Annotated in this window: 61 protein-coding genes and 2 pseudogenes (1 of these 63 cut by a window edge); 5 read left to right on the top strand and 58 right to left on the bottom strand. The window is 41.4% G+C overall.

Annotation, left to right across the window (positions count from 1 at the left end):
* The 3 genes from ACTQXY_RS07065 to ACTQXY_RS07055 all read right to left on the bottom strand — a co-directional run.
* Positions 1–482, bottom strand: partial view of a polysaccharide deacetylase family protein gene (locus tag ACTQXY_RS07065; protein ID WP_441658907.1) — the 5' portion only. It extends 190 nt beyond the left edge of the window; 482 of the gene's 672 nt are visible here — the first part of the coding sequence; it begins with the start codon at positions 480–482; the stop codon falls past the left edge of the window.
* A 102-nt stretch (positions 483–584) separates the two neighbouring features.
* Positions 585–1,166: a flavin reductase gene (locus ACTQXY_RS07060; protein WP_441658906.1), complete on the bottom strand. Its 582-nt coding sequence runs from the start codon at positions 1,164–1,166 to the stop codon at positions 585–587.
* A 10-nt stretch (positions 1,167–1,176) separates the two neighbouring features.
* A complete protein-coding gene (locus ACTQXY_RS07055) occupies positions 1,177–2,826 on the bottom strand; it encodes a putative manganese-dependent inorganic diphosphatase (protein WP_441658905.1) in 1,650 nt (549 codons plus the stop codon).
* 138 nt (positions 2,827–2,964) lie between these two features.
* On the opposite strand from ACTQXY_RS07055, the gene ACTQXY_RS07050 reads away from it, so the two are divergent.
* Entirely contained in the window at positions 2,965–3,633 is a 669-nt protein-coding gene (locus ACTQXY_RS07050) for a S1 RNA-binding domain-containing protein (RefSeq protein ID WP_004611066.1), read from the top strand.
* A 51-nt stretch (positions 3,634–3,684) separates the two neighbouring features.
* Here ACTQXY_RS07050 and ACTQXY_RS07045 read toward each other — a convergent pair whose 3' ends face one another.
* From ACTQXY_RS07045 to ACTQXY_RS06960, 18 genes are all read right to left on the bottom strand, one after another.
* Positions 3,685–4,617 (bottom strand): glycosyltransferase, encoded by a 933-nt coding sequence (locus ACTQXY_RS07045; RefSeq protein WP_441658904.1) that lies wholly within the window; start codon positions 4,615–4,617, stop codon positions 3,685–3,687.
* The gene (locus ACTQXY_RS07040) at positions 4,598–5,848 is read right to left on the bottom strand and encodes a glycosyltransferase (RefSeq protein ID WP_441658903.1); all 1,251 of its coding nucleotides are present in this window, start codon (positions 5,846–5,848) and stop codon (positions 4,598–4,600) included. The genes ACTQXY_RS07045 and ACTQXY_RS07040 overlap by 20 nt, the downstream gene beginning before the upstream one ends.
* 31 nt (positions 5,849–5,879) lie before the next feature.
* The gene (locus ACTQXY_RS07035; RefSeq protein WP_441658902.1) at positions 5,880–6,476 is read right to left on the bottom strand and encodes a VTT domain-containing protein; all 597 of its coding nucleotides are present in this window, start codon (positions 6,474–6,476) and stop codon (positions 5,880–5,882) included.
* Positions 6,477–6,722: 246 nt separating this feature from the next.
* Positions 6,723–6,953 carry a hypothetical protein gene (locus ACTQXY_RS07030; RefSeq protein WP_441658901.1) on the bottom strand — a complete coding sequence of 77 codons (231 nt, stop codon included), beginning with the start codon at positions 6,951–6,953 and terminating at the stop codon, positions 6,723–6,725.
* Positions 6,934–7,476 carry a hypothetical protein gene (locus tag ACTQXY_RS07025; protein WP_441658900.1) on the bottom strand — a complete coding sequence of 181 codons (543 nt, stop codon included), beginning with the start codon at positions 7,474–7,476 and terminating at the stop codon, positions 6,934–6,936. Before ACTQXY_RS07025 ends, ACTQXY_RS07030 begins: the two co-directional genes overlap by 20 nt.
* A 45-nt stretch (positions 7,477–7,521) precedes the next feature.
* Positions 7,522–8,388, bottom strand: a complete 867-nt coding sequence (locus tag ACTQXY_RS07020) for a putative ABC transporter permease (protein ID WP_441658899.1) — start codon at positions 8,386–8,388, stop codon at positions 7,522–7,524.
* A 108-nt stretch (positions 8,389–8,496) separates the two neighbouring features.
* On the bottom strand, positions 8,497–9,093 hold the full coding sequence (locus ACTQXY_RS07015; protein ID WP_441658898.1) for an NTP transferase domain-containing protein: 597 nt from the start codon (positions 9,091–9,093) through the stop codon (positions 8,497–8,499).
* Positions 9,083–11,365 (bottom strand): molybdopterin cofactor-binding domain-containing protein, encoded by a 2,283-nt coding sequence (locus ACTQXY_RS07010; protein WP_441658897.1) that lies wholly within the window; start codon positions 11,363–11,365, stop codon positions 9,083–9,085. Before ACTQXY_RS07010 ends, ACTQXY_RS07015 begins: the two co-directional genes overlap by 11 nt.
* Entirely contained in the window at positions 11,366–11,830 is a 465-nt protein-coding gene (locus ACTQXY_RS07005; protein ID WP_441658896.1) for a (2Fe-2S)-binding protein, read from the bottom strand.
* A 1-nt stretch (position 11,831) separates the two neighbouring features.
* Entirely contained in the window at positions 11,832–12,617 is a 786-nt protein-coding gene (locus tag ACTQXY_RS07000) for an FAD binding domain-containing protein (protein ID WP_441658895.1), read from the bottom strand.
* Positions 12,618–12,679: 62 nt separating this feature from the next.
* The gene (locus ACTQXY_RS06995; RefSeq protein ID WP_441658894.1) at positions 12,680–13,573 is read right to left on the bottom strand and encodes an XdhC family protein; all 894 of its coding nucleotides are present in this window, start codon (positions 13,571–13,573) and stop codon (positions 12,680–12,682) included.
* On the bottom strand, positions 13,557–14,993 hold the full coding sequence (gene yqeB / locus ACTQXY_RS06990) for a selenium-dependent molybdenum cofactor biosynthesis protein YqeB (RefSeq protein WP_441658893.1): 1,437 nt from the start codon (positions 14,991–14,993) through the stop codon (positions 13,557–13,559). Before yqeB ends, ACTQXY_RS06995 begins: the two co-directional genes overlap by 17 nt.
* Positions 14,994–15,010: 17 nt before the next feature.
* Positions 15,011–15,469, bottom strand: coding sequence for a prepilin peptidase (locus ACTQXY_RS06985; protein ID WP_441658892.1), 459 nt, complete (start codon positions 15,467–15,469; stop codon positions 15,011–15,013).
* Positions 15,470–15,531: 62 nt separating this feature from the next.
* Positions 15,532–16,323, bottom strand: a complete 792-nt coding sequence (locus tag ACTQXY_RS06980) for a DUF975 family protein (protein ID WP_441658891.1) — start codon at positions 16,321–16,323, stop codon at positions 15,532–15,534.
* A 17-nt stretch (positions 16,324–16,340) separates the two neighbouring features.
* On the bottom strand, positions 16,341–17,168 hold the full coding sequence (locus tag ACTQXY_RS06975) for a PHP-associated domain-containing protein (protein ID WP_441658890.1): 828 nt from the start codon (positions 17,166–17,168) through the stop codon (positions 16,341–16,343).
* A 32-nt stretch (positions 17,169–17,200) separates the two neighbouring features.
* Positions 17,201–18,325 (bottom strand): ATP-binding protein, encoded by a 1,125-nt coding sequence (locus tag ACTQXY_RS06970; RefSeq protein ID WP_441658889.1) that lies wholly within the window; start codon positions 18,323–18,325, stop codon positions 17,201–17,203.
* Entirely contained in the window at positions 18,258–18,956 is a 699-nt protein-coding gene (gene vanR / locus ACTQXY_RS06965; RefSeq protein WP_118208298.1) for a VanR-ABDEGLN family response regulator transcription factor, read from the bottom strand. The genes ACTQXY_RS06970 and vanR overlap by 68 nt, the downstream gene beginning before the upstream one ends.
* A 155-nt stretch (positions 18,957–19,111) precedes the next feature.
* A complete protein-coding gene (locus ACTQXY_RS06960; protein ID WP_441658888.1) occupies positions 19,112–20,521 on the bottom strand; it encodes an amidophosphoribosyltransferase in 1,410 nt (469 codons plus the stop codon).
* A 209-nt stretch (positions 20,522–20,730) separates the two neighbouring features.
* Between ACTQXY_RS06960 and ACTQXY_RS06955 the strand changes: the two genes are divergently transcribed.
* The 3 genes from ACTQXY_RS06955 (at position 20,731) to pdaA (ending at position 23,275) form a co-directional block, all read left to right on the top strand.
* Positions 20,731–21,759, top strand: a complete 1,029-nt coding sequence (locus ACTQXY_RS06955; RefSeq protein ID WP_441658887.1) for a hypothetical protein — start codon at positions 20,731–20,733, stop codon at positions 21,757–21,759.
* A 119-nt stretch (positions 21,760–21,878) separates the two neighbouring features.
* A complete protein-coding gene (locus ACTQXY_RS06950) occupies positions 21,879–22,328 on the top strand; it encodes a DUF6465 family protein (RefSeq protein WP_441658886.1) in 450 nt (149 codons plus the stop codon).
* Between the two features lie 140 nt (positions 22,329–22,468).
* Positions 22,469–23,275 carry a delta-lactam-biosynthetic de-N-acetylase gene (gene pdaA / locus ACTQXY_RS06945; RefSeq protein ID WP_441658885.1) on the top strand — a complete coding sequence of 269 codons (807 nt, stop codon included), beginning with the start codon at positions 22,469–22,471 and terminating at the stop codon, positions 23,273–23,275.
* Positions 23,276–23,320: 45 nt separating this feature from the next.
* On the opposite strand, the gene ACTQXY_RS06940 is transcribed toward pdaA, so the two are convergent.
* The 5 genes from ACTQXY_RS06940 to pth all read right to left on the bottom strand — a co-directional run bounded on the left by ACTQXY_RS06940 (position 23,321) and on the right by pth (position 29,936).
* Positions 23,321–24,022 (bottom strand): DUF5758 domain-containing protein, encoded by a 702-nt coding sequence (locus ACTQXY_RS06940; protein WP_441658884.1) that lies wholly within the window; start codon positions 24,020–24,022, stop codon positions 23,321–23,323.
* Positions 24,023–24,075: 53 nt separating this feature from the next.
* Positions 24,076–24,861, bottom strand: coding sequence for a ZIP family metal transporter (locus ACTQXY_RS06935; RefSeq protein ID WP_004611097.1), 786 nt, complete (start codon positions 24,859–24,861; stop codon positions 24,076–24,078).
* Positions 24,862–24,928: 67 nt separating this feature from the next.
* The gene (locus tag ACTQXY_RS06930) at positions 24,929–25,963 is read right to left on the bottom strand and encodes a peptidyl-prolyl cis-trans isomerase (protein ID WP_441658883.1); all 1,035 of its coding nucleotides are present in this window, start codon (positions 25,961–25,963) and stop codon (positions 24,929–24,931) included.
* Between the two features lie 46 nt (positions 25,964–26,009).
* Complete coding sequence (gene mfd / locus ACTQXY_RS06925; protein WP_441658882.1) at positions 26,010–29,348, bottom strand: transcription-repair coupling factor; 3,339 nt, start codon at positions 29,346–29,348, stop codon at positions 26,010–26,012.
* A gap of 12 nt (positions 29,349–29,360) precedes the next feature.
* Positions 29,361–29,936: an aminoacyl-tRNA hydrolase gene (gene pth / locus ACTQXY_RS06920; protein WP_441658881.1), complete on the bottom strand. Its 576-nt coding sequence runs from the start codon at positions 29,934–29,936 to the stop codon at positions 29,361–29,363.
* Positions 29,937–30,079: 143 nt separating this feature from the next.
* Here pth and ACTQXY_RS06915 point away from each other — a divergent pair, with 143 nt between their 5' ends.
* Positions 30,080–30,511 carry an FMN-binding protein gene (locus tag ACTQXY_RS06915; protein ID WP_441658880.1) on the top strand — a complete coding sequence of 144 codons (432 nt, stop codon included), beginning with the start codon at positions 30,080–30,082 and terminating at the stop codon, positions 30,509–30,511.
* A 21-nt stretch (positions 30,512–30,532) separates the two neighbouring features.
* On the opposite strand, the gene ACTQXY_RS06910 is transcribed toward ACTQXY_RS06915, so the two are convergent.
* From ACTQXY_RS06910 to ACTQXY_RS06755, 32 genes and pseudogenes are all read right to left on the bottom strand, one after another.
* A complete protein-coding gene (locus ACTQXY_RS06910; RefSeq protein ID WP_004611102.1) occupies positions 30,533–30,796 on the bottom strand; it encodes a hypothetical protein in 264 nt (87 codons plus the stop codon).
* Between the two features lie 13 nt (positions 30,797–30,809).
* The gene (locus ACTQXY_RS06905; protein WP_441658879.1) at positions 30,810–31,472 is read right to left on the bottom strand and encodes an HAD family hydrolase; all 663 of its coding nucleotides are present in this window, start codon (positions 31,470–31,472) and stop codon (positions 30,810–30,812) included.
* Positions 31,473–31,608: 136 nt separating this feature from the next.
* The gene (gene sigG, locus ACTQXY_RS06900) at positions 31,609–32,388 is read right to left on the bottom strand and encodes an RNA polymerase sporulation sigma factor SigG (RefSeq protein ID WP_004611104.1); all 780 of its coding nucleotides are present in this window, start codon (positions 32,386–32,388) and stop codon (positions 31,609–31,611) included.
* A gap of 132 nt (positions 32,389–32,520) precedes the next feature.
* The gene (locus ACTQXY_RS06895) at positions 32,521–34,128 is read right to left on the bottom strand and encodes an MBL fold metallo-hydrolase RNA specificity domain-containing protein (RefSeq protein ID WP_441658878.1); all 1,608 of its coding nucleotides are present in this window, start codon (positions 34,126–34,128) and stop codon (positions 32,521–32,523) included.
* Between the two features lie 67 nt (positions 34,129–34,195).
* Positions 34,196–34,939 (bottom strand): RNA polymerase sporulation sigma factor SigE, encoded by a 744-nt coding sequence (gene sigE / locus ACTQXY_RS06890; RefSeq protein ID WP_441658877.1) that lies wholly within the window; start codon positions 34,937–34,939, stop codon positions 34,196–34,198.
* Positions 34,940–34,950: 11 nt separating this feature from the next.
* Positions 34,951–35,730, bottom strand: coding sequence for a sigma-E processing peptidase SpoIIGA (locus ACTQXY_RS06885; RefSeq protein ID WP_441658876.1), 780 nt, complete (start codon positions 35,728–35,730; stop codon positions 34,951–34,953).
* Positions 35,731–35,897: 167 nt separating this feature from the next.
* The gene (gene ftsZ, locus ACTQXY_RS06880) at positions 35,898–37,094 is read right to left on the bottom strand and encodes a cell division protein FtsZ (RefSeq protein ID WP_441658875.1); all 1,197 of its coding nucleotides are present in this window, start codon (positions 37,092–37,094) and stop codon (positions 35,898–35,900) included.
* Between the two features lie 137 nt (positions 37,095–37,231).
* Entirely contained in the window at positions 37,232–38,014 is a 783-nt protein-coding gene (locus ACTQXY_RS06875; RefSeq protein ID WP_441658874.1) for a cell division protein FtsQ/DivIB, read from the bottom strand.
* Positions 38,015–38,038: 24 nt separating this feature from the next.
* The gene (locus ACTQXY_RS06870) at positions 38,039–39,124 is read right to left on the bottom strand and encodes an FtsW/RodA/SpoVE family cell cycle protein (protein ID WP_441658873.1); all 1,086 of its coding nucleotides are present in this window, start codon (positions 39,122–39,124) and stop codon (positions 38,039–38,041) included.
* 18 nt (positions 39,125–39,142) lie between these two features.
* The gene (gene murD, locus ACTQXY_RS06865) at positions 39,143–40,495 is read right to left on the bottom strand and encodes a UDP-N-acetylmuramoyl-L-alanine--D-glutamate ligase (RefSeq protein ID WP_441658913.1); all 1,353 of its coding nucleotides are present in this window, start codon (positions 40,493–40,495) and stop codon (positions 39,143–39,145) included.
* Between the two features lie 20 nt (positions 40,496–40,515).
* Positions 40,516–41,472, bottom strand: a complete 957-nt coding sequence (gene mraY, locus ACTQXY_RS06860) for a phospho-N-acetylmuramoyl-pentapeptide-transferase (protein ID WP_441658872.1) — start codon at positions 41,470–41,472, stop codon at positions 40,516–40,518.
* A gap of 54 nt (positions 41,473–41,526) precedes the next feature.
* A complete protein-coding gene (locus tag ACTQXY_RS06855; protein ID WP_441658871.1) occupies positions 41,527–43,260 on the bottom strand; it encodes a penicillin-binding transpeptidase domain-containing protein in 1,734 nt (577 codons plus the stop codon).
* Between the two features lie 63 nt (positions 43,261–43,323).
* Complete coding sequence (locus ACTQXY_RS06850; protein WP_441658870.1) at positions 43,324–45,207, bottom strand: penicillin-binding transpeptidase domain-containing protein; 1,884 nt, start codon at positions 45,205–45,207, stop codon at positions 43,324–43,326.
* A gap of 10 nt (positions 45,208–45,217) precedes the next feature.
* The gene (locus ACTQXY_RS06845; protein WP_441658869.1) at positions 45,218–45,694 is read right to left on the bottom strand and encodes a hypothetical protein; all 477 of its coding nucleotides are present in this window, start codon (positions 45,692–45,694) and stop codon (positions 45,218–45,220) included.
* A gap of 63 nt (positions 45,695–45,757) precedes the next feature.
* On the bottom strand, positions 45,758–46,693 hold the full coding sequence (gene rsmH / locus ACTQXY_RS06840; RefSeq protein WP_441658868.1) for a 16S rRNA (cytosine(1402)-N(4))-methyltransferase RsmH: 936 nt from the start codon (positions 46,691–46,693) through the stop codon (positions 45,758–45,760).
* A gap of 26 nt (positions 46,694–46,719) precedes the next feature.
* Entirely contained in the window at positions 46,720–47,157 is a 438-nt protein-coding gene (gene mraZ / locus ACTQXY_RS06835; RefSeq protein WP_441658912.1) for a division/cell wall cluster transcriptional repressor MraZ, read from the bottom strand.
* 198 nt (positions 47,158–47,355) lie between these two features.
* The gene (locus tag ACTQXY_RS06830; RefSeq protein WP_441658867.1) at positions 47,356–47,604 is read right to left on the bottom strand and encodes a tetratricopeptide repeat protein; all 249 of its coding nucleotides are present in this window, start codon (positions 47,602–47,604) and stop codon (positions 47,356–47,358) included.
* Between the two features lie 22 nt (positions 47,605–47,626).
* Positions 47,627–48,466 carry a DegV family protein gene (locus tag ACTQXY_RS06825; RefSeq protein ID WP_441658866.1) on the bottom strand — a complete coding sequence of 280 codons (840 nt, stop codon included), beginning with the start codon at positions 48,464–48,466 and terminating at the stop codon, positions 47,627–47,629.
* 88 nt (positions 48,467–48,554) lie between these two features.
* Positions 48,555–49,748 (bottom strand): FtsW/RodA/SpoVE family cell cycle protein, encoded by a 1,194-nt coding sequence (locus ACTQXY_RS06820; RefSeq protein ID WP_441658865.1) that lies wholly within the window; start codon positions 49,746–49,748, stop codon positions 48,555–48,557.
* 7 nt (positions 49,749–49,755) lie between these two features.
* Entirely contained in the window at positions 49,756–51,621 is a 1,866-nt protein-coding gene (asnB, locus tag ACTQXY_RS06815; RefSeq protein ID WP_441658864.1) for an asparagine synthase (glutamine-hydrolyzing), read from the bottom strand.
* Between the two features lie 163 nt (positions 51,622–51,784).
* A pseudogene (locus ACTQXY_RS06810) lies at positions 51,785–52,210 on the bottom strand (manganese catalase family protein); the annotation flags it as partial.
* A 209-nt stretch (positions 52,211–52,419) separates the two neighbouring features.
* Positions 52,420–53,334 (bottom strand): N-acetylmuramoyl-L-alanine amidase, encoded by a 915-nt coding sequence (locus ACTQXY_RS06805; RefSeq protein ID WP_441658863.1) that lies wholly within the window; start codon positions 53,332–53,334, stop codon positions 52,420–52,422.
* 49 nt (positions 53,335–53,383) lie between these two features.
* Positions 53,384–54,082, bottom strand: coding sequence for a BRO-N domain-containing protein (locus ACTQXY_RS06800; protein WP_441658862.1), 699 nt, complete (start codon positions 54,080–54,082; stop codon positions 53,384–53,386).
* A gap of 58 nt (positions 54,083–54,140) precedes the next feature.
* On the bottom strand, positions 54,141–54,464 hold the full coding sequence (locus ACTQXY_RS06795) for a ribonuclease (RefSeq protein WP_441658861.1): 324 nt from the start codon (positions 54,462–54,464) through the stop codon (positions 54,141–54,143).
* A 5-nt stretch (positions 54,465–54,469) separates the two neighbouring features.
* Positions 54,470–54,700 (bottom strand): hypothetical protein, encoded by a 231-nt coding sequence (locus tag ACTQXY_RS06790; RefSeq protein WP_441658860.1) that lies wholly within the window; start codon positions 54,698–54,700, stop codon positions 54,470–54,472.
* A gap of 55 nt (positions 54,701–54,755) precedes the next feature.
* A complete protein-coding gene (locus ACTQXY_RS06785; RefSeq protein WP_441658859.1) occupies positions 54,756–54,881 on the bottom strand; it encodes a CD1375 family protein in 126 nt (41 codons plus the stop codon).
* A 49-nt stretch (positions 54,882–54,930) separates the two neighbouring features.
* On the bottom strand, positions 54,931–55,053 hold the full coding sequence (locus ACTQXY_RS06780; protein ID WP_441658858.1) for a CD1375 family protein: 123 nt from the start codon (positions 55,051–55,053) through the stop codon (positions 54,931–54,933).
* Between the two features lie 2 nt (positions 55,054–55,055).
* On the bottom strand, positions 55,056–55,430 hold the full coding sequence (locus ACTQXY_RS06775; RefSeq protein WP_441658857.1) for a hypothetical protein: 375 nt from the start codon (positions 55,428–55,430) through the stop codon (positions 55,056–55,058).
* Positions 55,427–55,585: a hypothetical protein gene (locus ACTQXY_RS06770; RefSeq protein ID WP_441658856.1), complete on the bottom strand. Its 159-nt coding sequence runs from the start codon at positions 55,583–55,585 to the stop codon at positions 55,427–55,429. Before ACTQXY_RS06770 ends, ACTQXY_RS06775 begins: the two co-directional genes overlap by 4 nt.
* Positions 55,586–55,594: 9 nt before the next feature.
* Positions 55,595–56,488 (bottom strand): Ig-like domain-containing protein, encoded by an 894-nt coding sequence (locus ACTQXY_RS06765; protein WP_441658855.1) that lies wholly within the window; start codon positions 56,486–56,488, stop codon positions 55,595–55,597.
* An 18-nt stretch (positions 56,489–56,506) separates the two neighbouring features.
* Entirely contained in the window at positions 56,507–57,307 is an 801-nt protein-coding gene (locus ACTQXY_RS06760) for a hypothetical protein (protein ID WP_441658854.1), read from the bottom strand.
* Positions 57,308–57,517: pseudogene (locus ACTQXY_RS06755) on the bottom strand (hypothetical protein); the annotation flags it as partial. It lies immediately after the preceding gene.

The raw sequence follows: 57,517 nt of genomic DNA, 5'->3' as shown, positions 1-57,517 counted from the left end.
TCAATGGACCACATCACAGGAAGCACATTCATCTCCTGCTCCAGTTTCTTCTGCCACGCCCCAAACGGCGGACGCACATATTCGATTTCCTTTCCGAGCATCTCTTCCAGTACGGTATTAGTCTTTTCAATTTCCTCTCTCGCCTTTTCATCCCCTATTTTCGTGATTTCCACATGATTATAGGTATGATTTCCTACCAAATGTCCCTCGTTACTTTCTCGTTTTACAATATCCGGATAGGAGACAGCACTTTTCCCAATCACAAAGAATGTCGCCTTCACCCCTCGTTCTTTTAGTCCGTCCAAAAGTTCTTCTGTATAGGCACTCGGTCCATCGTCAAATGTGATTGCAATCTTCGGTTTCTCATTCACTTCCACTGCCGCATCTACAGGCTTTGTCTTGTTCCAGTAACCTGCTATCCCCAACAAACATACTGCATATAGCATGGAAAATGCAAATGCCACTTTTTTATACCGTATCATTTTTCTGATTCCTTTTGTTTTCTCACCACTATGTATATGTGTGACAAAGCATATATATTTTCAAAAAAAGAAGAAGGTGTTTCCCTTCTAAAACTTTCCTTCTTACTTTTTGCGTTTCTTTTTCTTTTTTACACTGTAGCCAAAGGTTCCGATTGTTTTTCCAAGTCCAAGGTATTCTCCATGTGAGTATGCCAAAAGTCCAGTTTCATTCAGACAAAACTTTCCTGTCTCATTCATATACTCTTCGCTTACCTGAACCGCCATGACTTTGGCGATAAACATATGATGGCTTCCAAGTTCTTTGATCTCTTCCACCTTACATTCTATATTCACCGGACATTCCTCAATAATCGGTGCATACTGAAGTTCTTTTGCTTTTCCCCTTGTCAAATGCATCTCTTTCCACTTATCCACATCTCTGCCCGAACGCACACCACAGTAATCCGTCGCTTTTGCCAATGCCTCTGTAGTAAGATTGACAACAAATTCTTTGGACTCTTTTATCATGGAATACGAATAGCGTTCCGGGCGCACTGATATATAAAGCATTGCCGGATTCGTACAGATTGTTCCTGTCCAGGCAATCGTCAGGATATTCGTCTGCCCTTCCGCATTTCCGGCACTCACCATGACTGCCGGAAGCGGGTAAATCATATTCCCCGGCTTCCAACTCTGTTTTCCCATCTGTATCCTCCTACTGCTGCAGCGAGATTACAAAAGCTGGTATCAATTGTTTTTTACGAGACACAACACCTTTTAACAGAATGTCTTCTATATCATCAGACAAATCAAATGCCTCCAGCACCTGCTCTCTTGCACCGTTTCCGCAACACAACAGCTCTGTTGATTCCTGAATAATATTTGTCAGCATGAAAAACACCATATCTACCTGCTGTGCCTGTCTTGCCTTTTCCATATACGGCAAAAGCTTCGATTTAATCTCTTGTAATTCATCGCGGCTCATCGAATTAATCTGTCCTACTCCAAATGTGACATCGCCGACTGTAAATTTCTTAAAGTCCTGAAAACAGATTTCCTCTGCTGTCTTTCCTTTCAGATTACTTCCTGCCTGGAACATATCCTGTGCCAGTTCCTCAATATTGATCTTCGCAAGTTCTGCCAGTTCTTCTGCCGCCACGCGGTCGATTCCTGTACAGGTCGGCGAGCGGAACATCAATGTATCTGAAATAATTGCAGAACACAAAAGACCTGCAATCGTCTCATTGATCTTGACCTGATTTTCCTTATACATCTGGTAGACGATCGTGGCCGTACATCCAACCGGCTGATTTCTAAAATAAACCGGTCCGACGGTCTCAAGGCTTCCCAATCTGTGGTGATCAATAATCTCCAGAATCTCTGCCTCTTCAATTCCGTCTACCGCCTGTGATTTCTCATTGTGGTCAACTAAAATGACTCTTTTCTTACTTGCCTCCAACAGACGCCGTCTGGAAATCAGACCATATACATCCCCTTTTCTGTCTATGACAGGAAAATCCCGATATCTCTTCTTCGCCATCTCTTCTTTTACCATCTCCACATAATCTAATGTGTTAAACGATGTCAGATTCTCTGTACTCATAAAATATTTTACAGGAATACTCTGATTGATCAGTCTTGCCACTGTAAAGGTATCATGCGGAGTTGTGATCACAACAATACTTCTCTCCTCTGCCAGTTTTTTAATTGTCTTTGATACCTGTGCTCCCTGGCATACAACGAGACAGCTTGCATCCATCTCAATTGCACAAAGCTGCGATTCATATCGATTCCCTAAAATAACCAGATCGTCTTTTTCAATAAAACTCTCCATCATATCCGGGCTTGAGGCAGCAATTACCACCTTCCCTTTTACAAAATATGCATGTGGATTACCAATCACAATCTCACCGTCGAGTGTATTGATAATATTCTGATACTGTGTTCTTGCTGTCGCAAGAATCTTACTGTCATATACATCCATATAGGAAGTCGCGATATCTCCTGTTGTGATCACGCCTTCCAGCTTATGATCTCTTGCCACGGGCAATGTATGCACATTTTCTTCTTTCATCATCGCCCACGCCTCTTTGATCGAGGTACTGCTCTTAATTCCTTCAATCCGCTTAATATCCATATCTTTTACTTGAAGGTGTACATTCGCAAGCAATCTAGGAGCCTCTACACCAAAATGCCTCAACACAAACTGTGTCTCCTCATTAATCTGCCCGGCTCTTCTTGCCGTGTACTCATTGTTTGAAATCTGATTTTTCAAATTTGCATAGGTAATCGCAGAACAGATGGAATCGGTATCTGGATTTTTATGTCCTACGACACATACCTTCTTTAATTTCTTATTTTCCATTTACTTCACTTCCTTTTGCTCTTTTAGGTTGCCATTTTTTTTTGCATTTGTCAAATAATTTCTGACATTTCTTGTGCTTCCTTCTAAAAATATGTTATACTAAGAACAGTATAAAATAAAAACGAAGAGGTGTGACAAATGAGTGAAGAACAATTACAGACAGAAACAATGGCAGATTACGAGGAACATTTCGACGATGCAAATCCATGGAACCGTGTAACAGAATACATGGAACAGGGAACTGTCCTTCCGGTAAAAGTAGAAGGAATTGTAAACGGTGGCGCAATCGCCATGGTAGAAGGTCTTCGTGGATTTATTCCTGCCTCTAAATTATCTTTATCATATATTGAAGATCTGGAAGACTACTTATTGAAAGATATTGAGGTTCAGGTAATTGATGTTGATCAGGCGAACAACCGTCTTGTTTTATCTGCACGGGAACTTCTGAAAGAAAAAGAGCGCAAAGAAAAAGAGAAATTACTTGCATCTGTCGAAGTTGGCTCTGTTTTGACCGGAACCGTAGAGACGCTCCAGACATATGGCGCCTTCATCCGTCTGGAAAATGGATTATCCGGACTTGTGCATGTTTCTCAGATCTGTGAAAAACGTATCAAGACGCCTGCTGACGTTCTAAAGACAGGTGAGGAAGTCAATGTCAAAGTAATCGGCATCAAAGATGGAAAGATCAGCTTGAGCATCAAAGCTCTTATCGAGCCGGAAGAAGAAGTCGTAGAAGAAGTAGAGATTCCAAAATCCGAAGAGATCGGTACAAGTCTCGGCGACTTATTCAAAAATATTCAACTATAGTTAAAAAAATACTGCCACAGTTGTAAGCTCTCCTTACAACTGTGGCAATTTTTATACGGTTGCCAGTCTTTCATAATATCGATTCAGAATCTCTGCCTGATGTGACACATCTCTCTCTCTTGCCCGCTCCAATCCATTCAATGTCAGCGTCGGAATCTTTCTTTCCAAAATTTCTTCAATCCGCTCTTTGAATTCTTCATTATCTCTTCCCTTATAGACATCTCTATTTTCTTCCAGCCAGTCACTGTAGACTGGAATGTCACGAAGCAACACCGGAATCTGAGAGGCTAACGCCTCCAGCACGACAATTCCCTCTGTCTCCTCATAAGAGGGAAAGAAAAACAGATCGCAGCTGCTATACGCCATCTGAAGCTCTTCTTTTGGCAAATATCCGGTAAATTTAAGATTTGGCAGCTTTGTGTGAACCGCCTCTCTGATTTTCTTTGGAATCTGGCTATCCGGCGTATAGCCGAACCAGACAAACTGATATTCCGGCATCTGCTTTGCAAGTTCTACAAAATCTAAAATTCCTTTTCTCTCAAAATAAAGTCCTACTGACATCACAATCTTGTCTGTATTTTTAAATCCATACTTATTTCGGAATTTCTCACGAGCCAGTATGTTCTTTTGAAATAACATAGTATCCACACCGTTTGAGATAACCTCAATCTGATTTTTGATGCCGTACCCCTCAAGTAATGACTTCGAATAATTTGTCGGTGTTAAAATCAGATCTCCGGTCTGATAGCATTTCATAATCCACTTCTTGAATAACGGTGCGATCAGATTCGAACCTGTAAAGGAATTTTGAAAATCCTCTTTTGTAGAATGGGCGTGATAAACTACTTTTTTCCCGCATTTTTTCGCTTTCTTTGCCATAAAATAATCACTCGGAAAAATCGTATTGATATGTACTACATCGTAATCATCTTTTGGGTCTGTTGTCACTTCCACACCGTTTCCCTTAAGAGACTCTTCTTGCATAACCATGGCTCTCCCCACTCCACTTTTTAAGACGACTTGTCGATTCTTCGCATATAACAGCACTCTCATTTTTCTCACACTCTCTTTCCAATAATACTTTTTCATAACAGCTTTCCACACGCTTTCCAAATCGTTTTGTTCCATACTCTTCTGCGATTTTCCTGCTGTGCTGTCTCGCCTTTTCAAATATTTCTTTTTCATCCAATAGTCTTTCTACGCCGGACACAAACTGTCCGATTGATTCATAAGAATATCCGTTTCCGCCTTCCTCCAGCACTCCGTAAAGACAAGGATCCTTCCTGCACACAAGCGGAAGTCCGCTTGCCATCGCCTCAATATAAGTCAATCCCTGTGTCTCGCTTGTCGACGCACATGTAAAAATGTCTCCCAATTTATAATAATCGGCTACTTCGTTTGGATTTACCATACCTGCAAACCGAACCGAACTTTCAATACCTAATTCCTTCGCCAGCTGCTCCAGGCTTCTTCTTGCCGGTCCGCCCCCCACAATCAAAAGAACGACATCCTGCCTTTTTGAAAGCAGTGCTTTCATTCCGCGCAGCAACTCATCAATCTGTTTTTCAAATCCAAGTCTTCCAAGACTTAGCAGAACTGTTTTGTCCTCTGGAATCTGATACTTCTCTTTCAATCTTTTTGTCATCTCCGTCTCTTGTTTTTTAAAAAAACGGTCAATCTGTATCCCCGATGGAATGATCTGAATGTTGTTTTCCATTCCGTATTCCAAAAGTGCATATCCTACTTTTTTCGTAGGTGCAATGATGGTATCTACATTTCGTAATCTCAATTTAATCCATTTTCCAAGTACCGCCCGGCTCAATGTCTTTCCAATCGGAACATATTCTGTATACTGTTCATACAATGTGTGGTAAGTATGAATAAAGACAGCGCCTGTCGCTTTCACAATCTTCTTTGCATAGCCAAAGCTGAAAAATTCACATTGACTGTGTACCACATCCGGTTTCCACCGAATCAGTTCTTCTATATAATCCGTGCACTTGGATACCGGAATTCGAATATCCGGATATATCTTTGCCGGCACAGATTTCATATAGTAGACATTATCTTTTTGGTAGGACGCATATTGGTCAGACACAGTCAAAATTCTCACTTCATGCCCTTGCTTTGCCAATTCTTTCTCCAGATTTTTTACAGAAGTCACTACTCCATTGATTGTTGAGTCAAATAAATCGCTTGTAATCAGTACTTTCATAATGCTGTCCCCTTTTCTCTTCCTTTGTTCTCTATGCTATAAGTTTCCCTAAAAATCCGCCTGCGTAAATAAGTGCCATGCTGTATGCTGCGATAGATGCCGGCTTTCCTAATAAAATGATTGCTGAAAATTTCTTCCATGACATCTTTGTCAATCCTGCAATCATGCAAAGTACATCATCCGGAGCACATGGGAAGAAAATCGCAAGTGCAAAAAATTTATCGAATTTCTTTCCTTTGTCAAGCCATGTAATATATTTGTCATAGGTTTCTTCCTTCACAAAAAATTTCACCAGGCATTGTCCATATCTTCTTGCCAAATAAAAATTGATTCCCGAACCGACCACAATTCCGATGTAGTTATAAAGCAGTCCATACCATGGTCCAAATATGACGACACCTACTGCACATGTGACACCTCCCGGAATAATCGGAACAACCACCTGCACCATCTGAATTAAGATAAATGTCACCGGTGCCCATATCCCGCCTTTTCGAACCAATTCTTCCATCATAGCCCGATCTGTAAAAATTCCGCTCTTTATACCATATATGACAAACGCGACCATCGCCGCAGTACAAAGTACCGTCAAAATATTAATTGCTTTTTTCATTCCCTCTTTCTGCATCTTTCCATCCTCCTCTTGGTATCCTTATTTTATAAAATTAAAGTTTCAAAAAAGGTACATCCATTTTTTGAAAAGGTACAATCTTGAAACTTTCCTTCTTTCTAGTATTAATGTTACCAAATCAATTTTAAAATATCATAAGGGCTTTATTAAGACTTCTTAAAGATTTCAGTTCTATTTCTGATGATTTTACAGATTTTCTTAAGAAATAAAAAAGAGTAAGCTCTTTTGCTCACTCCCTTTCGATTATTCGTCAAATCCCACAACAAGGTAAAATCCCCGTTCGGTCTCTTTGATCTGATTGATAATTCCTTTGTCTGATTTTATTCTCTGATTACTGCGGTAAATTCCAGACATCGCAACCGATGGTTCTACAATATAGCTGTAAAGGCTCCCATTAACTCTCTCTGTAACCTGAACTTCTTGTCCCTCTTCTACCAAACCTTTTCGTTCCATCTTAAACTGTTCTTCCCGCATCTCTCTCTCCTTTTCCACGAGATTTCTGTTTCCATGTGACTACTTTTACCACAACACACCCGATTAAATAAACGATTGAAATTCCAATCATCATTCCATAGATTCCACGTTGTTTTGCAACGTAATTCCTCGCAGTCAGTTTTGAATCTATCGTAATGTATTTTGACGTATTTTTGATAGACAGTACACGTCGCTCAACAATTTCTCCACCTGACACTATGCTCTCTGCTTCCGTTCTAGAACTAACGCTCTCTTCCCATTCATAAAGGATTCCATCCGTCGCCTTATAATAAACTAACCAAACAGTTTTTGTAGGATGAAGCCGTCCTTGCCGACCTGTTGCCGTATTCTTAACCTGAGTAGGCAATGCGCGGTATGGTGAAAAACGATGTACTCCCATATCCTCATACGATGCTGCCGGCCGTATTCTGCTGAATTGCTGTACTCCTACATACAAACAGGCTATTGCCAGCACAAGTAATACTGCTTTGGTTACTTCTCCCATTGTTTTCCTACTTTTCATATATCCTTGCCCTCCTCATATCTTCACCACACTATCAGGTTTATGTCATCGTCTTAAAAACTTCTTTAAATCTTCCATCGCCTCGCGGTATCTTTCAGATTCTATTCTAGGAAACGCTTTCAGCAAACGTCTTGAAATCTGCGTTCCTTTTCCTCCGATTTCTTTATACTTTTTCTTCAAATCTGCGATTTTTTCCATCGCCTCATCTGACACCCCCTGTATTTTGTCTTTCACGCCCCCAGATGCTCCTTGAATTTTATCTTTAAAATCACCAGATGCTTCCTGTACTTTCAGTTTCCATCCATCTTTTCGTTCTAAAACTTCAACAACTTCCTGATAAATACTCTCTCCAAGCTCGTCCGAAATACGATGCAGATCTGCCGCAATTTCTTTCATCTTTTCCAAGTGCTTGTTCATCTTCAAAATTGTGGAAGCTGTCACATACAAATCGACAAACATCACAATACTCAGCACAACAATCAAGGTCATTCCTACCGGAAATGGAATCCATGACAACACTTTATGAATCAGTGGATGGATAAAATCTACGATCAGAACACACGCTACTCCCCAAATCAAGGAAAACAAAAGGCACACATAACCATTGAGATTCAAAGGCATCTTTGAGTAATCCCACCACTTATTATGGAATATCTTCTCCAAAATAAATCCTGTCACCCATTCCAAAGCAGTCACCATCACTACCGATGCCATATACAGCAGCACCAGATTTTCCTTGTACGGTGTCAAAAACTGAACAACAATCCCTACACCGATTCCATATATCGGACAGATTGGACCGTTTAGAAATCCTCTGTTTACAAATTTCCGCTCCTTGCATGCCGCAAATGCAACTTCTGTACACCATCCTAAAAAACCATATACAAAAAAATATAAGATTAAATAATACAAACTATTTCCTCCTAATTGTCTGTTTTGTTTTTAGTATAACATACCCAAAAACCGCTTTTCAATCTTTCACTGCACTTTCTTTCTGTGGGCGATACTTCTTCCCTTAATTTATTTCAGATATATATTTCCTACTCCATTACCATACACTCGATTATTCACATCTATATCTTCCAGCTCTTTTCGGTCTCCTACATCATAAAAAAATGTTTCATCCAAATGTTTGTTTATGACGCGCTTCCCCCCGATATCTCCGGCAAGTTCCAATAGCTCTTTTTGATATTCTGCCGTAAAAATACACGGATTTCCAGTTCTGTTCCCACATCTTACACAGGCGCAGCTCTTCCCACTTGTTTGAAATGCTTCCACAAATCTTTCAAGCGTCTCTGCTTTCAGGTACGGCTGATCTGCCACAAGGAAGCACCATGTCTCTTCTTCAGACGCCGCAAGACCAAGCTGTATCGAGTGCGATATCCCAAGATAACTCTCTGTATTTCGCACTGTCAGATAACCTTCCCTTGACAACGTATCCAATATCTCATCATATTGGCTCACCACAATTTTCTCCGCAAATACCGTAGTATCCAATTTCGCAACTTCATCGACACTGTACCTGTACATCGGTTTTCCATGAAGTTCATACAATAATTTATTTGAGCCAAAACGGCGGCTGTCCCCAGCCGCCAGTAAAATCAAACTAATTTTCATTGTTTTGCATTCCCATGTATACTTTTTCTGAAGTGATCGGCAGTTCTTTGATCTGCACTCCGGTCGCATTATATACTGCATGTGCAATTGCCGGTGACGGCGTATTGATCACAACCTCACCGATGGATTTTGCTCCAAACGGACCTGTCGGCTCATAACTGCTCTCAAATTCGACACGTATATCTCCCACATCCATTCTAGACGGAATCTTATACTGCATAAAAGAATTACTCAAACACTGTCCCTTTTTATTGTACACAACATTCTCATACAGAGCCATACCGATTCCCTGTGCAATTCCACCTTCTGTCTGTATGCGGGCAAGGTTTGGATTGACTACAGTTCCGCAGTCTACAACCGCTGCATAATCAATCAAATCTACTTTTCCGGTCTCTTTATCGACTTCTACTTCTGCCATTCCGACCATAAACGGTGGTGGTGACACCGGCGAAGAATGTGCCCCCGCAGCTACCAGTGCTTCCTCGTTATTTGTCATCACTCTGTTTCCGATTTCTTTTAAAGAAATGGATGCATCTTTGGAACGCATGAACACCTTTTGTCCGTCAAAATCGACCTCTTCCACATCGCTTTCCAGATACTTTGCTCCCTGCGCCAATATTTTTTCCCGAAGAGAATCACACGCTTTCACCACTGCCATTCCGGTCAGATATGTCGTACTTGACGCATACGATCCGGAATCATATGGCGAAATATCTGTGTCCACCCCATGCACGATAAAATCGTCTGCCGAGCAGTCCATACAGTCTGCAGCCATCTGTGCCAGAATGGTATCACACCCGGTTCCCATATCAGATGCTCCAATCATCAACGAATAGAATCCATCATCATTTACCTTGATCGATACCGATGCATGATCCACTTTGGAGATTGATGATCCCTGCATTGCCATCGCCACACCGACGCCTCTGACTTTTCCATTTCCCATGTCACGTGCCGGATATTTTTTCTCCCAGTCAATCATCTCTTTCGCACGCAAAAGGCATCTGTCAAGCGCACAGCTGTTTGCAGTCTCACCGTAGTATGCCGGCATCACATCACCTTCCCGCACAATATTTTTCAGGCGAAGTTCTACCGGATCCATCTGCATCTTGGCAGCAAGCTCATTGACCGCTGACTCAACCGCAAAAATCCCCTGTGTCGCTCCATATCCTCTGTATGCCCCTGATGACATCTTATTCGTATAGACAACATCATATGCAAATCGGAATGCTTCTGCCTGCCCATACATCGGAATGGACTTATGCCCTGACAAGCCTACTGTAGTCGGTCCATGTTCTCCGAACGCTCCTGTGTTGGAAAGTGTATACACATCGATTGCACGAATTTTTCCTTCTTTATTTGCCCCTACTCTTACAGTCACTTCCATCTCATGACGTGGCGAGGATGCAATCTGGGATTCTTCCCTTGTATAGACAATTTTTGCCGGTTTCCCCGTCTTCATTGTCACAATTGCCGGATACACTTCTGTGATTACTGTCTGTTTTGCTCCGAATCCTCCTCCTATTCTAGGTTTGATCACTCGAATCTGAGACTTCGGTATATCCAGCGCATTTGCAAGGATACGTCGCACATGGAATGTAATCTGTGTAGAGGATACCACATTCAGTCTTCCATAAGTATCCATATATGTATATGTGCGGAATGTCTCCATCATTGCCTGCTGGTTTGCCTGCGTATGATACGTTCCCTCCACTACATAATCACAGTCTTCCAAAATCTTATCCACATCTCCATTTTGTTCCGAACCGGTCGCGCAAAGATTTCTTTTATTATCCGCGCCCACATCGCATAGTGCTTTCCAGTTCTCTTCTGGATGAACAAGAATCTTGGCATCTTTTGCCTGATGAAAATCAAGTACAGCCTCCAACACTTCGTATTTTACTTTTATTAATTTCAGTGCCTTTTCAACTGCCTCTTCCGTCTTTCCTGCCACAATTGCGACCGCATCGCCCACAAAACGTACTCGTCTGTCCAAAATGAGGCGATCATACGGACTTGGCTCCGGATAGGTCTGACCTGCCATTGTAAACTTTTTATCCGGCACATCCTCATAAGTCAGAATGCATTCAATTCCCGGCACTTTCATCGCAATGTCTGTGTTGATTTCCTCAATCAATGCATGTGCGTGTGGGCTTCGAAGAATCTTACAGACAAGACAGTCCTTTGGAGCAATATCATCTGTATAGACTGGCTTTCCTGTTACAAGAGCCATCGCATCTTTTTTCATAATTGGTGCATTTACAGACTTCATCTACTTCTCCTCCTTCTTCATCTTTAAGAATTTCTGAATCGCACGAAGCTGTCCCATATAACCCGTGCATCTGCACAGATTTCCAGACAGATATTCTTTAATCTCATCAAGACCTGGATTTTCTAGTTCTTTCGACATGGCAATCACGTTCATGATAAATCCCGGACTACAATAACCACACTGCTCTGCCCCTTCATTTGCAAGAAATGCCCCAAACTTTGCCGCTTCCTCCTGCATGCCTTCCATCGTCGTCACCGTTTTTCCATTCGCACGCATCGCAAGCGTTGAACAGGACAGCATTGGTGTTCCATCCACCAAAACAGTGCAAAGACCACAGTTTGCAGTCTCGCATCCTCTTTTTACACTATAACACCCTTGTGAACGTACAAAATCCAAAAGAAGCATATCCGGTGCAATCTCTTCCAGGACTGTCTTTCCATTTAAAACCAATTTTAATTCCGCCATGTTATGCTCCCTTCTCACTGTTTTTTGCCAGTATTTCTTCCACCGCTCTTTTCGTATACACCTCTGCCAAATGTCTTCTGTATACTTCACTTCCACGCATATTAGAAGAAAATGTATATCCGGCAATCACCTCTTTTGTAAATGTCTCTGCATTCTCAATCTGCCCCTGTCTTACCTGAAGTTTCGCTTTTCCCGATCTTGCCCCGACAGATACATACCACTGATCGTCTTTATTTGCCACCGCACAGGCGATCACCGGGAAATCCGTCGCCGCCTCACGGTGTGATCGATAGGCAATCTTTCTGCCATCTTTTTTTATAATAATGCGCACCAAGATATCATTATCGCGAGGCATCTCCACAAACTCTGATAACGCAATCACACCTGCATGATATAATTCCACATATGTATCTAATGCCAGAAGACAAGTCAATATATCCGAAAATCCAAATCTTCCAAAAATACTTCCTCCGACCGTTGCGCCATTGCGGAACTGTGTACCGACAATATGTCTTGTACAAGCTTTCATCGCGCCTCCAAAATAGAGATTCAATGCTTCGTGCATTTCCAACTGGCGAAGTGTACACATACATCCGATGGAAAACGCATCTTCCTGTTCCTCAATCTGGTCCAGACCAAGTCCCGACAGATCAATTGCTGTCTGCATATTTCGGTTGCTCATCTTCAGCCAGAGCATTCCTCCGATAATCGCATTTGATTTTTTTTGATTCAATTCATACGCCTCTTCAAGGCTTGTTACTTTTATATAATTTTTTGCGTGAAACAACGATATTCCCCTTTCTCTTCGTCATTTTATGCTTCTTTACCCAATCTGGTATTCTATCATATTTAGATGACCTTTTCAAACAGAACCTCTACATATCCTCCACAGATCATTCCGATACTCGCCGCCGCTTTCGCTGTCAGATCATAAGCCTCTAAGGCAAACTCTTTCTCTTCTTCGAGCATGATACATGCCTTTTGTAACACGAGATGCTCAATTGCACCTCCACCAATCGTCCCCGTCATCGTGCCGTCTGCTGCAACAAGCATTCTCGCACCAACTCCGCTCGGAGCCGATCCTTTCTTTCCCACGATCGTGGTCATCACCATCGGTTGCTTTTTGTTCAAAAGCCACTCTATCATCTCTTTCGGCAAATCTGTATAACCAAGCTTTGATTTTTCCTGTATCATCTCAGCCATGATACTAACTGTGATCTCCTCCGGCGTATTTGCTCCGATTGGCAGCCCGATTGGAGCATGTATCTGCTCTTGCTGTTCTTTTGTAACCCCATCTTTTTTCAGACGTTCAAGTGTCGTTCGCACTTTTCCTTTACTTCCAATCATTCCCACATAGCTGCTCTTTCGCTCCATCACTTTTTTGAGACATTCATAGTCATTTTGGTGACCTCTTGTCACGATGACATACCATGCGCTCTCTGGAAAAATCACCTTGTCAAATGCCTCTTCAAATCCCATACAATATACGTGATCCGCCTGCGGAAACCGTTCTTCATTGGCAAACTCTTCTCTGTCATCAATGATCCACACTTGATATCCAAGCATCTTCGCAAGATTGCAAAGTGAATACGAAATATGTCCGCCTCCGCATATTACCAGTGTAAATCCTCCGCTAAGCCTTTCTTCCAGACAGCGCTCCTTTGTAATCCTCGTCTTTTTCACCACAGTTTTTCCGTCCTTTAACAGTCTTGCAATTTCACGATATTCAGATATTTTCTCCATTGGTATCTGCTCCTCCTTTCCTTGAATACAGGCAAATTCCCTGTTCTTTTTTGAATTTTCCCACCTGCTCTTGCGTCAAAAGATCTGCTTGTCCGATAACCATACGATATTTGTGCTTCACATGCTTTCTCTGTCCCGCCTTGCTTTTCAGGATTGTCATCACATCCTCTTCTGTTAGAATCTCACTAAGTTTTTTCCCAAGTAAGTCCCCCACAAGTTCTCCTCTGTGACAGCCTGCTTTGATCGTCCGCCCAATCGCTGAGGCGCCTGCGATCCCAATTACCATATCTGTATCTTCTGGTATCACCGGTTCATGCTCTGCCGGAACTTTGAGCGGCTTTCGCTTAGCTCCATCCGCTTCGACTAACAGCACATCGCATTGTGTTTTCAGTTTTCGGTACTCCCCCTCCGAAAGTCCCCTGATTTTCTCTGATTCCTCCTCGCACGGCATCCCAACTGTATGAAGCAATTCCCACTCATTTTTCGGTCGCAGCATATGCGTTGTTGTTGTGACAATCACTCTTTTCCCAACCGACTCCAATTCTCTTGCAAGTTCGTATATCAACGTCGTCTTTCCACCGCCTCCTACAAATGCGATCACTCTGTCTTGTGTCGGATGTATCTGAAGTAAGTGTTGTAATCTCAAATGTTTCTGCACTACATCTAAAATCCCTTTTCCAATTGCAATTGCTTTGTCCGACCGCTCATAACATGCAGCCTGCTTGTCCAGTCGCGGATCGATATCCGCAATCTTCATTCCTTTTTTCACAGCGAATCCATCTCGGATTAATCCGCGCAGTATTCCCGTCAGTGTCGCATACACCGGTTCTTCCCCAACAAAAGCAATCACGCTTCCTCTCTGCACGATTTCTCCAATGTGATGCTTCTGTCTCAGAACTCCTTCTGCCGGTGAATGGATTACCCGCTCTTTTGCATATCCGCCTACCATTCCGGGAATGCCTGTATTCTCCAGTGCACTTCCCTGATAAATCGCCTTTCCCGGCTCATAGCCTCTCATCGTCTCAATCACTACATCCACATCTTCTCCTGCGGCAAAACCCGGTCCCGCTCCAATTACAAGCGGCGCCATATCCTGCCTTGTACCAAGATTTTTCTTCGCCAAAATTAAATCCGCCACTGCCAACGGACGTAATGCTTCAATACTTTTTCCCTCGGCATCTATCAAAATAGGAATCTCTCCCTTTTTCCAAACTGTTGCCACCTCTTCTACAGAACTAATCTTACGCGCAGTGACTCCCTCTACCTCCTTCACTCCGTCATAGACCGCCTCACTGAAGGCAACTTCTCTTCGAATCGCCGTCGGTCTTGCACACTCAAGGGCAAGTACACGATATCCCGCCTTATGAAGTTCATAAATTGTTCCTGTCGCAAGATCTCCCGCTCCTCTCACAATAATCATCTATTTTCTCCTCACTTTTAACTGATATACCATCGGATAAATACTTTTCCAAAAAAGATAGAAAGCAAAATTCCCACACACAAAAATGGTCCAAAGGCAATCTCCGACTCTTTCTTTCTATCTCTGCGCAATATCCCCGGCAGACAATATAATGCCGCTAACGCTGTCGCAAATCCAAATGCAGTGAGATTTCTCCCCACACCGAGCATAAGACCAGATATCGCCATGAGCTTGACATCACCTGCCCCAAATGCTCCCGGTCGAATCCATATCACGATCAAAAACACTGCGCTGACCAGAATCCCTCCCGCAATTCGATCCAGCCACGATATCCCCGGAAAGATAAAGCCGGAAAGCACCGCACAGAAAAAAAGTATTCCCAAAAGTATATTGGGAATTTTCTTTTTTCTTGCATCCACTACTGCAATCGATATTAAGATAACACAAACAACTCCTATTAGAAACATTTTTTCCATATCTGTCCTCTTTTTTCCATCTTTTATCATAAAAAGAATCCTGCAGATGCAGGATTCTCCTTTTAAACTGTCTGAGCACTATAACCTGGAAGTTCTCCTTCTGCCACCAGTCCTTTTCCGATGCTCTCTGTTCGGATTGCCACATAAAATTCTGCAAATGTCGCATCCAAATACGGATTTACATAAAAGATACCAACCAGTCCGCAAGTCAATGCCGATAATAAGAACCAGCCAAAGAAAGACAGTTCCAACACAAACGCTTCCATCTTGTGCCCGTCCATCATCTGCTGACTCAGCTCCAGCGCACGTTTTCTGTCCATATGTGGATTCTCTGACAAAATATATGGAACAAGTCTGTAACTGTAACTTTTAATGATTCCAGGTACGATCAAAAGCAGTGTCCACAATAAAATAAACAAATCCCGGAAAAACATTGTCTTGACCACATTTCCATATCTTCCATTCTGGAATCCATAAAACACCTTTGAAGCACTTGTCTGATGCTCTCTGTTCTCCATAAAATATCTGCATCCGCCTACAGATACCGCATTTGCGACAAAAATCGTATATAACGAAGCTAGCAATGCAATCACCAGCAAAATCGTGATTACTATCGAAGAAAAAATAATTCCCCCGAATATCGAATTGCTGCTGTTATAAGAATATGCGCTGTAACTGTCATATGCATATGGATTATTATGCTGTACCTCCAGCGTAGTCTGCACACCGCTTCCGGAACCGGTAAACATACTTCCACTCAAAACTCCTACCACCAGACTTGCAGGCACACACGTCCAATAATTTCTCTTAAATGCCATCTTTGCATTCATCTTCAAATCATATCTTGTCCACATAACTGTCTTCCTTTCTGCTATCTTTTGTAATTTGCAAGATATTCCATCTCGATTGGATCAATCGGATCTATCGGATTCTCCAGCATGCTCTTTCTCTTTCGTTTGCTTCTTTTAATCAGTCCACCTGTTTTGTTATAGATCCAAAACGAATACACCAGAATCTTATTTGCCTTTCCAAGTTTTTCCTTCGTCGTCTTATTATATAACATTCCACCAACTTCCAGCGGAACTTTTCTTCGAATCAGAGAAATCAGCTCTGTCTCACAAGTCACTCTCTCCGGTAAATCTGTGTAAGCCATACTTACACAGTTCGGACGATGCGCGTCGCTTCCCCCAATTCCCACTTTTTGGTACTTATAAGCCAGCTTTGCCGCCTTTTCATTGGACTCCATTGACTCACACGCATTGAATACTTCAATGAAATCAAATCGCTTTATGATTTCCGGATTTTTATAAAATCTCTTTGTGTTCGTAAAGCTCATATACTTTTCTCCGCACGGATGCGCCGGTCCAAGCACACCTCCATGTCGATGAACAAAGTCAATCAGCACAGAGACCGGAAGTCCTTTTAACTCCAAAAGCCTCATCTTTACACCTTCCGGCATAATGACAATAATATGCCCTGCATCACAGGTATCATATTCAATTCCTTTCAGGACGACAAAATCCTCATGGCTTTTTCCTTTCATCTTGTTTTTCCAATACCTGTATCCTTTGTACGTGTCGTGATCAGTAATCAGCATCCCTTCAAAGCCATTTGCTTTTAGAATCGTAATATATTCATCTAAACTTACCTTGCTATCCGGGGATCCTTCTTTTACATGACAATGCATATCTATCTTCATAAAATAAGCCCCCTTTTCTTTTTATATACCCATTATACATCTTCACTTCCGAAGTCGCAATGACATAAAATCGGAAGTTTTACAATAAATTTTGTATCTTCTTTATTGCTAACTGCCCAAATCTCCCCACCATGCAGCGTGACAATCTCTTTTGCGATCGCAAGACCAAGTCCGGCATTTCCGGTATCTGTAGATCTTGCACTGTCCGAACGATAAAATTTCTCAAAAATATGTTCCAACTGATGTTTTGGTATCTCTGCTCCCCTGTTTACAAAAGTGACCACAACATTCTCCACACCTTTCGCCGCCTGCACTGTAATCTCACTTCCTGCATCTCCGTAAGCGATTGCGTTTTTTAAAATATTTCCAAACACACGCGCCAATTTGTCTGCCTCTCCGTATATCAAAATCTTCTCGTCAATCTCCATCTTCATGCTCTGTCCTTTTTGTTCCAACATCGGATAAAATTCATCTGCCATCTGATACAACATGAAAGTCAGATTCACCTGTTCCTTCTTTAAGGCAACTGTCTGCATATTTAATTTTGAAATATCAAACAACTCATTGATTAGTTTTTCCAATCGCTTTGCTTTATCATACGTGATCCGCAAATATTTTTCCTGCTGTGTCCTTTCCATCTGTTTCATGTCATTTAGAAGTTCCAGATAACCTACTATGGAAGTCAGCGGTGTACGGATATCATGTGCAAGATAACCGACCAGATCATTCTTTCTCTGCTCTGTGCGGATCGCATCTTTGGTTCGCTGTTCCAGCGTGATCTTCAACCGGTTCATTTTCTTCTCAATAAATTCCAGTTCCGGCTCCAATTGTATCTTGTCGTTTTCTTCCTCCAGCAACTGATTGATGCCGGCTCCAATCTCATCAAAATATTTTATAATTTTCTTTAACGAAAAAGAATATGCGGTTAAAAAAAACAGGATTGTTCCGACTATGCAGACAATCTCTTTCTGCCTTTCCGCCTTAAGCACTCCATCAGATATAATAAACAGACTGACTGCCCATATTATGGTGAGAACTCCAGGAAAAAATGCTGTCTTCCACAATATTTTTTTCTTAAATACCCGAACATCATCCTTCAATTTTGTATCCCACTCCCCACACAGTCTTGATATACTTTGGATTCTCCGCCGAATCATTCATCTTATCCCGCAAATGTCTGATGTGAACCATAATTGTATTCGTACTGTTCACAAAATACTTTTCTCCCCACACTTCCTCAAACAATTTTTCAGAATCCACAACTTTACCACGATTCTTACATAATACCCACAAAATTGAAAATTCTGTCGGGGTCAAAGACAATGGTTCGTCATTGATCGTGCATTCATGGTTCTCTTTGTCTACAACCAGACCGCCGATGATGATCACATTTTCATTCATCTTTACATCTTGCTGATTATACTTTGTCACTCTGCGAAGCTGTGCTTTGACTCTTGCAACAAGCTCCAGCATCTGGAATGGCTTTGTGATATAATCGTCTGCCCCTATCGTAAGTCCGGTAATCTTATCAATGTTCTCGTCTCTTGCAGTCAGCATAATCACCGGAAAATGATAATTCTCACGAATCTTCTGACAGATATCAAATCCATCGATATCCGGAAGCATCACATCTAAAATTGCAAGGTCAATATCCTCTTTCTCTACACACTTTAACGCATCTTTTCCGTTGTAACATTTCAGCACATTGTAATTTTCGCTTTTTAAATATACTTCTACTAAATCTGCAATCGCCTCTTCATCATCTACTACAAGAATGTTTATCGCCATATATTTTCCTCTTTTCTTAACGGTTTAAAAGTATTATAGCAAACTCCTGTGTACAAAATATATATTTTTTCTTAAATAAACCATCTTTCTTATCCAAATTAAAAAGAAGACCAGCGATTACCAGCTGATCTTCCTAAAATCCTGCTCAAAAAATCTTATTCTTTTCCATCAAAGCAATATGTACAGAGTTTACATGGTTCCAATCCGATAGACGCAATCAAATCATCCAGTCTGTGGTATCTCAATGTCGTAAAGTTCTGCTGTTTGCGCACTCCTTCCAGCATTGCTTCATAGCGGTCACTGTTTGGATCTGCGTACTCATCAAGTACCTTTTCTGCATTCTCTGCCTCTCGTTCCAAAATAATTCTGCGGGTAATCAGATCCAGTTCTGATTTTGAACGTGAGAAATTCAAATATTTACATCCATAAAGCAATGGCGGACATGCCGGTCTTACATGAACTTCTTTCGCGCCACTGTTATATAAAAATTCCGTCGTCTCTCGAAGCTGTGTTCCTCGCACGATTGAATCGTCGATCAAAAGCAGTCTCTTGTCTTCAATTAAAGACGGTACCGGGATCAGTTTCATTCTCGCTACTTTTTCTCTCTGTGCCTGATTTGTAGGCATAAATGATCTGGACCAGGTAGGTGTATATTTGATAAATGGCCTCGCATAACGGTAGCCCGATTCGTTAGCATATCCGATTGCATGTGCAATACCGGAATCCGGAACACCTGCTACCACATCCGGCTCGATGGTTCCTTTGTCACGTTTTGCCAGCATACTGCCGCATTTATAACGCATCTCTTCCACATTCACTCCCTCGTAAGAAGAAGTCGGATAGCCATAGTACACCCAAAGGAACGAACAGATCTTCATATCTTTTTTTGCCTCTGAAACGACTTCCACACTCTCTGGTGTAATATAGACGATCTCCGCCGGTCCAAGTTCTTTATAATCAGAGTATCCCATACTCATGTATGCAAAACTTTCAAATGAAACACAATATGCATCTTCTTTTTTGCCGACCATCAGCGGAGTACGTCCATAACGGTCTCTCGCTGCATAGATTCCCTCGTTTGTCATGATCAGCATTGTCATGGAGCCATCAATGATCTCCTGCACATATCGGATTCCTTCCACAATCGTCTCTTTTTTACAGATCAACGATGCTACCAGTTCAGTTGCATTGATCTGCCCGCCGCTCATCTCCTGAAAATGTGTATGCCCATTCTCATAGACAATATTCAAAAGTGCATCCAGATTATTGATCTTTCCAACTGTTGTGATTGCAAAACTTCCCAGATGCGACTGAATCAAAAGCGGCTGTGGTTCAAAATCAGAAATACAGCCGATTCCGATATTCCCTTTCATCTCCTCGACATCCCGCTCAAACTTTGTACGAAACGGAGAGTTCTCAATATTATGAATCGCACGGTGAAAACCGCCTTTTCCAAATGTTGCCATTCCACCGCGTCTTGTTCCCAGATGTGAATGATAATCTACGCCATAAAATAAATCTAATATGCAGTCTGTCTTTGCAGCAACGCCAAAAAATCCACCCATGTATTTTCTCCTCTTTTCAATTATCTTATTAGCTCATTAACAGAATAAGTTTAGCACGAATCGCCCGCAAGTGCAAAGAAAGATAGTTAATTATTTTTAAAGAGGGTTTATAAGTCTCATTAATAATACTATTGTAACAAGCAGAAAAATCACATATAATAAGAGCATAGAAACAATGTATTTTTCTTTTCGAAAGCCGGGGAATCTCTATGAAACTAACACAGGATAACTGCTACAAACTAGCATTGGAAATTACAGGCTGTAACGGGATGGAATGGCCGTTTTTTTCTTCTAAGATTTTAGAGTTCAACAATCTGGAACTGCTGCACGCCCTTGTGACATGCGCGACTCCATGCCAGCATCTGGCTTTATGGCATCATGAAAAGCGGAGCCAGGAATTTATTTTTAAAGTATCGATGATTGAATCCATTCTTTCTGTCTGCGACGGCTATCTAATCAAATCTCCTGAGACAGAATATTTAGATGCGAGCGAAAAAAGTGTTACCTCCTACTATCTGGGACTTATTTTTACAAAGCTTTTCAGCATGAAAGAATTTCAGACAGACTATTTTTTGAACACAACACTTTTTGAACAGGTCTACGGGAAAGAATCTTTTATCTGCAACGGGCGCAAAAAACCCTCCTTTGTCGGTCTGACACAAGCCGATGGAAAATGGAGTATCTGGGAGCCGACAGGAAAACGTGATCATGCTCCGAAGGCATTAAGCGATGCCTTCAATCAAGTTCTCGGTATCAAAAGTGTAAATGGGCAGGCACCCACATTTGCAATGGCATCTATGACCTATTTTGACACCAAACACAATGAGCTTCAGGGAATTCTCCGCAATGCACCGGAAGGTAAAAAAGCCGATGTTCACTTTGACAAAGAACAGTTTTTGACTCTCTACTACCGACATATCTGTGAATTGTTTGATGAATCTCTTCGCCGGAGGCCTTTTGACAGTGTCATTGATTATATTGACGGTTATCTGGAGATTGAGTTGGAACTTTTCGGACTCAACATAGACGAAGACGAAACAGACGAGTATGCCAGAAAGCGCCGTGTGAAATTAGGTGTTCCGAAAAAAATTCTTGAATATTTTCAATATCACACACCAGCCGCCAAGCAACAAATCTTGTTATCCGACATTATAGATGCCATTCCAGACAATGAGCCAGAACTTCAGGATTCCCATTTTTTCATGGGACGGGATAAAATATATTTTCGAATTGTATAGAAAATACATCATTTATTCGTAAAATTCAAAATTATTGGCAACAATTTTATTGACAGTATGCTATAATAGAAAAGAATAATGTATTATGTTGCCGTACAGTTTGTTAGGAGGGTATGATTATGGCTACAAAAAGACAAGTTAAAAAACAAGAAAGTAAATTAAACGCAATGAAAGCAAAAGCTGCTCCTGTAGTGGAAAAGGTTGCTGAGAAAGCGGCTCCTGTAGTGGAGAAAGTCGTAGAAAAGACTGCTCCTGCCGTAGAGAAGATCGTAGAAAAGACTGCCCCTGCCGTAGAGAAAGCTGCAGAAAAAGTTGTGGAAGAGACAAAAGAAGCTGCAAAAAAAGTAAGAAAAGCAGCTCCAAAAAAAGAGATGAAGACGACTTTGATCGTAGAGCACCAAGGAAAGCAAGTGGAAGACAAAGACATGATCGCAGCAGTGAAAAAGGCATGGACGAAATCAGGTAGAAAAATTGGCGACATCAAGACTATGACATTATATATAAAACCTGAAGAAGCCGCTGTATATTATGTAATCAACACAACCGAGACCGGAAGTGTAGCATTTTAATCATTACTGGAATAACAATACTTGATATATATGATTGTAAGGATAGGATAGAAGTTTTTGCTTCTGTCCTTTTTTCTTCCTCCGGAATAGAGACAGCCTCTTTTTTATATACTAAACTAAATCCTATTTTTGAGGTTCTTATGAAGCCATTCTCACACAAAAAAATAATCGGTACTTCTCTTTTATTTATCGCCGCATTCCTCGTCGGTCACTTTTTTGCCCGGACAGTGGAACATTTTCAGACAAAGTCGGTCACGACATCTGCCACCGGCAATTGGGGACTGAGTTTTCAGGAGGACGGAAAACCTCCCGTTGCAAATGCGACCTACGAGGACTTAAAGCAATATGATGCTTACTACGCCGAAGATACCGATCAAAAGGTAATCTATCTTACGTTCGATGCCGGCTTTGAAAATGGTAACACGCCAGCCATCTTAGATGCACTGAAAAAACACAATGTTCCGGCTACATTTTTTGTCGTCGGGAATTTTCTCTCCGACAACCCCGATCTGATCAAACGGATGGTCGAGGAAGGTCATATCGTAGGAAATCATACTTATACGCACCCGGACATGTCCAAAATTTCCACGATGGAAAGCTTTTCAAAGGAAATTCAGGATGTCGAAAAACTCTATCAGGAAATCACCGGAAAAGAAATGATAAAATTTTATCGCCCTCCGCAAGGAAAATACAGTGAAGAAAACTTAAAAATGGCAAAAGAACTCGGGTATAAGACGTTTTTCTGGAGTCTTGCCTATGTTGACTGGTATCAGGATAAGCAACCGACAAAAGAAGAGGCATTTGACAAACTACTTGGAAGAATACATCCCGGCGCTGTCGTTCTGCTGCATAACACTTCTTCCACAAACGGACAAATCTTAGATGAGTTGCTGACAAAGTGGGAAGAAATGGGATATACCTTCAAATCTCTGGACCAAATGCCATAACGTCAAAAAGATGGGTGAACATTACTTTCGTTCCCCATCCTTTTTCTAATATACCATCGCTTCCTCTCTCGTCATCCAAAAATGAATCCCGGTTGTGGAATCATTCCATCTGTCTTCATCAAAATCAGGAACTTCTACCCACTGTCCCTTCCGATAGACGAAATTTTCATCAACCAATGACCATGCCTCTTCGTATTCCTCCTGATAATCAAAGCTTTTGATTGTCAGGACCTTCGCTTTGCTGCATCTGCATGAGTTCATTGTCGCGGAACTTCGTTTTGCATCTGCCGGAATCAAAAGCTGAACCAGTCTGTCATTAAAACATTTTTTATAACCGAGAAACGCTCCTTTTGCCGGACAATACAAGTCAAAAAATTTCGTATGCCCGTCATGAATAATCCCATCTAGTTTTGCATGCTCCAGCACTGCGCACATCAGATTCGCCCCTCTGATATCTGCGCCTGTCAGATCATTGTAACGCATCGCCGCACACTTTAAATTCGCCTCCTGAAGACTGGCATCTCGAAAAGTACACATATCAAACAATGTATTTTCCAAACTGCTCTTTTTTAAACTTGCCCCGTCAAAACACACCTGGTGAAACTGGCTCATGGAAAAATCAATCTCATCCAGATTGTACCCGCTCAAATCAGCTCCACTCAAAGCTACCTCCCGCAGATTCAGCCTCTCCCCACTCATTCTGCTCTCTAATTTTTCATTCAATTCCTCCACCGATATCTTCCTCATCTGTACCACCTCTTTCTCTATTTTACCACACTCGCTTGTAAATAGCACTTTTCTTATCCAAGTGCAACATCCAATATCATCATCACAAGGAAGCCGACAACAAATCCGAGTGTGCCCATCTTCCCGTTTTCTCCCATATGCGCCTGTGGAATCAGCTCTTCCACAACGACATAGATCATTGTTCCAGCAGCAAATGCAAGTAATATTGCAATCGATGCATTTGCAAATCTCGCAAATACTGCTGCAAGCACACCAAAAAGAGGTTCTACAACTGCTGTCATACTCGCAATGACAAATGCTCTTTTTTTGCTTACCCCTTCTTTCACAAGTGGCAATGCAACTGCCGTCCCTTCTGGAAAATTCTGAATTCCAATTCCGATCGCCAGTGCAACCGCACCTGACAGCAACGCCGTATCTTGCATATTTTGTCCCGCCAGTGCAAATGCGAGCCCGACTGACATTCCTTCTGGAATATTGTGAGTTGTGATTGCTATGATCAGCATTGCCGTACTTTTCCCCAATGTAAGCTGTGTACTTTTTTCTCTCTCATACCATGCTTTCATCAGTCCGTCTGCCACAAGCAATGTGATGACTCCCAACAAAAAACCACCGGTCATGACAAGCCATCCAACCTGCCCGTTTGCCTCTGCAAAATCAATCCCCGGAAGCAGCAGCGACCACACGGACGCAGCTATCATAACTCCTCCGGCAAATCCTAAAAATCCACACTGCAGATTTCCGCTGACTTCCCGTCTGACAAAGAAAATCCCCGCTGCTCCTAAAGCTGTTATGAGAAAGGTTCCAAGTGTTCCAAATAGTGCCATTAAAATTCCATTCATATACGATCACCTCTGCTGATACTATATGAAAAAAACAGCTTTCCGTGAAAGAAAGCTGTCTCCTTAATTATTCTGTGTATGGCTCTTCTTCATTCTGTTTAACAGTTACTCCGACATCCTGAAAATCTACTTTTGCCCATACATCTTTATTCACTTTTATCTTAGTGTCTTTTTTCCAGCCATCATAAACCTCATTGAACTTTTCGCTTTTCCGAGAATTTACGATTGTCTCCTTTTTTGCATCTGTCGCATCTCTGTCGAGCAGACTCGTCACTTTTGCGACGTAGAGTCCATTCTCCGTCTCTATGACATCTGTAAATCCGCCCACTCCCAAAGAATCTGCTGCTGCGATCAACTCCGCGGCCGGCGATGTACTCTCTGAATCAAAGGTAGCTGTCTGCGCTTCCTTGCCCTGTTCTGTCGCGTAAGCCGCAAAATCTTCTGCCGCTTTTGCACCTTCCAGGAAAGCTGCTGCCGTCTCTTTCAGGGCTGCCTTTTCTTCATCTGTCAAAGTCTTAGAATTCCCTTCTTCGTCTGTTGTCGTATACGGAAAACTTACATACTGCATACTCTTTTGCGCAGCCTCTTCATCCGAAACTTCTGTGCTTACATCCTTTGTCACCGCATCCGTCATCTTCTTCTGAATCGTAAGCAGAGTCAGCACTCTTTCTATATACTCCGTCTCTCCGGATACCAATTCTTTGGCTTCCAGCTCATTGCCCTCATCAAATTTTTTTGCCGCTTCCTGAATAGCACTCTTTTCTTCATCTGTCAACGCAACCTCGTATTCAGCCATGTGGTCTTCCAGAATATACATCTGTTGAAGCGCATCCATCACACTGTCTTTTACATTGTCCTCATAGGTCTTTCCCTCACTTACTTCCTGCGTCCACATGTTGTCTCCAAGCATAGAGCCTAAGTTTGTCTCAATCATTCCCTGCTGGTATCTCGCATAAAAATTTGCAACTCCTGCCGGTATCTTATCCCCTCCAACAGTTGCCACTGTATCTGCGTTTTCAAAGCTTGCACATCCTGTCATTGAGACTACTGCAAGAGATGCCGCTGTCGCAAATACGACTACTTTCTTTTTCAGATTCCTCATAACTGCCTCCTTTGTATTTCTAATTCTTAATTATAGCGGTTTTTCTTTATTCTATCAATGTTTTTATATCATTTAACACTTTTTTCACAAGTTCCAGCACATCATCATCTTTCTCTTTTTTATTTTTTGCTTTCTTTTCATAGACAAAATATGGATTCGTATCAACCGTAAATTTAAGCGCCCCTTTGTATTTATCAAGCAGCATCGGAATCCGCTCTGCATGCACCTTCGCACGTTCATACATTGTGAACCGGAACTGTTCTCCTTTTTGCTCCACAGCAACTAAATATGCACTGTGTGCAAGTGATTTCAACAACGCAATCTGCAAAAGCTGCTGAACTTTTCTCGGAATATCTCCATATCGGTCAATCAATTCTTCCAGCATATCATCCATCTCCGCCTCATTTTCAATACTTGCAATCCGCTTATAAATATCGAGTTTCTGGTATTCATTCGCAATATACGACGCCGGAATAAACGCATCTACATTCAAATCTACTGTTGTTGTATATGGTTCCTCCTCAATCTCACCTTTCAGCTGTTTAACCGCCTCATTGAGCATCTTACAATACAGGTCATACCCGACCGCCTCCATATGTCCGTGCTGTTCTGCCCCCAGAAGATTCCCTGCTCCGCGGATTTCCAAATCCCGCATGGCGATCTTAAAACCAGAACCAAGATCTGTAAACTCTCGGATTGCTGACAGGCGTTTCTCTGCCACTTCACGTAGGAGCTTATCTCTTTTGTACAGCAAAAACGCATATGCCATCCGATTGGAACGTCCCACACGTCCTCTTAGCTGATACATTTGCGAAAGTCCGAGCTGGTCTGCATCATGGATAATCATTGTATTGGCATTGGAAATATCAAGCCCCGTCTCTATGATCGTCGTCGACACAAGCACGTCGATTTCCCCATTGATAAAATCAAGCATAATGTTCTCAAGCTCCCGCTCTTTCATCTGCCCATGCGCAAATGCCACATTTGCCTCCGGCACAAGCTTTTGCACTTTGTCCGTAATCTCATCGATATCTTTCACTTTGTTATACACATAATACACTTGTCCCTGACGGGATAATTCTCTTTGTATCGCCTCGCGCACCATCTCATCATTGTATTCCATGACATACGTCTGAATCGGCATACGGTCAACCGGAGCCTCCTCAAGCACGCTCATATCACGTATTCCGATGAGGCTCATATGCAAGGTTCTCGGAATCGGTGTCGCTGTCAGCGTCAGCACATCAATATTCTCTTTTAATTTTTTAATCTGCTCCTTATGCTGTACTCCAAAACGCTGTTCTTCATCGATGATCAAAAGTCCCAAATCTTTAAATTCCAAATCTTTGCTCAGCACACGGTGCGTACCTACCACGATATCCACCAGACCGCGTTTTGTGTCCTCAATTGTCTTTTTCTGCTGCGCCGGAGTACGGAAACGGCACATCAGGTCGACTCGCACCGGAAACTCCTTCATGCGCTGCACAAACGTATTATAATGCTGCTGGGCAAGTATCGTCGTCGGAACGAGATACACCACCTGCTTATTCTCCTGCACCGCCTTAAATGCCGCACGGATCGCAATCTCTGTCTTGCCGTATCCCACATCTCCACAAATCAGGCGATCCATGATCTTGGTGCTCTCCATATCTTTTTTCGTCGCCTCGATTGCAAGCAGCTGATCCTCCGTCTCCTCAAACGGAAACATCTCCTCAAATTCTCTCTGCCATACGGTATCCTCTCCATAGACAAATCCATGTTTTTCCTGTCTTGCCGCATACAGTTCGACAAGGTCCTTTGCAATCTCTTTTACCGCCCCGCGAACTCTTGTCTTCGTCTTCGTCCACTCTTGTCCACCAAGCCGATTAAGCTTTGGTTTCTTTGCATCTGCGCTTGCATACTTTTGAATCAAATCCAGCTGAGTTGCCGGAATATACAGATTCCCGCCCGCCGCATAAGCAATTTTCATATAGTCTTTGGCAACTTTATCCACCTCAATCTTTTCGATTCCCTGATAAATCCCCAATCCATGATTTTCATGTACTACATAATCTCCGACCTTCAGTTCTGAAAAGTTCTGTATTTTCTGTCCCTCATATACTTTCCGCTTTCTCTTTTTCTTTTTTTGCCCAAAGATATCCGTTTCAGAAATGACGATGAATTTGATCATCGGATATTCATATCCTTCCGTCACATGGCCGTAAGTCACCATGATTTCTCCGGGATTAACCTCTCGTTCTACATCCTCACTGTAGAAACTGCTTAGATTATAATCTCTTAAATCTTCTGCCAGACGTTTTGCTCTTGTTCGGGAACCGGAAAGCAAGATCGCACGGTACCCTTTTCTTTTTAACTGCTTCAGATCCCGTGTCAGCATCTCAAAACTGTTATTATACGGGTTTACCCCTTTTGCCTGCAAATGATACAGTCCACGCGTCTTAAATTCTTTGCACTTCATCTCCAATGCCGACATCCCGATACTATAGTATTGGTTCATCTTGTCGGCAATCTCTTTTGTGGAGAACAGTTTCATCTCCTCGTCCGAGACCGTATACCCACATTCCATACGGTTTGCCTGTGCCTGCACAAATTCTTCCTCCACAGACTCTCCCTTTTCAATCAGACGCACCGGCTCATCCAAAAACAGCATACTTGTTTTCTTATCAAAATAATCTAAAAATGAAACACGTTTTGCCTGTTCTTCCGGAAAATCTGTTGCCGGATAGATACGAATCGATTCCAAATTCTCAATAGAGCGCTGGCTTTCCACATCAAATGTACGGATAGAATCAATTTCGTCTCCCCACATCTCAATACGCACAGGTACTTCTTCCGTCAACGGATAAATATCTAAAATACCTCCCCGCACCGCAAACTGTCCGGGACCTTCAATCTGTTCTTCCCTCTCATATCCAAGAAGCACCATATCTTTTTTTAATTTTTCAAAGTCAAGCGCCTGTCCCGCCTCCAAAGAGATGACCCTCTTTTCCATCTCTTCCAGCGGAAGCAAAGAATCCATAAAACCGTCAAAGCTTGTGATCACAGTGACTTGTTCCTGTTCAAGCAATGCCTGGTACACTTCCATTCTCTGTTTAATCAAAAACTTGCCACGAAGATCTGCCTGATAAAACAATAAGTCTTTTGCCGGATAGAGCCATACATCAGAATCCAGAAAACGGTACTCTTCATAAATTTGTTTTGCCTTGAGCTCACTGGAAACAGCGATGATTTTTCGTTTAAAACCATCGCCCAGCGCATACATCAAATGTGTTTTCTGGGAAGTGACACAACCTGATATCTGTATCATTCCCTGCTTTTCCGTTCTTTTTTTCTGAATCTCTTCATACTCTGCCAATTCTTTCAGCGGTCCTGCAAAAAACTGCATGTTCTCCTCCTTCTATGCTTTTACTTTTTTATTGAACACATTCATCGCAGCCTCAATCTCACCTTGCACAATCTGCTCTACTGCATCAGATGCATGTTCATATCCTTCTTCCATCAATTCTCTTTCCTGTTTAGAAAAATGACCGAGCACATAGTCTGCAAGATCGTAATTCTTCGGTTTTTCCCCTACTCCTACCTTAATTCTCGGAAATACCGTTGTGTCAAGGTGGGCGATAATATTCTTGATTCCATTGTGACCGCCCGCACTTCCTTTTTTGCGGATGCGAAGTTGTCCTACATCCAGACTGATATCATCATAAATGACAAGCAGCTCAGACTCCGGATCAATCTTGTAGTAATTTACAATTCCCCCAACGCTCTCTCCGCTCAAATTCATATAGGTCTGCGGTTTTACAAGAAGTACTTTCTGCCCCCCAATGACTCCTTTCCCGCAGAATGCTCGACACTTCCTTGCATCTACTGATATATTATATTTCTCCGCCAACACATCTATGACATCAAACCCGGCATTGTGTCTCGTTCCTTCATACTGAGCCGTCGGATTTCCTAATCCTACTATAACAAACATCATTTCACCTCTTCTTTTTACTGCTTTTCTTATTTTACAAGAACTATCCTCGTTTGTCACGCAAAAGCCATGAATAATTTTCCAAACTTCTTCATACATTATAAAAAGTAAACAATTATCGTTCGATAGATTAGGAGGCCTCTATGAGTTCCAAGACCAAAATCGTTGTCTTACACATGAAAGAAGTGATTTATACTGTAGTGTTCATTGTGCTGGGAATTTTGCTGATCCTGCTGCTAACCTTTATGTTCCTCCCAAATGATGAAAAACATACATCCAAAAAACAAGAATATATGCCCGGTGTCTACACTTCCACCGTCACTTTAAATAACACTTCATTGGAAGTGGAAGTTGCAGTGGACAGTTCTCACATCAACTCCATCCGATTCAGCAATCTGGATGAAACAGTTGCAACAATGTACCCGCTGATTCAGCCTGCAATTGAAAATATTGCAGAGCAGGTCTATGATTCCCAGTCACTGGAAAATATATCCTACCCGGAAGATAATCCTTACACCTCACAAGTCATCATAAACGCAATTGATGATGCATTAAAAAAAGCCACGGTCAAATAAAACCGTGGCTTTTTGCTTCTCTTATCCTTCTACAACAAGATAGCGTCCGTCGGAAACCGGAAATACTTCCGAAGCCTCCTCAAGCTCATCATCTGTCATCTCTGCGATATCCGCTCCGTTCTCTTCAAAATAATCTCTCACTTCGTCCAGAGAATCCACGACAACTGCCATGCAGTCCTCCAAAAATGCCTCTGCTTCCTCAAGCGTCTCCGCAACCGGTTCATCAAATAACTGTAACTGTTTCTCCAAAAAAACTTTTAAACATTCTTCATCATATTCATACATTTTAAAATTCCTCCTATATACCCTTTCCTATCATATGAATTAATTCTTTTGGTCTGTCAATGATATGCTCTGCACCATTTTCCTTAAGTATTTCTCTTGAGCGAAATCCCCAGGATACGCTCACTGTCTTCATACCCGCTGCATGCCCCGTCTTAATATCCACTTCTGAATCTCCGACGTACACACATTCTTCTTTTTTACATCCAAGCTTTTCTGCAATCATCAGCGCTGCGCTCGGATCCGGCTTTCTCGGTACACTGTCTGTCTGTCCCTGAACATATGAAAAAACATCTTCCCCGAAAAATTCCTTCACCACATCAACAGCCTGCAAATGCGGCTTGTTCGACAGCACTGCCAGCTTGATTCCACTCTTCTTCAACTGTTCAAGCATCTCTGCGATTCCATCGTATGGTGTTACATGATATGTACAATTTTCTCCAAATATACGTCCATATATCTCCATTGCCGGCTCCATCTGAGATCTTTCTAAATCTCCTCCTGCCACCAAGGCACGTTCGATCAGACATCTCGCACCATTTCCGACAAAGCTTCTGCACTGCTCTTGTGTAATTTTCTTAAGCTTTAATTCTTCCAACGTTTCATTAACTGAATATGTTAAGGATTCTAATGTATCTGTCAATGTCCCGTCCAAATCAAATATGCATGCTTTATACATTGTGTGCCTCCTTAATTTTTTATAGCATCAGTATAGTATGAACACTCTGAAATTTCAATATCTTTTTTACAACCTCCAAAAAGTAGTAAAGGCAGTATACTTTTCTCCTCGCACACTGCCCATGTTTTCTCTCCTCTCACGCCATCAGATATTGCCGCATCACCTTCAATGCGTGTTTTTCAAGTCTGCTCACCTGTGCCTGGGAAATGTCAATATCCTCCGCAACTTCCATCTGGGTGCGCCCCTCAAAAAAACGTAATCGGATAATATATTTTTCTCTCTCTCCCAGATGTTCCATCGCTGCCTGAAGTGCCAGTTCCTCAATCCAGTTCTCTTCTTTATTCTTTTTGTCACTGATCTGATCCATCACATAAAGTGCATCTCCACCGTCATTATAGACCGGCTCATTTAAGCTCATCGGCGCCTGAATCGCATCCATCGCAAACACAATATCTTCTTTTGCTATGCCAATCTCCTCTGAGATTTCCTGAAGTGTCGGCTCCCTTAGATTCCGTTTCATATATCCCTCTTTTGCATAGATTGCTTTGTATGCCGTATCCCGCAGCGAACGACTTACACGAATCGAATTATTGTCTCTCATATATCTTCTGATCTCCCCGATAATCATCGGAACTGCATAGGTGGAAAATTTGACATCCAGCTCTGTGTTAAAATTATTGATTGCCTTGATCAGCCCGATGCATCCTATCTGAAACAGATCATCCGGATTTTCATTGCTATTCGTAAAACGCTTGATCACGCTTAATACTAGTCTTAGATTTCCTTTTATATATTGCTCTTTCGCTCCCTCATCTCCTGCCTTAATCTTTGCAAATAGTGCATTTTTCTCTTCTTCCTTAAGCAGCGGCAGCTTCGACGTGTCCACACCACATATTTCCACTTTATTCAGTGCCATCTTTGTATCCTCCCACGATTTCTTTCTAGTAGGATTCTCTGCATTGTGTGGTGTAAATATACTATTTTGGACGAAATAAAAAAAATAATAGTCCTTGACACTTGTTCAAGAACTATTATTTCAAACAGTTGATTATCTATTCCATTTATCTGCCAGATTTTTAATCTGAGCTTCTAATTTCGCAAGGTCTTTATTTGCGAGACCTTCATTTTTCATAATAACTTCAAGCAGATATTTTCCTGCGTTTACTGTGCGGTTAAATGCACTTTCTGCTCTCAATTTCTCTGGTTTTTCCACTTTCTTCTTCACAATCGGACTTCCTTTTGACAGAATCTGATTCGTCGCAAGATCTACACATCCGCCTGAATACGGTGCGAATGCCGGTATATCAAATCTCTCGGTCACTGTCTCTGCAAAGGAATCGGTCACCTGATCCTCTCCATGCACGACAAATACATGCTTGATATCCGATTCAAATCCGCCAAGCCAATCAAGTAGTCCATTCATATCCGCATGACCGCTGATTCCTTTCAACGATTCAATTCTGGCAGCCACCTCAATAGTCTCGCCAAACAGCTTGACAACAGGCGCTCCCTCGATCAGTTTTCGTCCGAGCGTGCCGACCGCCTGATAACCTACAAAAAGAATCGTACATTCTTTTCTCCAGAGATTATGTTTCAGATGGTGCCGGATTCTGCCCGCCTCACACATCCCGGAAGCGGATATAATGACTTTTGGTCTACTGTCAAAATTGATCAATTTGGAATCATCACTCGTCACCGAAAGCTTCAGCCCCGGAAATACAAGCGGGTTAACCCCCTGATCCACCAATTCCATTGCCTCTTTATCAAAACAATCTCTCTCATTCTTTGTAAACACACTGGTTGCCTCAATCGCAAGCGGACTGTCCACATACACATCAAAGTTCGGGAAATCACTCAGCAGATTCTTCTCTTTGATCTCACGGATAAAATACAGTAGTTCCTGCGTCCTTCCCACTGCAAAAGAAGGAATCACTACATTGCCTCCTTTTTGGAAGGTCTCTCGCAAAATCCTTGTAAATTCTCCCAAATAATCCGGTCTCTCATCTCCATGCAGACGATCTCCGTAAGTCGATTCCATCACAACATAATCTGCCTCTTTTATCTGTTTCGGATCTTTGATAATCGGCTGATTGATATTTCCGACGTCCCCTGAAAATACAATTTTCCGCGATATCCCCTCCTCTGTAATCCAAATCTCGATACAGGCAGAGCCAAGCAAATGTCCAATATCAGTAAAACGCACTTCCACACCCTTGCACAGCTCTATCCGCTGCTCATAATCGCACGGTGCCAAAAGCTCCACTGCATCCTGTGCATCCTGCATCGTATACAGCGGCTCATACAGCGGCTCACCGGAACGTCTTGCCTTTCGATTTCTCCACTCCGCTTCAAACTCCTGAATATGGGCACTGTCTCGAAGCATAATATCGCACAGATCCGCAGTTGCAAAAGTGGTGACAATCTGTCCTTTAAATCCATTTTTCACCATAAGCGGAATCAAACCTGAATGGTCAATATGCGCATGTGTCAGAAGTATAAAATCAATATCCCCCGGTGCAATCGGAAGTTCCTGATTTTCATACAAATCCGGTCCCTGCTCCATACCACAGTCAATCAAAATGTGCTTACCATTCGTCTCCAGCAAATGACAGCTTCCAGTCACTTCATGGGCTGCTCCGATAAACGTTAATTTCATACAATCAACCCCTTTTCTTTTTATCCTACCACTTTTTCCTTCTTTTCGATAGTCTTTTTACCAATTTTTAAGATTCATAACGCACCATTTCCCGCTTTAATCTCTGCATGATTTTCTTCTCCAGTCTTGAAATATAAGACTGTGAAATGCCAAGGATGTCAGCGACCTCTTTTTGCGTTTTTTCCTCCCCGTCAAGTGTTCCAAGCCCAAAACGCATTCGCACGATCATCCTCTCTCTGTTGGAAAGCCTGCCGATTGCTTTAACAAGTAATTTTCGCTCTGCCTCATTTTCCAGATCACGATATATCGTATCCTCTTCTGTCCCCAAAATATCGGACAACAAAAGCTCATTTCCATCCCAGTCGACATTTAGCGGCTCATCAATTGACACTTCCAGCTTTGTCTTATTGTTTCTTCTCAGATACATCAAAATCTCATTCTCAATGCATCTGGAGGCATATGTTGCAAGCTTTATATTCTTTGTCGGATTGAATGTATTGATTGCCTTAATCAGACCAATCGTCCCAATCGATATCAGATCTTCTACTCCAACCCCCGTATTGTCAAATTTCTTCGCAATGTAAACGACAAGTCTCAGATTATGTTCAATCAGAACCTTCTTCGCCTGTTCGTTATCCTTTGATCCTAAGTCGCTGATTGCTTCTGCTTCTTCCTCCACCGCCAGTGGAGCTGGAAGCACTTCAGATCCCCCTATGTAATGTATATCTTTTTTTTCCGGAAACAAAAATGTCCGAAATCCCGGTATGAATTTTAATTTAAACTGATTTGACATCACTGCATTTATAATCATTTTTACGCCTCCTAAAATATGTCAGGATTTAAAATCATCTGATATGTCCCTTCCGCAATTTGTTCCTCACTGATTCCAATTAACGGTTTTTGAATCCAATGAACTTCATCATTTTCCACACACATTTTGTCAATCCGCACAACGGGAAGAACTCCTTCTCGCTTGCCAATGGAATGATATGGAACATATCTGATCTTCTCCAGTTTTACATCTCCCAGAAATTCCATTGCCGTCTTTTGATCCAATATGCTGACCGGCTCATTTGTGACCGGATCATGCAGTCCATTTCCTGTATCGATCATACCTTTGATGCAGCATTTCTTCTCTCCCATATACAGATCCGCTCTGCACTGGTACTGATTCACTTTTTGTACGGAACTAATAAAACTCCAAATCCATGTGACGATGTAATATGCTCCGATTGCTATAATCAGGAACATACTTCCAAGCTTTACATACTGCTTAAAATATTCCATCACACCTCCCAGAAGAAATCCCCCCACATAAAGCATCAGAAGTGCTTTGACAAGATTTCTCATATCTTTGATTTTAAGTCCTACTCTAATCATTGCTGTGTTTACAAATACATGGAACAATATGAATTTCAACAACATATATGGAACCGGCAATATGATGATCACACACATCAAAAAAGAACCTGTCATTGCCCCCATACAGATGTTGCCGTGTGTGGCAGTACACTTCAACATCCTTCGAACTAAAAGCAACAGTATGTAATCCATCATAAAATTTACCAGAAACAACACGTCTATATATAATTCATAGTACACGTTCCACCTTCTTTCTCCTTCGATTCAAAATCGATTTGGTACTCAAGCAAGACATATTATACGAAACAGCCACTGAGAAATTTGTCAAATATGCTTGGAAACTTCCCCCATTCGTTCGACAAAAAAAGAGACATGCTCTTGCATATCTCTTTTCACTCTTCAACCTCTTATTTTTTCAAAAATGATGGAATCTTAATGGACTGTTCTTTTACATGACTCGTTGGTGTTCTTGGCACCTGCAGTGTCGGCATCGTTCCACCCGCAACCTTTTGTTGTGCTGAATTTGCCACTCCCGCTCCGAGCTCCTTATTCACAGCCTGCTGATTCACAGAAACTTCCGGCTGTTCTACATTCTGAATCGTAGGCATAACAGCTTTTTCCAATCTTGCTTTTAATTTTGAAGCTGTCCCACCAGTGTTATGTAGACCTGTCGCAATAACTGTAATCGTCGCCTCATCGGTCTTTGTATCATCATACATTGCACCGAAGATAATATTTGCCTCTTCACCTGCAAGTTCCTGTACATATTCTGCTGCATCACTTGCATCCATCAATGTGATATCACCTGAAATATTAATGATAACGTGTGATGCGCCTGCAATTGTTGTCTCTAAAAGTGGACTTGACACCGCTTCTTTCACCGCCTCAAGAGCTTTGTCATCTCCCTTTCCATATCCGATACCAATGTGTGCAATACCTTTATCAAGCATAACTGTCTGTACATCGGCAAAATCCAGGTTAATCAAAGAAGGTACATTGATCAAATCTGTAATTCCCTGAATACCTTGCTGCAATACCTCATCCGCTTTCTTTAAAGCATCTGGCATTGTTGTTCTTCTGTCTACCACTTCAAGCAGCTTATCGTTTGGAATCACAATCAATGTATCTACATTCTCTTTTAGTTTTTCAATTCCTGCAAGAGCATTGTTCATACGTGTCTTTGACTCAAAACGGAAAGGTTTTGTAACGACACCAACAGTAAGTGCTCCCTGCTCTTTTGCAATACGGGCAACAACTGGTGTAGCACCTGTACCGGTTCCGCCACCCATACCACATGTCACAAATACCATATCAGCACCTTTCAATGCTGCCGAAATCTCTTCTTCACTTTCTTCTGCTGCTTTTTCACCGATCTCAGGTTTTGCTCCTGCTCCGAGACCTTTTGTAAGTTTATCTCCAATCTGCATCAATGTTGGAGCTTTTGCCAACTGTAACGCTTGTTTATCTGTATTAATTGCAATAAATTCAACGCCGGCGATCTGTTCATCAATCATACGGTTCACAGCGTTGTTACCACCGCCACCGACACCTACTACAATTATTTTTGCTGCTGCTTCTGATTCGTTTGTTTTGATTTCTAACAAGAGTTTCTCCTCCTTTGTTTCCCTAATTTATCTTATACATCCCTAGATTATACCTTATATGCTTCTTGTCACATAATTATATAATATCGGCTTTTCCTTAAATAATCAATAGAAACTTTTCTTATTTTTTCATTTTTTTACTCGTTTTGCGTAACTTCTTCTTTAAAACTGATGTTTGAGCTTGCTTCATTATAATATTCCATATCGAGCACACCTGTTTTTCCCTCTAATTTTTCCAAAATCGGTGAAAGCTGAACAACTTTTTCGTCAAAACGGCTTCTTCCAAGACGCACACACACATTTTCAAAATACAGCTCCATACTGTTATCTTCCCACACAATGCGATCCGGCTCCAAATTATTTTTCTTTACCTCTTTTGTCAACTCCACAATATAGGAGAATACGTTCTCATTATCCACAGAAAGCTTTTTATACTGTTCTATCGTTCCGACTTCCAGTCCTTCTATCATCGGTATTCCATCCATCTTCTCAGCACTTTTCAGAAGCACGAGTCCTTCTTTATCAAAATATATATACTCGTTGTCTGATACAATGCAGCCAATCATCTTTTTCTCTGTCACTTTTACTTTTAATGCCCACGGAGCCGAAAGCCCTACCTCTACCTTTTCCAGATACGGCGGTATCTTATAGGAACCTGAATTAAATTTCCAAAGTGCATACAACGCATTCGAAGTGTATTTATCTTTCCGCACCCACTCTAGCACCTCATTCTTTTCGCTGTACTGTGTTCCTTTTACATCTATCTTCTGTACATGAAATAAAATCAGTGTAGATACGACTATAATAGCGACCGCCAATAGTAGTACAACAACTGCATACAAATAATATCCAATTTTACTTTTTTTCTTTTTTCTTTTTTTTCTCGGTCTTTCTTCGATCTCTTCTCTTTCCTGCTCCATCTTTTTCCTCCTGTCGTTTCTTTTCTATTCTATCAGATTCGATACACTCAGGACAAGTCCCATTTCTAATAGAAGAAACATAACCGAAGTTCCTCCATAACTGATAAACGGCAGCGTGATTCCTGTATTTGGAATCGTGTTGGTGACAACTGCAATATTGAGTATGACCTGAATCATCATGTGTGCCATCGCTCCGGACGCGATCAGCGCCCCAAACAAATCCTTTGCATGTGTAGCAATCATAAAAAAGCGCCAAATTAGAATCAAAAACAAAAGAATAATAAATGATGCCCCCACAAGTCCTAATTCTTCACAGACAATAGAAAAAATCATATCGTTTTGTGCCTCGGGAACGAATCCGAGCTTCTGCACACTTGCTCCAAGTCCTCTTCCAAACAGACCTCCCGAGCCAATTGCAAACAATCCCTGCAGTGTCTGATAACCTTTTTCATATTTTTCCGGGTTTCTCCAAATTGCCAGACGTTCCAGACGATAACTCTCAAGAGCCAGAAAAATCCCCATAAATCCGGCGCCGCTGACACAGAGCCATACAAATTGTGCGTACTTTGGACTTGCCACAAACACAAGCACAGCGCCAATTCCAAGAATAATGATTGCGGTGCTTAAATTGCTCGCCCCCACAAGTCCTACAATCGGTAAAATCAAAAGCATCACAAACAGCAAATATCGCATTTTTTTCATCTTTCGCACATTCTTTGTGATCACGCATGCCAAGAATAAAATCACTGCAATCTTTGCAAACTCCGACGGCTGAAATGACAAAGGTCCGAAAGATAACCATCTTTTGGACCCATTGTACTCATCCCCCACAATCAAAACCGCTACAGACAACAGTAACGCCGTAATATATGCCGGCACTGCAAATTTCTGCCAAATATGATAATCGATATTCGCCATAAAAAACATCAGTGCCAGTCCAAGCGCCGTCGCAAATGCCTGTTTTTTCAAATAGTAAAACCGATCATGGAATTTTACCTGTCCATTGTAGGCACTTGTACTGTACAAAATAATCAATCCTATGATCACTAACAGGAAAACAACTGCGAGAAGACTGTAATCATAGCCTCTCTTTTTGTTCTGCCGTGTCAATATAAATCCACTCCCCACTTATAGACAATTTACAAGTTCTTTGAATTTATCTCCACGTTCCTCATAGTTTTTAAACATCCCCCAGCTTGCACATGCCGGTGATAGTAAAACTGCATCCCCAGACTTTGCCGCCTCAATACATTTCTCTACCGCCTCCTCAAAAGAGTCTGCCATGACATATGACACAAATCCGACTCTCTCGGCTGCTTTTGCAATTTTCTCTTTTGTTGCGCCGACTAATACAAGGAGTTTTACCTTTCCGTCAAACGCCTGAATCCACTCCTCATACTCAGAATCTTTGTCATATCCTCCGCCGATCAGAACAGTCGGTCGGTTCATCGCCTGAATCCCTTTGATCGCCGCATCCGGATTCGTACCTTTGGAATCATTGTAATATGCAACACCGTCTTTCTCACGCACAAATTCAATCCGGTGCTCCACTCCCGCAAATTCTTTGATTGTCCTGCGGATAATCTCCATCGGTGTCCCATATGCCGCAGCCATGGCAACTGCTGCCATCACATTCTCATAGTTGTGTGTCCCGAGTAATTTCAGCTCATTTACGTTGCAGACCAAGATCTCTTCGTCCTGCTTGAATATAATATTTCCATCAGCTAAGTAAATCCCTCTGTCTAGTTTACGCTGACTACTGAAATATAGAACATTCGCTTTTACAGTTTCTCCAAATTTCCTTGTCACTTCATCCTCGTAATTCAGTACACAGGTATCTTCTTTCGTCTGATTTTTGGCAATATCTTCTTTTGCCTTGATATACGCTTCCATCGTGTGATGACGGTTTAGATGATCCGGTGTAATATTTAAGATTACACTGACTTTCGGGCGAAATTCATGGATTGTCTCCAACTGAAAACTACTCATCTCAGCCACCGCCACGCTGTCCTCTCTCATTTCCAACGCAGCTGCTGTGTATGGATTTCCGATATTTCCAACCACAAATACACTCTCTTTATAGTTCTTCATAATCTCTCCCAAAAGTGCAGTCGTCGTCGTCTTTCCATTGGTTCCGGTGATAGCAAGCACATCACCTTTTCCATATGTATAGGCAAGCTCGACTTCTCCCCAGATTGGAATTCCCATATCGCGCATCTTTAAGACAACCGGAAGGTCTGTAGGCACTCCCGGACTCATCACAACAAGGTCAAGCGTCTCCATAACCTCCTCTGAAAGTTCTCCCAAAATGATTTCTACTCTTGTATGTTCACCAAGCTGTGCTTTTAACACTTCTTTGTCAAGCGTCTCTTTCCCGTCATATAAAATGACAGATGCTCCAACCTGTTCTAATAATTTTCCCGCTCCGATTCCGCTGACTCCAGAACCAAATACAAGTACTTTTTTATTTTTCATATCTATATTGTTCCTCCTGTATTTTTCTATATCGCCATAAGTGCAATGAGACATAAGATTGCCGTAACAATCGAAAATACAGCCACAACCCTCGTCTCTGACCAGCCGCAAAGTTCAAAGTGATGATGAATTGGCGCCATTTTAAAAATGCGCTTTCCACCTGTCTTTTTGAAATAAGTTACCTGAATCATTACCGACAGTACTTCAATCAGATAAATCAACCCTACAATCGCTATAAAAAACGGCATCTGCAACATATAGGCCGTCGATGCGACAAATCCCCCAAGTGCAAGAGAACCGGTATCCCCCATAAACACACTCGCCGGATATACATTGAACAGCAAAAATCCAAGCAGCGCACCTACGACTGCACAGGTGATCGGTTCAATCCCGCTTTTTGTTCCGATTGCCACGACGGTAAAAAAAGTCGCCACCAAAACCGTCACACTGGATGCAAGACCATCCAATCCGTCTGTGAAATTCACTCCGTTGACTGTTCCAATCACCACAAGAAACAAAAGCGGAACTCCAAAAATTCCCCAATCCAAATATTTTCCTTCTGAAAACGGAATCAGCCATGTGAGCGGCACATCTGTAAACCGAACAATATAGTAGGCAAAAATTCCCGTCACCAAAATCTGCAACGCCATCTTCTGCTTTGGATACAGTCCGTCAGACCGTCTCATCACAACTTTCAAATAATCATCTAAAAATCCAATCATCCCAAATCCAAGTGTCACAAACAAAATCGGGATCACTTTCGGGTAATCTTTTATATAAATCAGAGACGTCAAAACGATACTCGCAAGAATGATCACGCCTCCCATCGTCGGCGTCCCAGCTTTCTTTAAGTGTGACTGCACACCTTCCTCTCGCTCTGTCTGCCCCATCTTCAACTTTCTAAGTATCGGGATCACAACCGGTCCCATAATCACACTCAAAGCAAATGACACCAGTACCGGTATCACCATTTTATAATCCATACCACACCTCTTCATCTCTTTAGTTATTCTTCTATAACCTTATACAGTATACAACTATTCCCCTTCCTTTTCAATCCCCAGATACGGCAGGATATTTTCAAAAATGTCCTTCACAACCGGAGCCGCAATCGTACCTCCATAATAGATTCCCTGCGGATCGTGTATGACAATCATAGCAAGCACCTGCGGATTATCTGCCGGCGCAAATCCAATAAATGAGGAAATATATTTCTTCGCACTTCTTGGAAGTGTCTGAGACGTAGCTGTCTTTCCGCCAATTTTGTATCCTTCAATATAGGCATTCTTCCCAGAACCTTCCGACACGACACTTTCTAATATCGTCCGCATCGTCGCCGATGTCTCTTCTGATACCACGTTTTTTCGTTCCTTATATTCAAACACTTTCTCACGCTCTTCCTGTTCATTTATCACCTTCACTCCAAAATGCGGTGTCACTCTCCTGCCACCGTTAATCAGAGAACTGACCGTGGTCGCCATCTGAATCGGTGTAATCTGAAATGACTGTCCAAAAGTCATCGTTGCCAGTTCCACCAACCCGACATTTTCTTTTTTATGCGTAATCGTTCCCGCCTCCCCCGGAAGATCTACTCCCGTCTTATCCATCAAACCAAACTGCTTAAAATAATCATAGTATTTATCTACCCCAAGACGAAGTCCGATGTCGATAAATACAGGGTTGCAAGAATTTTGTACTCCCTGCACAAAGGTCTCAGACCCATGTCCGCCGACCTTATGACATCGAATTTTTCGATCCTCTACAATCCGATAGCCCGGGCAGTGAAACGTATCGTCAAGTTTCACTACCCCTTCTTCCAGGCACGCAGATGATGTAATAATTTTAAATGTAGACCCCGGTTCATACGTGTCATTGATACAGCCGTTTCTCCACATTTGATTCAGAAGATCCTGTTTTTCTTCCGCTTTCACACTTTCATCAGATACCCCTGTCGTCTCTAAGGAAAAAGGATCATTCAAATTAAACTCAGGCACATTCACCATTGACAGGATTTCCCCATTTTGCGGATTCATAATCAGAACAGACACCCGGTCTGCCGCCTTTTCTTCCATCACTTTTTCTGCCGCCTGCTGTGCGTATTTCTGAATATTATAATCCAGGCTGATCTGCAATGTATTTCCCGGAATTGCCTCTTTTCGATCCTCCGCGATTCCCTCCAACTCAATTCCTCTCGCATCGGTTGTTGTCAAAATCATGCCATTGATTCCCTTTAGATACTCCTCATATTTCACTTCAAGACCGATAATCCCCTGATTATCTCCTCCTGTAAATCCAAGTACCTTTGAGGCAAGTTCATCATATGGATAATACCGTTTAAAATCTTCATCCACCTTCACTCCGTCCAGCTCGTATTCCCGTATCCGATCACCTATCTCCTTGTCTACATTCGTCTTGACACGCTCCATAGAAGAAACCTTTTCCACACGCTTGCGGACAATTTCCGGCTCAAGTTCCAATTCTTCTGCCAATACCCGAATTACCTTTTCTTTGTCTTTGATCTGACTGTGGATTACAGAAATGGTACACACCGTCTTATTTGTCGCAAGCACTGTTCCATTCCGATCAATAATTTCTCCCCTCGCCGCTTTGATCTCTCGTTCTCTTTCGTGCAGCGCCTCTGCTTTCTCCTGATAATATTCTGCGTCAAATATCATCAGATATACAAGTCTTGCAATCAAACCAAACAATATGAACATCGCACACACAAAGACTACCATAATCTTTTTTCGATTATATGTCTTATTTTTCATCTAAAAAACCTCATAAAAGTTATTATTATAATTTATTAACACTTTTATGAGGTTATTCTATATTTATTCTTCTGTACTGTCAGTTGCTTTTGTAATATTCAGATACGGAAATGCTTCTGCCATAATATTTCTCGACAAATCTGTCACATAACTGCTGACTGCCTGATTCTCCACATTTGGCTCATCAATCACTACATACACAACTACCTCCGGACTATCGACCGGTGCAAATCCCATATAAGAAAGCAGATGTTTTCCACTCGTTCTTGGAATTTTCTGTGCAGTTCCCGTCTTTGCACCGATATCATATCCTTCCACCTGTGCATTTTTTCCGGTTCCTTCCGTCATTGTTTTTCTCATATATTCTCTCAGCGTCTTACTGGTTTCTTCCGAGATTGTCTTTTTTAATAATACCGGATCTTTATTCTCAATAATGTTTCCATTCTCATCTTGAATCTGCTTTACAATATGAGGCTTATAATAATTCCCTCCATTGATCAGAGAGGAAAATCCTGCTACCATCTGAGTTGCAGTCACGGTAAAGCTCTGCCCAAACGAGCTTGTAGCAAGATCAATCAACTTCATATTCTCCGCAGGAAATAAAAGTCCTTGAGCTTCCCCTGGAAGATCAATTCCGGTTGTCTCTCCAAACCCAAAAACACTCTGATATTTTACAAAATCTTCCACCCCGATCGTCTCCGCCATCTGCATGAGTGCCACATTGCAGGAATTGGCTATTGCATCGCCTATTGTCTGTATGCCGTGACCACTTAACTTATGACATTTTACCGGGCTTGGATATCCCGGAATTAGCAATGAACCTGTACAATTATATGTCTCGTTCCCTGTAAGTTTCCCTGTCTCAAGTCCCACTGCAACAGTAAACGGCTTCATCGTTGATCCCGGCTCAAATGTATCACTCACACAGAAATTTTTCCAAAGCGCATTCATGGCATCCAGTTTCTCTTCATCCGTCATCGCGTCCAATTTTTCTTGTGTATAATATGCCGATAAATCTCTCGGGTTATTCAGATCATAATTAGGGTAAGATGCCTCCGCCAAAATTTCACCCGTGTTCGGATTTGCAATAATAACAGCTGTATTTAAACTGCCCTGTGCATTCTCATCTACTTCTCCCTTATGCGCGTCATTGAACTCTCTGATATGTTTTTCTACAATACTCTGAAGTGTGACATCAATCGTAGACACAATCGTATTGCCATTGATTGCAGATTTCACGGTGCGCTCCAGTGAAGAATCCGAATCCAAATATCCATACTCTCGTCCATCTGTTCCATTCAAAATGCTGTTATAAGACGCTTCCAACCCGCCATTTCCAACATTGCCGGACACGGTAAATCCAATCACATCCGACGCAAGGGTATTGTATGGATATGTTCTGACATAGTCATCTTCCAACCACACTCCTGAAATGTAAGCATATTCTTCTTTGTCATCTTCATTTTCTTCCATCACTTCAAACGCCTGTGCCTGCGCATATGTGGCACCTTTTAGCATAATATTATAACGCCCCTCCGGATTTTCCTCAATCACTTTGTCTACAGCTTCTTCTGTTATCCCAAAGCACTCCTCAAGCGCTTTCTTTGTCTGACTGATCGTTTTACTTTTTTTCTCCTCATCCTCAGATGCCAGCATGACTTTTGCATCTAATATTACATTGTATACACGTTCGCTCGTAGCAATTTTTGTTCCGTTTCGATCTAAAATATCCCCTCTTTTGAACGGAATTACCCTACTGTCATATTGCTGCTGTTCCAATACAATTTTTGTATATTTCTCACCATTTGATGCGCTGATATACGTAATTCTCCCGATTAAGACGAAAAAAGCTAGTACAATTGCCCCAAACAGCATTACTAGCTTTTTCTGCATCTTTTTGGGAAACTTTTGTCGCGTATACTGTACTCCTCGTTTTTTCTTTGACATTGTTTCACCCTTATTTTTCTACTTTATCAGAACCTGCAAGTACACCGCTTTCTGGTATGTCTTCATATTTCTTGACTTTGTTGCTTGTCGGACTTTTGTACTTAATAATCTGTTCCGGATTGGCATATACCATCCCTAATTCATTAATTGCCTTGTCTCTGATTTCTTCCAGATTCACCGAATTTAAGACAGCATTGTATCTTGTTGTATTATCTTCTTTTAAATCCGCTAATTTCTCCTGAAGAGATGCGATATTTCTTGAGCGACTGGTAATTTCAGATTGCAGCTTCAAATAGCTTGTACAGACAATTAACGCTGCAATTGCTGCAATTGCCAAAAACACAACATATCCCGCACTCATACGCAATGCCTTATTTCTATTCTTCCGCACCTGCCGACTCGTTTTCCTCGGCTGTTTTGGAATAGTATGTTCTTCTGTTTTTGGAAGTGTCTCTTTTCGTATGGTATTTCCATATACGTATGCCATATCACTCACCCCAATTCTAATTATTTATCTCCCTTTTTCTGATTACAAGCAATATCCCTTTTGTTATACACGCTCAAAGATACGCAACTTCGCACTTTTCGACCGACTGTTTTCCTCCAACTCCTTTGCACCTGGCAAAATTGGTTTTCTTGTAATAACTCTCCCCTTCGACTCATTCCCGCATACACATACCGGAAAATGAGACGGACAGGTGCACGGATTCTCATTTTTCCTAAAAATCCCTTTTACAATCCTGTCTTCCAATGAATGGAAGGTGATGATACATATCCTTCCATCTTTATTCAATAACTCAATCATGTCATCCAGACTTTCTCTCAATACTTCCAGCTCCCTATTCAATTCAATACGAATTGCCTGAAAGGTTCTCTTCGCAGGATGTCCTGCTGTTTTTTGAAATTTCATCGGTATGGCACGTTTAATAACTTCTATCAATTGTCCGGTAGTTTCGATAGGACCTTTTTCTCTCTCCAGCACAATATGCTTTGCAATATTTTTCGCAAATTTATCTTCCCCATAATCACGAATAATTCGAAAAAGATCCATCTCACTATATTCATTGACGATGTCTTTGGCCGTCATCTTCTGACGCCTATCCATTCTCATATCCAAAGGAGCATCTACCCGATAGGAAAATCCTCGTTCTGCCGTATCCAGTTGATAGGAGGATACGCCCAAATCAAGCACAATCCCATCTACCTTGTCAATGCCTAATTCTTGAAGCTTCGACTTCATATCACAATAGTTGCTTCTGACTATCGTAACTCTCTCCCCGAAGTCGATTAGTCGGCTGCCCGCTGCCTCTATCGCAGCTTCGTCCTGATCTATTCCTATAAATCTCCCCTTGTTGTTTAAATGCTTACACACTTCATAAGCGTGTCCGCCGCCACCAAGCGTTCCATCTACGTAAATGCCATCTGGCTTGATGTTCAGACCATTTACTGTCTCTTCTAACAATACTGATTTATGCTCAAATACCATAATTACCTCCAAATGCAGTCAAAGTCTTAGATTCCAAGTCCTAACTCCTCCATCTGACTTGCAATGTCGTCCATATCTTCTTCTACAACAGCATTATTTTCATCCCATTTTGCTTTATCCCAAATTTCCACTCGATCTAGTACTCCTACTAAAACGACTTCCTTTTCCAATCCCGCAAAAGTTCTGAGGGCAGAAGAGATTAATACCCTGCCTTGTTTATCAAGACCGCCATCCACTGCACTTCCCAAAAAGAAACGCGTAAAAGTTCTGGCGTTTTTATTTGTGAGCGGTAAGGTTCTTAGCTTTTCTTCAAAGATTTTCCATTCATTGTTCGGGTACAGGAACAGGCAACCATCCAATCCTTTTGTGATGACAAAGTCTTCACCCAGGATATCACGAAATTTAGAAGGGATAATTAATCTGCCCTTCGCATCGATACTATGATTAAATTCTCCTGTCAACAATGAAAACACCTTCTTTCGAAATGGTACTGCCACTTCTCTACCATTTTACACCACTATTCACCACTTTCTACCACCTAAAACCATTGTAAACTACTTTTCCTGCCATTTCAAGCATTTTTTATAAGTTTGTGTAAACCTTTCACAAACTTTTCTTCTATAAACAAAAAAAGAACTGACACGCAGTTCTTTTTTTATTCTCTATTCTGTCTCTGTTCCGTTCAAACTCTCAATATAAGAGTCGATCTCACTATAATCCACTTCTGCCATCTGACGTGGTCTGCTGCTTTCATACATATTATATGCAGAATACCCAATCCATCCAATCAAACCAATTGCCACAACTCCTACTACACATTTTCTAAAAAAATGCTTTCTCTTTTCTTTCTTCATCATCGTTTTTCGGTTTGCTTTTTCTTCTTTGTAACGTGCCACTTTTTCCTGACTCATCTTTCATCCTCCGTCCGATTTCTTATATTGAGACAATAATTCCTCCATCGCTCGCATACATGGAACTGATTCCCTTTGTATCAAGTATGATAACATCTCTCACTTGAATCTTTTCCTCAATCATCTTTCTCACATCATCCGCCCGTGCTTTGCAGTTGCAATGGGCAATTGCAAGTATCTTATTCTCTGGATGTTCCACTTCTCCTACAAGAGTATCGACAAGTTTTACAAGCGCTTTTTTCATTCCTCTCGCCTGTCCGATCTGGTAAATAGTTCCTTCTTTCGTTCCTCCCATGACCGGCTTGATATTCAGTGCCGATGCAACCAAAGCTTTCACACCAGTCAACCGCCCATTCTTGCGAAGCGTCTCTAATGATTCTAACACAAAATATGTATTTTGTCTCTCTATAAATTTTTCTACTGTTGTTATAACCTGTTCAAATCCCATTCCCTGCTCTTCGCATTCTGCAATCTTCTGTGCGATCAGCGTCTCCCCTATGGAAGCAGAACGAGAATTAAATATATAAATCTCTTTTTCACCATACTCTTCTGTATATAAATTCTTCCCTAGCACCGCACTGTTATAAGAACCACTCAATTCCGCTGACAATGTCACGACATATACACGTTCTGCATTACACCGGTAAGTTTCCATATATCGTTCCGGTGATGGGCATGATGATTTTGGGCATTCCGGACTTTCTGACACTTTCTTTAAAAATTCTGCCTGTTCAAATGTCTCATCATCTACAATATGATGATCTCCTATCTCTATACCAAGTGCAACACTTTCAAAAATGCCACTATCTTTCATCTCTTTTGTCAATTCGCCACAGCTATCTACGATAATTTTATAACTCATCAATCTTCCCTCCAAAGCACCATCTGATATAGTTTTTAATACTACATATCACTATATCATATTTATGTATATTTGAAAAGACTTTTGTTTATTCTTCAAAACGAATGCGGCTTGACACACCAAGTGCAATTCCCATCTCCGCCATCAAAAACAAAATCGAGGTTCCCCCATAACTGATAAACGGAAGTGTAATTCCAGTTGTCGGAATCAGATTCAGTACGACACACACATTAAAAATCACCTGTAGTGCAATATGTGCAAAAATGCCAGTTACAATCAAAGAACCATACAAATCTGGTGCATTCTGTGCAATAAATAGAAGCCTATATAGCAAGATTGCAAATAATAACAATACAATGATCGCGCCAAACACACCTAACTCCTCACAGATAATCGCCAAAATCATATCATTTTGAACTTCTGGGATGATCATCTTTTGTGCACTGTTTCCGAGACCTTTTCCAAAGAATCCACCGGAACCAATCGCATATAATCCCTGAACCACTTGAAATCCTCCATCAGACATATATTCCTCCGGGTTCAACCATACAAGAATTCTCTCCATTCGGAAGCTTCCGCTTGATTCCAAATATTCTCCTAAAAGATGCAGTCCTGCATATCCTACAATACAAGCTGCAATCCCAAGCACAACAATTGGAGCTGATTTTGGATAGACAATGATCAACATAATGCTCACAATCCCAAGCACAATGATTCCGGTACTCATGTTATCAGTGAGTTTATACACACCGAGCGCTGCTGCTGCTCCCCATGCAAATATTTTAAGTGCCTCTTTCGGGCGTTTTACCTTACTCCCTGCCTGACAAATCAGATATGGAATAAATAAAATAATCGCAATCTTCATCACTTCCGATGGCTGCATTTGCTGTTCAAGTGGTAATCTAATCCATCTTCTTGCACCATATACTTCAATTCCAAGCGGTGTGAGTACCAATGCCATCAAAATAAATGCAATGATATAAAAGACTTTCGAACGTTTTGCATACCAATGATAATTAATTTTTGCAACCACAAGCATTATCAATACACTCGCCAGACTAATCACTGCCTGCCGTTTAAAAAAATACATACTATCGCCATATTTGATCTGTGCACTGTAAGAACTTGTACTATAAAGCATGACAAGTCCAAAACACATAAGAAAAATCACAATTGCCAGCAAACTATAGTCAAAATACTGGACAACGCCTTCTTTCCCCCGCTTTTTTTCTTCTCGTTTTTCCCTTTGTTTTTTACGAGTTGCCACATTTACACTCCCCATCGAATTCTTACTGCCCGTTATTCAAAGATGGATGTACCGGTTTCCCATTTGCAAAATATCTGTCATACCACAATAAGAAAATATATACCGTCCATATCTTACGGCTGTTATCCTGCTTTCCTGCTTTATGTTCTTCCAAAAGTTTCAGAAGATACGATACATTGAAGAACTGTTGTGCTTCTTTTGATGAAAATTGCGCTTTCACCCTATTATAATATTTCTCTTCTTTGAGCCATACACGAATCGGAATTGGGAAACCAAGTTTTTTCTTTTCTGCAGTCTTGCTGCGAATGCCTCTCTCCGCCGCAGCACGAAGCGCAATCTTTGTCTTTGGTGCGTCCACTTTATACTGAAGCGGAAGCGTCTGCGCCAATTCCAGCACTTCTTTATCCAAAAATGGGACACGCACTTCCAACGAGTTTGCCATTCCCATCTTGTCCCCTTTCATCAGGATATCATGCACAAGCCAAAGATGAATGTCCAGGTACTGCATCTTTGTGACCGGATCTTTTCCTTTTACTCTCTCATAGATCGGAGCAGTCACTTTCATGCAACCCGGTTGAAATCCTTTCTTAATCGCTTTCTTTGCCTCTTTTTCTGTAAATATCTTCGCATTTCCAATATAACGCTCTTCTAGCGTTTTTCCGTGACGCATCAAAAATCCGCGTCCCTTCATCGACCTTGGCATGCAGTTTTCTGCAAACGCCCCTAACATCCTGCGGATAAATAACGGTACTTTGTTAAATCCGGTGTATTCAAGAGGTTCGCAATAAATATTGTATCCACCGAACAACTCATCCGAACCTTCTCCTGACAGAACTACTTTTACCTTTTTGGCAGCCTCCTTACTCAAAAAGTAAAGTGCAATTGCTGCCGGATCCGCCACAGGCTCGTCCATATAATACATAATATCAGAAAGCGCATCCCAATACTCATCCGGTTCAATAATCTTGCTGTCGTTCTTCATATGAATACTCTTTGCAAATTCTTTCGCATCATGTATCTCACTGTATTTTTCTTCCCCAAATCCGACTGTGAACGTGCGGTCAACCTGTCCTAAATAAGCCATGTAGCTGGAGTCCACACCACTTGAAAGATAAGAGCCAACCTCCACATCACTGATCTTATGCATTTCTACAGACTCTTTCATCACTTTTTCGATTTCATCCACAACTTCATCAAATGACTTGTCCGTATCTCCTGTAAAATGCGGCTCAAAGTATCTTGTAACCTCAAGCTTTCCATCCTCGTAAGTAAAATAATGTCCCGGCTGGAGACAATATACCCCTTTAAAAAAGGTCTCATTTGTAGGCACAAACTGGAATGACAAATAATTTCCTAGCGCCTCCTCATTAAATACTTTATCGAATTTCGGGTGTTCCACAAACGATTTGATCTCGGATCCAAATAAAAAACTTCCGTTCATCTGTGCATAATAAAACGGTTTGATACCGAAAATATCTCTCGCGCCAAACATTTTTTTCTTTTCTCTGTCCCAAATTACAAACCCATACATTCCACGAAGACGGTCAACCAACGATTCTCCCCACTCCTCATATCCATGAAGAAGTGTCTCTGAATCGGTATGTGTCTTAAACTCATGCCCCGCCTCAATTAATTTTTCTCTCAATTCCCGATAATTATAAATTTCTCCATTAAATACCAATACTTTTGTTCTATCTTCATTATACAGCGGCTGGTCACCTGTCGAAGAGATATCGATGATACTCAAGCGTCGAAATCCAAGCGCTGCATCGTCATCTAAAAATGTCCCTGCACTGTCTGGTCCACGATGTACAATGGTATTCATCATATTTTCAAGCACCTGTTCTTTATTCTCGATTGCTCCTACAAATCCTGTAAATCCGCACATGTATTGTTCTCCTTCTATTTTCCTTCTGTTTCATTCTTGCTGTCTTTTGTTCATGCAGCGCCGGTGCCGCAGCTGCCACACCGACGTTACTTTAACATTATACCCACATCTTTTCATAAAAACAACTTGTTTTTTCCTGTTAAACTCTCCTTGTACACTCTGTCTACTTACAATTACAGTTCCCTCTCATATCAAATTCTGGATTGATCGCATAGAAATTCTTACTGTCCAAATCATCCTGCACGATTCTAAGACTTTCACCAAATCTCTGATAATGTACAATTTCACGCTCTCGCAAGAAACGAATCGGATCACACACTTCCGGATCTTTTACGAGACGTAAAATATTGTCATACGTCGTTCTCGCCTTCTGCTCTGCTGCCATATCCTCATGCAAATCAGTGATTGGATCTCCCTTTGATTGAAAATATGTCGCTGTCCACGGTGCTCCGCTTGCCGCCTGTGGCCAAAGCGCAAGGGTGTGATCTACATAATATTTGTCAAAACCATATTTTTCAATCTCTTCTACTGAAAGATTTCTGGTGAGTTGGTGGACAATGGCACAGATCATCTCCATGTGGGCCAGCTCATTCGCACAATCATGTTATCCGTAATGTATTTATAATAAGTAAAAACTCAAACCTTATTACTTTAATAAAAGAAACCGCTCCTCATGTCTCCGGGGTACGTTGAATAAGGAACGGTCTCTTTGTTTATTTCTACTTATAATATAGCACTCTAATACTAGAGTGTCAACATTATATTTCAGCCCCACCTCTTCGGAGATGGGGCTGTGTTCTAGATCTTCTCAACCGACTTTGAATCGATAAGGAAATTACCATTTACGATATTCCCCAAGTACCCATTATCCTGTGATACAAGCTGCGTACCTTTTTTAATTGTAATTGTAACATCTTCTACGGTTTGAAGTTTGTCTCCCGGATAGATTACTGGCATGACATATTTACAGTGCATGTAGCCAACTGTACTATTGTGTCTTACTTTTACCCCTTCCGTTCCATGATCTAACACAGTAATGTGATCTCCTTTTTTCCCATTAATGATAACATTTTTAAATGTAACGTCATAAATTGGACAATCCTCATTTAAATAAGCTGTTCCCGGTTTTATTCTTCTTACTGTATTCACTCCACTACCTCCTGTTGTACTGATTTTTTTGTTTAAGATTCCTTCCACGATTGCTTTTGCGCAGCGTTTTGCATCCCACACTTTTGCGTCGTCTGCATCATCAACAAAGCAGCATTCTACCAACAATGCCTTTGACTTTGTATTTGCAAGCACAAATAAGTCCTTGTCGTATTTCGTCCCTCTGTTGCGGATTCCTAACTCTGCTGCAATCGCTTCACAGATTCTGTCCGAGATTTCCTGTGTTTTAGTGTCGTAGTTCCATACCTCAACACCACCTGTACTTCCGTCTCCGCCGTAATCATTTCGCCCACTGTTTAGATGTATGCTTATATCCAAATCAACGCTATGTGAATTACACTTTGCGATAATCTTATCTAAGCATCCACTTTTTGTTGTATTTTCGTCGCAGGTGCAGTCGTAGACTGTATTCCCCTCTGCTCTTAACAGACGGATTACTTCGTTTTTTACGATTCTATCTTCCACAGATTCCTGTAAAATACCAACCGCTCCGGATGCCCCCTGTCCTTGTGGACAGTGTCCAGCATGTACGTTATATGTTCCCATAGTTTACTCCTTTCTTCCGGCAATTACGCCATCACAAAATCCCAACTGATTAAATTTTTTCTACCATTTCTTTTACATCCCTATAGATTTGTTTATAAGGTACGTTTCTTTCCATTAATTTGTGGATTCTCATTTTCACAAGCGTCTCTAGAGCTTTGACTTCCATAAGGATTTCCTGAGATACTTCATCTCTTTGTCCTTTTGCAATTCCTGCTTTATCATTGATCAGCTTTGTAAAAATCATATAATACCTTTCAGCATTCTCGCTCCCTTGTCCTTTTGCGTAATCTGTAAAAAGTTTTATTTGATCTGTTTCATACTTACGCACCTCTTTGGATTCTTTGCGGATCCCCATCCATTTCCTGTCTTTTCCAGAAGCTATGTAGTATCCATTTTTTCTAATGGAAGAAATCACTTGCGCCACCCAGTCATTAAAACTATCTGCTACTGGTTGTCTTGATCTTGCGCACATAGCATATATTCCAAATTCATTGTACATATACACTTTTTGTGCTTTACTGTTATTTCTTAATGGGGGTTCAAACTGAGCACCCGTTAAAACAACAGAATACTTGTCAAATCTCTCATGATTTTTGTTATGTATATTCTTGATAGCATTTGCAGGGTCTTTATATTCTAATGCATACCCTATCTGAGTTCTGCTCATATAGATATTGTTTTCCTCATCTACATAAAACTCACATACTGTTCCTAAAAATTCTCCCTGTTTCACAAGTTTTAGTTTCATATTTTCTCCTCCTGATAAATTAACGCTACTAAAAAAGGACGATTTCTCACCCTCTTAATTACTTGTTTGTGTTACCCTTATAAAATCTCTTCCAAAGCTCCGCTACTTTTTCCCAGCCATACATAGCCACAAATGCCACCAAGAATCCTGCCATAATAGCAGCAATGATCATATACCACAAAATCGCTTGCTGTATGTACTGCATGTAAGCAATAAACGCCACTACCGTAATTCCGATAGACAGTACAAATACTAAGATGTCTGTAGGAATTTTCTTAAGCCCTGAGACTCCTTTAAAGACCTGTGTAATAATAGATACTGCAAATGCCAATCCCCCAATAATTCCGATAATCAATGTCGTGTTCATAACTAATTGTTCCATAATTGTTATCCTACCTTTCCTTCTAAATCTTCAATTCTATGATTTGCTACTTTAATTTTTTCTTCCAATAAAAAAGTCCTTTCCACAACCGAATTATGCTTTTCGACTTTTTTCGTAAGCTCATCGAGCTTGTACTGCATCAATGTTCTTGTTTTCTCCTGTTGTGCACGGTTGCTTATTATACAGACCAAAAGTGTCACGCATGCTGATATGCATGCTGAAATAATCGTCTCCATGTCTCTACTCCTTTTTTCTAAAGATTTGCAAAATAAAAAGACCATTACGGTCCTTTTACTCTGCCAGCTCCGGCACTTCCAAATCTACCAGTAACTCTTTTACCTGATCACGGATTTTTGCCGGTACATCTTCGATTTTCTTTTTCCCTTTTACAATTAATGTTGCGTAAATCACTACCATATCTTTCACCTCCTTTCGCCAAAATATCTTTAGAAAAAAGAGTATAAAATTAATCATACTCTCTCTCCAATAATGACCTTACTTCTTCTCTCAGATTCTCCGGTACGTCCTCAATTGTCTTTTTCTCCTTCTTGATTAAATCGGCATACACCTTTGCCATATAAATCGCCATGTTTACACCTCCATCTTTTCGTATAATTCACAGATTGCCATTTGCAAGTCTGTTACTTGTCTATTTGCAGCTGCTAATGCTTTTTCTAGTTCCAAGATTTTTGTTGCATCATCTTTTTCTTTCTGCATCATCTCCACTTCCCAGATGCCCCCTGCTTCCTCTTTCAAATAGGACAGCTTATTATATTTTTCAAAACTCTCTACCTCTGTATGATTCTCATACATGGTCATCTTTTCCGTAGCAAACGTGTCTCCAAACAGTGCCTTTAGCTGCTCCGATGTTGTCAGAATCACTCTGATGTGTAGCTTATCCTCTCCTACTTTGGTTACAGACTGAGTCTCTAATGTTCTTCCGTCATTAAAAAACAATTGTTTCATTTTTGCACTCCTTTCTTTTCACCGTATCGGTATCCGTATCGATATCCATACTTCTTTCCATTCTCATACTCTTCATGCAGTGAGACTTCTATTTTGAATGTTTTTCCTGCATCTACTGGATTCGGCGTTACTTTTATCTCATCAACATATATCATACTGTCTCCTTAATCTGTAACATCAACTACAATCTTGAATGTCTTTCCTGCATCTACTGGATTTGGCGTAACCTCTACAGAGCGAATTACCGGTGCATCCGGATCATATTCTACTCTTCTTGTCACTTCTGAATATTTTCCGGCTTTATCCGTTGAGCGTACAACAATCGTGTTTGCACCTTTCTTTAGTGTAAGCGTTTTGCTAAATGTTCCATCCCCTGCTACACTTACTGCTCCCTGATCTACCGCATTTAATGTAATCTTTACAGTACAAGCCGGACTGGTTACATCATTTGTAGTCCCCGATACCACGCATGACTCTTTGTTCGTGATCAGATTATCCGTCGGCGAGGAAAGATTCAATGTTGGCGGAACCGTATCGACTTTGAATGTAACTGTTTTTGCAACCGCTTTATTTCCATCAAAATCCACCGCATTGAGTTCTATTGTGTGACTTCCATCTTTCAAGGTGATCGTATGTGTACACTTATACCCATTTGTCACCTTTGTTTTAGTAGGTGTCACGGAACTTGAATCTACTTTAATCGTAATTGTATCCGGGTTCACTCCACTGTCGTTATCTGTTACGGTAAATTCGATTTCCACGGTGGTATTCGTCAGGTATGCCCCCGCTCCCGGCTTTGTAACTGTAATTACTGGCGCTACCTTTTCATTTACATCCAATTTCATTTTTGTGCCAAACGTAGTGTTGCTTTTATCGATTGTCGTCACATTTCCTGCCTGATCCTCTGCTTTCAGAGCCATTGCATACACATGTTCCGGCTGATTATAGCTTGATTTGGTCGGTGCCGTAATCTCTTTTTCGAATTTTCCAGTTGCGCTATTTTTTGTTAATGTATATGTCTGCCCATTTAAGGACAGTGTTATTGTTTTTGCTGCCATTCTCCTAACTCCTTTCTTTTATCGCAAAGGTGCAAATGAAAAATAATGAGGACCTACCGCACCATAGTCATATTTAATTACATGCCCTTTTTGAACAGGTGCATTTAGCATAACCGGTAGTCCATCCACAGTAACTCCCGCTGCCAGGAATTCATCAATTGTAACGTCCTTCAGATTTGCAAACGTAACTGGCTTTGTGCCATCGTTCGGTCTCCACCACAGATACACAAAACCATCTTCTGGTACTGTATAATTATTCGTGTTGATTTCTTTCCATTGACCAAGACGATAGGTCTTTTTCTCCAATTCGTCAATCTTATTCAACAACCCTTTATTCGTTGCATTCACAGTGAACATCTGCTCCACTTTCACAATACTTAAGTTTTCAATTTTCACTCTCCAAAGCGGCAACTCTCTTACCTTACTCCCATTATACAAGTCCCCCTTTGTCACTACTGGATCTGTTGCCGTAGTGCCCGCCACGCCTTTCTTTACTTCCAAAACAAATGTGTCACTATCCGAACCAACTGTGAACTTTGCAACAATTAGGTCATTTCTCTTTTTCCCGGAAACACCATTTTCAATTGTCATATCCGTGTAATCTCCATATACGGTACGTGCAATATGTCCTTGTACATTTAACACTCCATTCCCAACACGTACTTTGTTGTTACTGATTACCGTGGTCTTAAATTTTTCGCCAATATCAAACACACCATCGTTGCCGATGATACTCTGATAAATCGCCGCATCGTCTTCCGCGAAAATATGGGCTTTGTCAGCAGCGGGTGTATTCAGCGTTAATGCTTTCAGTGCCATTTACTCATCTCCTTTTATCTTGTATTCTATTTCAGCTCTTCCATCCTTTATTTTCAGGATTTTGCCGATAATCGGCTTTACTACGCTCGTTCCGGTTATCTGCTCTCTTCCGCCTATGATATCTCCCATTTCCAAATCAATATCATCTATGGTTAAATCTACGCTTTTATAGTTCTGTAATTCTTTCAACCGTTTCGCTCCATCTTCTTC

Origin of the sequence: Faecalimonas sp. LCP19S3_D12 (assembly GCF_052121495.1) — a bacterium.
Lineage (GTDB): Bacteria > Bacillota > Clostridia > Lachnospirales > Lachnospiraceae > Faecalimonas.
The sequence above is the reverse complement of the archived record's forward strand: the minus strand, read 5'-3'. Positions and strand labels throughout refer to the sequence as shown.

What these genes read in the sequence shown, in the direction of transcription:
- ACTQXY_RS06765 (WP_441658855.1), bottom strand. Translation starts at nt 56,488, where the DNA reads ATGGCAGCAAAAACAATAACACTGTCCTTAAATGGGCAGACATATACA.
- ACTQXY_RS06935 (WP_004611097.1), bottom strand. Translation starts at nt 24,861, where the DNA reads ATGAATGGAATTTTAATGGCACTATTTGGAACACTTGGAACCTTTCTC.
- ACTQXY_RS06850 (WP_441658870.1), bottom strand. Translation starts at nt 45,207, where the DNA reads ATGTCAAAGAAAAAACGAGGAGTACAGTATACGCGACAAAAGTTTCCC.
- sigG (WP_004611104.1), bottom strand. Translation starts at nt 32,388, where the DNA reads ATGGCACTGAATAAAGTGGAAATATGTGGTGTGGACACGTCGAAGCTG.
- ACTQXY_RS07015 (WP_441658898.1), bottom strand. Translation starts at nt 9,093, where the DNA reads ATGAAAATTAGTTTGATTTTACTGGCGGCTGGGGACAGCCGCCGTTTT.
- ACTQXY_RS06820 (WP_441658865.1), bottom strand. Translation starts at nt 49,748, where the DNA reads ATGGGGAGTGTAAATGTGGCAACTCGTAAAAAACAAAGGGAAAAACGA.
- mfd (WP_441658882.1), bottom strand. Translation starts at nt 29,348, where the DNA reads ATGCAGTTTTTTGCAGGACCGCTGAAAGAATTGGCAGAGTATGAAGAG.
- ACTQXY_RS06970 (WP_441658889.1), bottom strand. Translation starts at nt 18,325, where the DNA reads ATGATTCGGCGGAGAATCCAAAGTATATCAAGACTGTGTGGGGAGTGG.
- ACTQXY_RS06995 (WP_441658894.1), bottom strand. Translation starts at nt 13,573, where the DNA reads ATGGAGAAAATATCTGAATATCGTGAAATTGCAAGACTGTTAAAGGAC.
- mraY (WP_441658872.1), bottom strand. Translation starts at nt 41,472, where the DNA reads ATGGATTATAAAATGGTGATACCGGTACTGGTGTCATTTGCTTTGAGT.
- ACTQXY_RS07025 (WP_441658900.1), bottom strand. Translation starts at nt 7,476, where the DNA reads ATGAAAAGTAGGAAAACAATGGGAGAAGTAACCAAAGCAGTATTACTT.
- ACTQXY_RS06825 (WP_441658866.1), bottom strand. Translation starts at nt 48,466, where the DNA reads ATGAGTTATAAAATTATCGTAGATAGCTGTGGCGAATTGACAAAAGAG.
- ACTQXY_RS06785 (WP_441658859.1), bottom strand. Translation starts at nt 54,881, where the DNA reads ATGGTAGTGATTTACGCAACATTAATTGTAAAAGGGAAAAAGAAAATC.
- ACTQXY_RS06980 (WP_441658891.1), bottom strand. Translation starts at nt 16,323, where the DNA reads ATGTGGACAAGATATGATTTGAAGATGAATGCAAAGATGGCATTTAAG.
- yqeB (WP_441658893.1), bottom strand. Translation starts at nt 14,993, where the DNA reads ATGATTATTGTGAGAGGAGCGGGAGATCTTGCGACAGGAACAATTTAT.
- ACTQXY_RS07040 (WP_441658903.1), bottom strand. Translation starts at nt 5,848, where the DNA reads ATGAAAGTACTGATTACAAGCGATTTATTTGACTCAACAATCAATGGA.
- ACTQXY_RS07045 (WP_441658904.1), bottom strand. Translation starts at nt 4,617, where the DNA reads ATGCAAGAAGAGTCTCTTAAGGGAAACGGTGTGGAAGTGACAACAGAC.
- ACTQXY_RS06975 (WP_441658890.1), bottom strand. Translation starts at nt 17,168, where the DNA reads ATGAAGATAGATATGCATTGTCATGTAAAAGAAGGATCCCCGGATAGC.
- ACTQXY_RS06780 (WP_441658858.1), bottom strand. Translation starts at nt 55,053, where the DNA reads ATGGCGATTTATATGGCAAAGGTGTATGCCGATTTAATCAAGAAGGAG.
- ACTQXY_RS06795 (WP_441658861.1), bottom strand. Translation starts at nt 54,464, where the DNA reads ATGGAACAATTAGTTATGAACACGACATTGATTATCGGAATTATTGGG.
- ACTQXY_RS06895 (WP_441658878.1), bottom strand. Translation starts at nt 34,128, where the DNA reads ATGAAATTAACGTTTATCGGAGCAGCCCATGAAGTGACTGGAAGCTGT.
- asnB (WP_441658864.1), bottom strand. Translation starts at nt 51,621, where the DNA reads ATGTGCGGATTTACAGGATTTGTAGGAGCAATCGAGAATAAAGAACAG.
- ACTQXY_RS06790 (WP_441658860.1), bottom strand. Translation starts at nt 54,700, where the DNA reads ATGGAGACGATTATTTCAGCATGCATATCAGCATGCGTGACACTTTTG.
- ACTQXY_RS06940 (WP_441658884.1), bottom strand. Translation starts at nt 24,022, where the DNA reads ATGAGGAAGATATCGGTGGAGGAATTGAATGAAAAATTAGAGAGCAGA.
- ACTQXY_RS06930 (WP_441658883.1), bottom strand. Translation starts at nt 25,963, where the DNA reads ATGAGGAATCTGAAAAAGAAAGTAGTCGTATTTGCGACAGCGGCATCT.
- ACTQXY_RS07005 (WP_441658896.1), bottom strand. Translation starts at nt 11,830, where the DNA reads ATGGCGGAATTAAAATTGGTTTTAAATGGAAAGACAGTCCTGGAAGAG.
- ACTQXY_RS06845 (WP_441658869.1), bottom strand. Translation starts at nt 45,694, where the DNA reads ATGGCATACGTATATGGAAATACCATACGAAAAGAGACACTTCCAAAA.
- ACTQXY_RS07030 (WP_441658901.1), bottom strand. Translation starts at nt 6,953, where the DNA reads ATGCGGGAAGAACAGTTTAAGATGGAACGAAAAGGTTTGGTAGAAGAG.
- ACTQXY_RS06955 (WP_441658887.1), top strand. Translation starts at nt 20,731, where the DNA reads ATGAAACTAACACAGGATAACTGCTACAAACTAGCATTGGAAATTACA.
- ACTQXY_RS06775 (WP_441658857.1), bottom strand. Translation starts at nt 55,430, where the DNA reads ATGAAACAATTGTTTTTTAATGACGGAAGAACATTAGAGACTCAGTCT.
- ACTQXY_RS06805 (WP_441658863.1), bottom strand. Translation starts at nt 53,334, where the DNA reads ATGGGAACATATAACGTACATGCTGGACACTGTCCACAAGGACAGGGG.
- ACTQXY_RS06985 (WP_441658892.1), bottom strand. Translation starts at nt 15,469, where the DNA reads ATGGAAAAAATGTTTCTAATAGGAGTTGTTTGTGTTATCTTAATATCG.
- ACTQXY_RS06770 (WP_441658856.1), bottom strand. Translation starts at nt 55,585, where the DNA reads ATGATATATGTTGATGAGATAAAAGTAACGCCGAATCCAGTAGATGCA.
- sigE (WP_441658877.1), bottom strand. Translation starts at nt 34,939, where the DNA reads ATGATTATAAATGCAGTGATGTCAAATCAGTTTAAATTAAAATTCATA.
- ACTQXY_RS07055 (WP_441658905.1), bottom strand. Translation starts at nt 2,826, where the DNA reads ATGGAAAATAAGAAATTAAAGAAGGTATGTGTCGTAGGACATAAAAAT.
- pdaA (WP_441658885.1), top strand. Translation starts at nt 22,469, where the DNA reads ATGAAGCCATTCTCACACAAAAAAATAATCGGTACTTCTCTTTTATTT.
- ACTQXY_RS07010 (WP_441658897.1), bottom strand. Translation starts at nt 11,365, where the DNA reads ATGAAGTCTGTAAATGCACCAATTATGAAAAAAGATGCGATGGCTCTT.
- ACTQXY_RS07050 (WP_004611066.1), top strand. Translation starts at nt 2,965, where the DNA reads ATGAGTGAAGAACAATTACAGACAGAAACAATGGCAGATTACGAGGAA.
- rsmH (WP_441658868.1), bottom strand. Translation starts at nt 46,693, where the DNA reads ATGGTATTTGAGCATAAATCAGTATTGTTAGAAGAGACAGTAAATGGT.
- ACTQXY_RS06830 (WP_441658867.1), bottom strand. Translation starts at nt 47,604, where the DNA reads ATGAGTCAGGAAAAAGTGGCACGTTACAAAGAAGAAAAAGCAAACCGA.
- ACTQXY_RS06915 (WP_441658880.1), top strand. Translation starts at nt 30,080, where the DNA reads ATGAGTTCCAAGACCAAAATCGTTGTCTTACACATGAAAGAAGTGATT.
- ACTQXY_RS06910 (WP_004611102.1), bottom strand. Translation starts at nt 30,796, where the DNA reads ATGTATGAATATGATGAAGAATGTTTAAAAGTTTTTTTGGAGAAACAG.
- ACTQXY_RS06950 (WP_441658886.1), top strand. Translation starts at nt 21,879, where the DNA reads ATGGCTACAAAAAGACAAGTTAAAAAACAAGAAAGTAAATTAAACGCA.
- ACTQXY_RS06760 (WP_441658854.1), bottom strand. Translation starts at nt 57,307, where the DNA reads ATGGCACTGAAAGCATTAACGCTGAATACACCCGCTGCTGACAAAGCC.
- ACTQXY_RS06960 (WP_441658888.1), bottom strand. Translation starts at nt 20,521, where the DNA reads ATGGGTGGATTTTTTGGCGTTGCTGCAAAGACAGACTGCATATTAGAT.
- ACTQXY_RS07060 (WP_441658906.1), bottom strand. Translation starts at nt 1,166, where the DNA reads ATGGGAAAACAGAGTTGGAAGCCGGGGAATATGATTTACCCGCTTCCG.
- ACTQXY_RS06905 (WP_441658879.1), bottom strand. Translation starts at nt 31,472, where the DNA reads ATGTATAAAGCATGCATATTTGATTTGGACGGGACATTGACAGATACA.
- ACTQXY_RS06875 (WP_441658874.1), bottom strand. Translation starts at nt 38,014, where the DNA reads ATGGAGCAGGAAAGAGAAGAGATCGAAGAAAGACCGAGAAAAAAAAGA.
- ACTQXY_RS06855 (WP_441658871.1), bottom strand. Translation starts at nt 43,260, where the DNA reads ATGAAAAATAAGACATATAATCGAAAAAAGATTATGGTAGTCTTTGTG.
- vanR (WP_118208298.1), bottom strand. Translation starts at nt 18,956, where the DNA reads ATGGCGATAAACATTCTTGTAGTAGATGATGAAGAGGCGATTGCAGAT.
- pth (WP_441658881.1), bottom strand. Translation starts at nt 29,936, where the DNA reads ATGTTTGTTATAGTAGGATTAGGAAATCCGACGGCTCAGTATGAAGGA.
- ACTQXY_RS07035 (WP_441658902.1), bottom strand. Translation starts at nt 6,476, where the DNA reads ATGCAGAAAGAGGGAATGAAAAAAGCAATTAATATTTTGACGGTACTT.
- ACTQXY_RS06800 (WP_441658862.1), bottom strand. Translation starts at nt 54,082, where the DNA reads ATGAAACTAAAACTTGTGAAACAGGGAGAATTTTTAGGAACAGTATGT.